Here is a 43,769-nt window from a genome sequence, read left to right as displayed (position 1 = left end):
TTGCTGGCGCACGATCGCAGCTATGAGCCAGGCTACGTGCGAGAGCAGGCCTGAGCCACAAAAACCGCGGCCAGAAACAAGAGCAGGAGAAAACCACCGATTGCTCAAGCAATCATGCAGTGATGGCAAGACAGGTCAGACCGTGGTGGATGCAATCCGATAAGAGCATGGCACTTCGAGTGCGCTGAACCGATAGGACATTCACCAGCGACTCCCATCAGGGACCGTGGCTGGCGCCACAGAAAGTCCGGATATACGGGTGCAATCTTTACTGTCTTGACTTCAGTGAGTGAGGGCTTGGCTTATTCGGGGCGTCCATATAGGCTCTTAGATGGTGCGCCCGCCATCCACGGGGAACTCCACCCCCGTGATAAACGCGGCATCCTCGCTGCCCAGGAACACCGCCGCGCGCGCGATGTCGATCGGCTCGGCGAGTCGTCCCATCGGTACGGTGGCAATGAATTTCTTGCGGTTCTCGGGCGTGTCCGGCATGCCCATAAAAGACTCCAGCAGACCCGTTGCACCCATGACCGGGCAGATGGAGTTGACGCGGATGTTCTCCGGTCCCAGTTCCACTGCCATCGACTTGGACAGCAAATTCACAGCCCCCTTGGAGCCGTTGTACCAAGTCAGCCCCGGCCGCGGGCGGATGCCAGCCACCGAGCCCACGTTCAGAATGACGCCACCACCCTGCTTGCGCATGACGGGCACGACGGCGTGCGTCATGTGGAAGATGGACTTCACATTGATATCGTAGACGCGGTCAAAAGTGGCTTCGTCCACCTGCAGCATCGGCTGGTTCCTGTGCGTCCAGCCTGCGTTGTTGACCACGATGTCCAGGCGACCAAACTTCTGCAGGGTCAGAGCGACTGCGGCGTCGATGTCAACCCTCTTGGTCACGTCGCAGGTCGCGGCAATGGCACTAGCGCCGATCGCATCGGCTACTGCCTGCGCTCCTGGGCCATTGAGGTCCGCCACCACCACCTTGGCGCCCTCTGCGGCGAACTGGCGTGCGATCTCCGCGCCGAAACCGCTGGCCGCACCAGTCACGATGGCTACTTTGTCTTTCAAACGCATTGGTGTCTCCTTGTCATTCGCCGTGGTACTGCACCACGGTCTTCACGTTGCAGAACTCTTCCAGGGCCAGGAAGCCCTTTTCGCGGCCGTGGCCGCTGCGCTTGACACCACCGAAGGGCAGTTCCACCCCACCTCCGGCGCCGTAGCAGTTGATGTAAACCTGACCGCAATGCATCTGCTTGGCAATTCGCGTCTGGCGGCCACCATCGCGCGTCCAGATGCCGGCGAGCAGGCCGAAGTCGGTGGCGTTGGCAAGCGCAATGGCATCGGCTTCCGTATCGAAGGGGATCGCGGCCAGCACCGGGCCGAAGACTTCGTCGCAGGCCAATTGATGATCGCGCGGCACGGGGCCGAACAGCGTGGGGGCCACGTAATAGCCACCCGTCGGCACATCGGCCACAACGCTGCCCTGTGCCAGCACGGGAATGCCTGAATCAACGGCGCGACGGATGAAGCCTTCCACGCGCTGCTTCTGACCGGCATTGATCAAGGGGCCGCAGTCGCGATCCATCGCCGGCGAGCCAGCGCTCGACTGCTTAAAACGCTCCACCACCATACCGATAAAGCGGTCGTAAATGGAGCGCTGCACCAGCAGGCGGCTACCTGCGGAACAGGTCTGGCCAGCGTTCTGGGTGATGGCCTTGATCACGAAGGTGGCGGCGCGCTCTAGATCGGCATCCTCGAACACGATCTGTGGCGACTTCCCGCCCAGCTCCAGCACGCACTTGATCGTGCGCTCGGCGGCGGCCTTTTGAATCAGCGTACCGACCTCGGGCGAACCGGTGAAGGTGATGAAGTCGATGTCACGGTGCTTGGACAGTGCATCGCCCGCTTCTTCGCCCAGGCCGGTGACCACGTTCAGCGCCCCATCCGGCAGCCCCGCCTCGCGGGCGATGTCGCAGAACGCCAGCGGGCTCAGGCAGGCATCTTCCGAGGGCTTGAGCACCACCGCATTGCCCATGGCGAGCGATGGCACCACCGATCGGCCGAACATCTGCGCAGGGTAGTTCCACGGCAGGATGTGCGCCGTCACGCCATAGGGTTCGCGAATCACCACGACGTGAAAGTCGTTCATATACGGGATTTGTTGCCCATGCACCTTGTCCGCAGCGCCGCCGTAGAACTCACAATAGCGGGCCGCGACGACGATGTCATTGCGCGCCTGCGACATGGGTTTGCCCGTGTCGCGTGACTCCAGCAGGGCCAGCTCCTCCTGACGCTCCAGAATCAGTTGCGACATGCGTACCAGAATGCGACCGCGCTCCGTAGCCGTGAGCTTGGCCCACGGGCCGGAGAGCGCCGCACGCGCCGCGCCCACAGCCTTGTCGATGTCCTGCGCATTGCCACGCTCGAGCGTGTCGAATGATTCGCCGGTGCTCGGGTCGATTACGGGCAGGGTCTGCCCACTGGTTGACCGAACCCACTGTCCGTTGATGAAATGCTGCGCCATAGAGATTCTCCCTAAGAGTGAGGTCAAACGTACACGGCCGGGTTCAAGGAACGGGCCATCAACATGCACGGACGATGGGTATCGTGTTCACAGCCAAGGATCTGTGCCAGGTCAAACTGTTGTTATGTGAGTTTCAGCGCAGATAGGTGCCACCGTTGACGTCAAGGATGGCTCCCGAGGTGTACGACGCGCCGGGCGAACACAGGAACGCGATGGCCGAGGCGATCTCGTCCGGCTCGCCCATGCGGCGCATGGGATAGCTTGCGCCGTCGTAGCCCTGGTTGCGGGTCATGCCGGAGGCCACCGGCCCCGGCGCCACACCGTTGACGGTCACGCCATGGGCCACGGCGCGCTGCGAGAACCAGCGCACGAGCGCATGCACCCCGCCCTTGGAGGCCGCATAGTGCGGGCCTGCACGCAGGCCTCCAGACCAGCCAGCAATGGAGCCGCACAGCACGATCCTGCCGTGCTTGCGTTCTACCATGGCGGGCAGAGTAGCACGCACTAGGTTGATGGGGCCGAGAAGGTTGACCTGTATGACGCGCTGGAACGCTGTGTCGTTCCAGTCGTCCGCCATCCAGTCATCGTCATAGGGGCTGATGCCCGCCGCATCCACCAGGCCCGAGATGGCGGGCAGCCGGGACACGAGGTCCTCCACTGCCGACCGGTCGCTGCTGTCACAGGAGTGCACCGACTCCACACCGGCAATGCCTTCTGCAACCGCCTCTAGCGCGGCCGTGGGGGCCACGTCCACAAGCACCAGCTGCGCGCCCAGGCTGCTGCAAAGGCGTGCCGTAGCTACTCCAATGCCGCCTGCGGCGCCGGAAATCAGAATGCGCGCGTCGGCCAGATCGAAACTGCCCAGGGAATTCGTGTGGGTGCTGCTGCTCAAGGTGTTCTCCCCGTTGTCGTCACACGGATAGGTAGCGTCGCTTGACGTCATCGTTGGCCCTCAGATCCTCGATGGTTCCGCTGAAGACCGCCGAGCCGCGATCGATCACCACGGCGCTGTCGGCCAGGCCCAGGCAGAAGTGCAGGTTCTGTTCGGCCAGCACGATGGTGGTTCCCAGTTGGCGCAGCGTCTCGATCAGGTCGCCGATCTTCTGCACCATGATGGGCGCCAGCCCCTCACTCGGCTCATCGAGCAGCAGCAAGCCGGGATTGCCCATCAGCGCACGGCCGATGGTCAGCAGCTGCTGCTCGCCGCCCGAGAGCTGCCCGCCCATGCGCCCCTTGAGTTGCGCGAGCAGCGGAAGCATCTTATAGACGCGCTCGATATTCCACTCGCACGTGCCATCCGCGCCCTTCTTGGCCGCGATCTCCAAGTTGTCCTGCACGCTCAGATCGGAAAAGATCTGCCGATCCTCTGGCACGAAGCCCACCCCTGCACGCGCCACCATGTGGGACGGCAGGCCGCGGATTTCCCGGCCCGCAAGCCGGATACTCCCAGAACGTGGCGACAGAATGCCTGCGATAGCTTTCATCGTCGAGCTCTTGCCCGCGCCGTTGCGCCCCAGCAGCGCCAGCGTCTGACCCTTGCCCACCTCCAGCGCCATGCCAAACAGCACCTGACTGGAACCATAGAACCCGTCTATGCCAGTGACCTCCAGAACGATCTCGCTCATGGATGAACCTCCTTGGGACGCCCCAGATAGGCCTCGATGACCTGAGGATTGATCCGTATCTGCTCCGCCGTGCCCTCGGCGAGCAACTTGCCATACGACAACACGTAGATCTTCTGCGCGATGCGAAAGACAATCTCCATGTCATGCTCGATCAGCACCACCGTCATGCCACCCTTCTTCCATAGTGCATACACCGTCTCGATCATCTGCTCACGCTCCTCTGGCCCCATGCCCGCAATCGGCTCATCGAGCAACAGCAGCTTGGGCTGCAGCACCAGGGCCAGCGCTAGATCGAGCAGCTTCTGATCCCCGTGCGACAGATTGCCACTGACCACCTGCGCCTTACGTTGCAGGTTTAATTGCTCCATTACTTCGTAAGCGCGGTCACGCGTCGCCGCAAGCGGAAAGCGTCCACGCAGACTAGCTGACTTGCCCATCGGCGACATGAGCGCAGCACGCAGCGATTCCTCCACAGTCAGCGTCTTGAACAGCTTGGCCACTTGGAACGCGCGCCCCACGCCCATGTGCACGATGCGGTTGCTCGACAACCCCACGATTTCTTGGCCATCGAGCAGAATGCTGCCCGAGTCCGGCGGGAACACCCCCGAGATCAGGTTGAAAAAAGTGGTCTTACCCGCGCCATTCGGCCCAATTACCGCGCTCAGCGAATCTTTCTCGAAATGCATGCTCACATCGTTGGTGGCCACCACGCCACCGAACGATTTTTTGAGATGTGATATTTTCAGCATCAGACCAACCTTGTCTTGTTATCCCGCGCACGTGCCCCTGGCACGCCGCCATAGGTCTGCCAGGGCGTGCCTGCGAGCCAGCCCGCATCGACCGGCAGATCCACGCCGGTAATGCCACTACTAGCATCCGAAGTGAGAAATGCCACCGCCGCTGCAACCTCCTCGGTTCGCACCATGCGCCCGAGCGCCGTGGCGCGCGTGAGATCCGACGGATCACGGTCGCCCACGTCGATGGCCCGCTGCAGGGCCGGCGTCAGCGTGTACCCTGGCGACACCGAGTTCACACGCACGCCTGAGCGCCCCCACTCACCCGCAAGGCACTGCGTGAGCGAGATGACCGCAGCCTTCGCAGGCGCATAAGCATGCAGCGGCACCGAACGTGAGCCGGTGATGGAGGCGATATTGACCACCGCGCCGTGCCCGCGCCGGGCCATGACGGCTCCGAATGCCGCGCAGGTCAGATAGGTTCCACGCAGGTCGATATCCATCACCCGGTCCCAGGTCGCCATATCAAGGTCCTCGGGCGGCAACCTCGGCTGGATGACGCCTGCACTGTTGACCAGCACCGAGACCAGACCGTGCTCCGCCTCGATGCGCTGGAGCGCCTGGTGCACGCTGTCCTGCTGCGCCACGTCGCACTCGACGAACGCCATGGCGCTCACCGTGGCTCGGGTTGCGGGGAGATCCAGCACCACTACGCGGTCGCCGCGCGCTGCCAGGGCCTGGGCGCACGCCAGGCCGATGCCGCTCGCGCCGCCCGTGACGACGCTGACGATGTCTTGAGACCGATTCATGCCTTCACCCTCTTGAACCTGCGACTGAGCTGAAGCACAAAATCCAGAATGCCGCGTTTGAAACCCAGCGCGAAAATCAAAACGATCACGCCCAGCACCAATCCGTGCGATTCCGTCACCCGCGTGATGACGTCGTTGAACAGCAGCAAAAGGCCTGCACCCACCAGCGGCCCCAGGTACATGTGCAGGCCGCCCATCATGATCATGAAGATGGCCTCACCCGACATGGTCCAGTAGCTGAACTCGGGAAATGCGCCCGACACGAACAGCGCCATGATTACCCCGCCGATGCTGGCAAAGCAGCTCGAGAGCACAAACGCGTACAGCCGAATGCGCCACACGTTGATGCCGAGAAACCAGGCGCGATCGGCGTTGTCCCGCACCATCCGCAACGAATAGCCGAACGGCGACTGCAAAATCCAGCGGATCAGCAATAGGCACGCCACACCAAGAAAACACGCGAACCAGTACAGCTCACGGAAGTTCGCCAGATTAATCCCCAGGAACACCGGACGCGGAATGCCGCCAGTGATGCCCTGGTCGCCGCCCGTCATGTCCACCCACGACAGGATGATCCGGTGCACGAACATCTGGAATGCCAGCGTAAGGAAGGCGAAGTAGATCTCCTTGAGACGCACACAGATCGCCCCCACCAGTGCGCCGACCACTGCTGTGAGGAGCACGGTGCCCGCAATGGCCGAGGGAACCGACACCCCCGCCTTCTGCATGAGCAACGCAAACGTGTAGGCCCCGCCACCAAAGAACATCGCATGCCCGAAGGACACCATACCGCCGTAGCCGATCAGCATGTTCAGAGAGGTCGCAAGAATGCCGAAGGCAGCTAAGCGGATGATGAAGTCCTGCAGTGCGCGCGACGAACTGAGCAGCGGAATTACTGCCAGGATCGCGAGTGCCAACAGAGCAATGGCCCACTCCCGCGTTCGCGTGCTGCCGTCCGTGGTTGCGACAGACTGTGATGCCCTCATGCTCGGCGCTCCTTTTTACCCACCAGACCGCCCGGCTTGAGGATCAAGATGAAAATCATGGCGAGGAACATCACGCCCTCGACAAACGACGGAAAACCGACCGAACCGAACGAGCGCACCAGTCCGATGAGCAGCGCACCCACGAGCGCGCCCGTCACCGAGCCCATCCCCCCGATCACCGTGACGATGAACGCCTCGATGAGAATCGAGAACCCCATGCCTGGCGATGTCGATCGCACCGGCGCAGCCAGCGCACCCGCTACCCCAGCAAGCAACCCGCCGCAGGCAAAGACGCCTGCATAGATCAGACTGGTGTTCAGCCCAAGCGCGGACGTCATCACCTTGTTCTGCGCGGCAGCGCGCACCACCTTGCCGGTGCGCGTCTTGTTGAGAACCAGCCAGAGCACCAGGGCGATGACGACGGACACCGCGATCAGCGCGATGTAGTAGATCGGAATCACGCCTCCTGCAATGAACAGCGGCGGCGCCTGAAAGGCCGTGGGCATGCCCATGGAGCGGAACTCGGCGCCCCAGAAGATCTTGACGGCGTCGTCAAGGATGAGGATGAAGGCATAGCAAACGAGCAGCTGCATGAGCACGTCGGCGTCATATACCCTTCGCATGAAAAATCGCTCGAAGAACACCGCAAAGGTGGCAACGCCCAGCCCGGCTGCGGCCACCGCCAGCAGAAAGCTCCCGGAGGCTGCATACACGGTCACTGCGATGTAGGCACCCAGCATATACAGGGCACCGTGTGCAAAATTGACGACGCCCAAAACGCCGAAAATCAGGGTGAGCCCTGCGGAGACTAGGAACAGCAGTGCTCCGATGATCAGCGCAGTGCTTGTCTGCGTGACGAGGCACGAGGCCGACGTCAGGCATTCGAAAAGTAACGTTAAGTCCAAGAAAGCCTCCGTTAAAGATGCATAAACTCGGCGCGCCGAAGATTGCGCCAGCTGCGCACGCCGTGCTCCAGTGGCGCAGCGTGCGCAGAAGCCTCGTCAAAAGCGGGATGACGTCAGGCCCAGCCCTTGCTCTTCTTCCATTCGGCTTCCAGCTCCGCGATCAGCTTCCAGTCGCCGATGGTGGGAGACTCCATGTAGGGTTCCTTTTGCGTGAGCAAGCCCCAGCCCGTGGAATAGTCAGTGAGGGTCTGATCCTCGGCTCGCAGCGTCAGCTTCCCATTAGTGCCAAACGGCGAATCGATGGTCATGCCACGCAGTGCCTCAGCCATCTTCTTGCCATCGGTGCTCTTAGTCTTCTGCATGGCCGCAGTCAGGAAGTTGACGCCAGTGGCACCACCCCAGGACCAGTTGGTCGGCATTTCCTTGTACTTGGCAAAGTAGGCATTGGCCCAGGCCAGATTGGCAGGAGAGTTGGGGACACTGCGCAGATAGCGATTGCCCGAATGCAGACCCTGCGGCAAGTTCTTGACGGCCGTGAGCACCGTGTAATCGGCGATATTCACTGCGAAGAATTGCAGGTTGCTGAACAAGGCATAGATGTTGCCCTGGTCAATGAACGAGGTCAGGTCGCCCCCCCATAGTGCCGAATACACGGCCTGCGGCTTGCTCTGCACGATGCGAGTGAGGATCTCGCTATAGTCGGGCTGAGTCAACTTGGGCCAGAACTCGCCTACCACTTCGATGTCAGGATTGAAGCGCTTAAGGTACTGAAGGAACTCCGCCGTCGTGTCACGCCCGTAGGCATAGTCGGGCGAGCAGGTCATCCAGCGGCGCAGCTTCTTTTCCTTGGCAACCTTGGCCGCATAGGAGCCACCCACGATGGCGTCGTGGATGCCCTGGCGCATGCAGCGGAAGGTGTTGGGCGCGCGCAGCTTCGGGTCTGCCGTGAGCGATGAGGTCTCAGAGATAGCATGCATGCACAGCACGCCCAGATCGCGCGCCACTTCATGAACCGCAAACGCGCCGGAGGAGGCTTCCGCATCCAACAGGATCTCGCAACCGTCCGTATTCACCAGTTCGCGCGCAACGCGTGCGGCCTCCTGCGGCTGCCCTTTGGAATCGCGAATCACCATCTCGATTTTGCGTCCGCCCAGGCCACCCGCGGCGTTGAACTTATCCACCTCAAGCATCACCGCATTGCGCGTCGTAATCCCCAGCGTGGCCACACGCCCAGAAAGGATGGTAGGCATGCCGATGCGGATCGGCTTGTCCTGGGCCAACACCACGGCAGGAAAGCCGATGGCACTCATGCCCGCGATGGCCGTGGCGCCCTGGATTAGTTTGCGGCGCTGTGGCTGCATGGGGGTGTCTACTGCATCTATTTTCATCGTCGTCTCCTTGGGTTGAAATGAGTGGTCACTCGGGTGACGGAATGCACAAGCTGGCGAAACATTCAGGCGGTAGATGGCGAAGAGCCCGCGAGCTGCGTGCGCAACACCCGCTTGAGCATCTTTCCGCTGGGATTCCGCGGAAGTGACTCCAGGCAGACAAGCTGCTTGGGCACCTTGAAGCCGGCAAGATGACGTCGGCAATGCGCCTGCAGGATCTGGTAGTCGAGTTGTGCCCCCTCCTTCACCACCACCACGGCCACTACCCGCTCGCCCCATTGCTCGTCGGGCAGCCCGATGACCGCGGCCTCGGCGACCTCGGTCATCTGGTAGAGCACCCGCTCGACCTCGGACGAGGCGATGTTCTCGCCGCCGCTGATGATCATGTCCTTCATGCGATCGGTCAGGAACAGAAATCCGTCTGCATCCAGATAGCCCAGGTCGCCCGTGCGCAGCCAGCCGTCGGCATGAAAGGTCGCGGCCGTCTTGACGGGATCGCGCCAATATCCTTTGGTGACCTTCGGGCCGCTTAGGCAGATCTCGCCCTGCACGCCAACAGGCACGCTGCGCCCCTCGTCGTCGCGAATCTCAAGCCGCACGAGCAGCGTCGCGCGCCCGGTCGAGCCGATCTTCTCGATCTCCCTGCCCGGTTCCATGAAGGTGTCGCCGGAGCAACTCTCGGTCAGGCCGTAGGCATCGATGTAACGGCTTGCCGTGAAGTACGAGGTGAACTCGCGGATGCGTTCTTCCGGCGTCTTCTCCCCGCCGCCCACGATCCAGCGCAGGCTGTCGACCCGGTAGTTCATGCGCTCGGGGCAATTCAATGTGCGGTTGAGCATCACCGGCGCCATCCAGCCGCAGGTGATGCGCTCGCGCTCGATGGTGGCTAACACCTTCACCGGATCGAAATCCCGCAGGATGACCATGCTGCCACCCATCTGCAGCACGGCCACGCCGGGCAGATCGAATGCGCCCACGTGATAAAGCGGCCCCACCACCAGAATCCGATCATCGCGCCCCAGGCCAAGCACGGCGATGTGGTCTATGTTCTTCCAATGAAAGTTGGAGTAGGTGTGCATCACGCCTTTGGGACGATCCGTGGTGCCCGAGGTGTACATCAGGCGAAACAAGTCATCTGGAGTGCTGGGATGCGCGATCGTCTCCTCGATACTTGCAGCGCCGTCCGTGAGCAGGCGCATGTCCCTTTGAGCCTGCGCATCGACCAGCACCCTTGCATCGATCTCTGCGACCAGATGCGCCAGTTCCTCGTCCACGAAGAGCAGCGTGGCACCCGCGTGTTGAACGATGTAGCCCACCTCGGCCGCCGAGAGCCGGTAGTTCAGAGGTAGCACTACAGCGCCCACATGCCCGATGGCCATCGTCAGTTCCATGAATGCGGCGCTGTTTTTCATGAGCAACGCCACGACGTCGCCTGACTGTATGCCCTGACGCCGCAGGTGCGCCGCGAGGTGGTGTACGCGCGCCATGAGGTCGCCATAGCTGATGCGCTGATCTTCATACACGATAGCCAGGCGTTCCGGATCAAGCCGGGCCCAGTAGGCCACCGAAGCACTGAGTGACACCATGATTTCGTCTCCGGGCAAGCACCTTGTTGTTACGCGACTTAATAAGACTTAGGCATGCCCAAATCGTGCGTAGCCACGTAGTTGAGGATCATCTCCTCGGAGATCGGTGCGAAACGGAACAGCCGCGCATCGCGCCACAGGCGCTCGACGTGATACTCCTTGGCATAGCCCATGCCGCCCATGGTCTGCATGGAACGCTCGGTTGCGCGCGCCACCGCCTGCGCTGCCAGGAGCTTCGCCGCGTTGGAATCGCTGCTGTAGGGCAGGCCCGCATCGAAATTGCTGGCGGCCTTGTAGTTCAATAGACGGGCCGCTTCATTTTCAACGTGGCATTGGGCCAGCGGAAACTGCAGTCCCTGGTATGTCGATATCGGACGACCGCCAAACACCTTGCGGTCGTTGGCATAGTTCACCGCTAGGCGGATGGCCAGCTCACCCGTGCCCACCAGTCCGGCGGTGGTGACGATGCGTTCTGTGTTGAGCACGTCGGTGAGTTCACGCCAGCCGCCGTGCAGCGTGCCTATCAGCTCGTGCGGTTCGACGCGGACGTTGTCAAAGAACACGCTGCTAGACGCCAGCGTGCGCGTGCCCACCTTGTCAATGGCCGTGTGCGTGAGGCCCTCGCGCTGAACGTCGATCATGAACATCGACAGCCCGTCGCTGCGGCTCTTGGAATCCTCGAGCTTCTTAGTCCGCGCAATCACCAGCATCTTGTGCGCGTCCGTCACGGCGGTGATCCAGATCTTTCGACCATTGAGACGCCAGCCCGCGCCGTCCTCGGCCGCGAACGTCTTGATCTCCAGAGAATTGGTTCCCGCATCGGGTTCGGTCAGCGCCATGCAGAAGTTCATGCGCCCTTCCAGCAAGGCAGGCAACAGTTCCTTTTTCATCTCTGGCGTTCCGAACTTGGAGACCGACACGCCACCGAAGATCGGGTTGATCATGAACAGTTGGCCCAGCGTCGAACCGGCTCCCGTCGCCGAAAGCGTCTCAATGATCAGTGCCATCTCCAGCATGCCCAAGCCTGATCCGCCATACTCCGTCGGCAGAGCAACGCCCGCGAGTCCGGCCTCGCAGATTGCCTGCCAGATTTCGTTGGGAAACGCCTTGCGCTCGTCGATGTCGCGCCAGTACTCGAGACCGAAGCGCTCGCCCACCTTGCGAGCGGTTTCGATCATCATCTTTTGTTCGTCGTTGAAGCTGAAATCCATGGGAGCATCCTTGGCCTGAAGGTGTGGGTAGCCACGTAGCGGCAACCGTTGTGTGAGGTGATGTGGTTGGGTGTATCGATCAGATATGCAGCGCCCTTGACGAGGCCGCCAGCACCGATTCATGCAGCGACTCCGACAGCGTGGGATGCGGCCAGACGGTCTCCAAAAGCGCCTCGTCCGTGCCCTCGAGCACCCGCGCCACGCCGAACGCGCCGATCAGCTCGGTCACGCCCGGCCCCACGAGATGTGCACCCAAAATCTCGCCGGTGTCCGCATCGACCACGGTCTTGATGAACCCATCGGTGTCACCCAGCGCCACCGCCTTGCCGTTGCCGACGAGCGGAAAACGACCCACCTTGATGTTCATGCCCTGCTCCCTGGCTGCACGCTCTGTGAGCCCGATACTGGCCGTCTGCGGATGCCCATAAGTGCAGCCGGGTACGTCCTGCGCGCGCAGTGGATGGCCACCGGTAAGCCCCATGATCTGCTCCACGCAGGCCACGCCCTGGTGCATGGCGCGATGGGCTAACCAGGGCGCACCGGTGACGTCACCGATGGCATGGACACGCGGATCTGCCGTCTTGCCGAACGCGTCAGCCTCGATCCTTGCACCATCCACGCGCACCTGGGTCGTCTCCAATCCCAAATCTTCTACGTTGCCCACCACGCCCACGGCGATGAGTACGGCATCCGCTTGCAACGTGCTATCCCCCGTCGACTCCTGCACCGTGGCGACAATACCGTCCGCGTCCGTCGTGATCGCTTTGAGCCGTGCGCCGGTTCGGATCTGCACGCCCTGCGCGCGATAACTGCTGGCGACAGCAGCGCTCACTTCGGCGTCCTCTTGCGGCAGTACGTCGTCCAGCACCTCCAGCACCGTAACCTGGGCGCCGAACGACTGATAAAAGCTCGCGAACTCCATGCCGATGGCACCCGCACCCACAATCAGCAGCGTGCGCGGCAATTGCGTGGACGAGAGCGCATCGCGAGACGTCCAGACCCGCTTTCCATCCGCATGAATGCCGCTCAGATCGCGGGGCCGCGCCCCGGTGGCAAGCACCACATCACGAGCGTACAGCGTGGATACTGAGCCACCAGCGTCAGTGATCTGCACGCGTCCCTCACCCAGCAGGCGACCGCGCCCTGCAATGAACTTGACGCCGTTCTTCATCAGCAAGCCCCGTACGCCCTGCGACAGCTTGCCCGCCACAGCACGCGAGCGCTTCATCACCTCTGCAAAATCGAAACTCGCGCCCTGCACCTTCAAGCCCAGCGACTCGATGCTCAGCAGATCACGCCAAGCCTCAGCCGCGTGGAGCAGCGCCTTGGTCGGAATGCATCCCCAGTTTAGGCAGACACCGCCGAGCGCCTCGCTCTCGATGAGCGCAACCCGCGCGCCGAGCTGCGCGGCACGTATTGCAGCCACGTAGCCGCCGGGGCCGCCGCCGATGACGGCGATGTCCACGTCCGGGTAGTTCATCGTGCGGCTCCCTGTGCCGATCCCTTCACCGGATGGGCGGCTTGCCGGGCGCTTTGAAAGCACGCGAACAGCTCGTCGAAATGCTGCGCCGGATTGTTCACCACACGCTCGAGGCCTTCGTACACCGCCTCCGGAATGGAGGACTCCGCGCCCACGCGCCGAATCAGCGCCCGCACGCCCGCACGGTCGTAAGCATAGTCGGCCGTGGTCATACGCTGGTCATGCTCCAGCGTCTCGCCGTTTTCAAACGTGAGTTCCACCACGCAGCACAGCCGCGGCACCTGCTCGTCCGCCTGCAGGCGGATCCTCTCGACGAGCGCGTTCACCTTTGCATCGCCGTACGATGTCATCTGCGCCATGGTCGGTGCGCCGTGCAGCAAGGTGGTGGCAATGCAAAACGGAATGCTCATCAGCGTACCGGAGATGCTCTCGAACGGCCCTGTGGCATCCATGCCAGCATAGCCCACCTCGTAAGGATTCATGCGCACGCGCACCCCCGTTATGCTTCGCGCGACAAGCTTGTCACGCAGCGCCAAGGCTGCTTGCACCGGAGTCTGGTTAAACGCACAGACTGGAAACGGCTTGAAGGTCACACGCTCGAGCGACCACTGATGCCCGAGCTGCGCGGCCAGTTCCTGCACATTGCAATCAATACGTGCAAAAGCGTGCACGAAGCCATTGCGGCCCTCGAACGCATGCGGCGCGGACACCGAGCCGGCGCGCGCAAGCTCCGTCGCCATCCAGCCTGTACGTCCCGCCATGCCTACTTGGTAGCGCCATTCGTCCGTGCCATCGTCAAAGGACTGCAGAATCCCGCCCGTAAACGACGCCGCATTGGACAGAGCCGCTGCCGTCTGCTCCACCGAAAGATCCATAAGCACGGCCGTCGCAGCTGCAGCCGACACCGTGCCATACAGTGGCGAGGATCGCAGTCCAGCGGTTGTGGTGAAGCCCGCGTAGGCCTTCTCCAGCAGCCCGCCTATTTCATAGCCTGCGATAAGCGCAGGCAACAGGCGTGACGCAGCAGCACGCTCACGCGTCTCGATGAGCGCAGTGAGCATGGGAATCAGAATCGCGCCAAGGTGCGCAGCGCCGCAGGTATCCTCCTGCGCACGGCCATGGAACAGAGCGCTGTTGGCCAGCGCTGCACCGCCGATCGAAGCACGGCGCCCATCCGCCAGCAGCGTTGCACCACTGGTCTGTTCGCCGTCCGTCGCCAGAGCGGCCTGCGCGGCCACCGGCGCGTAGGGTGTGCCGATGCAACCCACGGCGATGCCGTAGCCGTTCAACAGGCAAGCGCGTGCACGCTCCTCAATGTGCGCAGGCACGCCGTCACGGGACAAGCGGTCCGCGAACGTGGCCATCGCTGTTGCCAGGCTCTGTGAACGCGCAAGCTCCATATCGTTGTTTGACATCGTGACTCCCTAGAGCAGCGAAAGCGGCTGACGCAGATAGCCAATTACGCAATTGAGAAAGGCAAGGCCCGACACCCCGTCCACCAGTCGATGATCGGCCGCCAGCACCAGCCCCATTTCGTGGCGCGGCGAAGGCTGGCCTTGCGCGTCCGGGCGGAATACGTCGCGGATGCTTCCCACGCCCAGTATCATGGCCGTGCCCGGATTGATGATGGGCGTCATCCACGTCACTTCATGCATACCGGCGTTAGAGACGGTGATCGCGCCGCCGCCCATGTCTGCGGACGTAATCGCGCCCGTGCGCGCGCGCTCCACCACATCGTTGACACGCCGCGCAATCTCAGATAGCGATGCCCATCCAATGTCCCGCACCACTGGCACCAAAAGGCCACGCGCTGTGTTGACGGCCACGCCCACATCGACCTGATCAAACGACTGAATGCCTTCGTCCGTCCATACCTGATTGGCGGTCGGCATCTTGCGCATGGCACGTGCCACGGCGGCAACCACCAGATGGCTGAGCGTCAGTTTGACAAGCGGCTGGCTGTCGTTGATCTCGCTGCGCGCCTGCATCAGCCGCGACACCTCCGCCTCCGACGCCAGATAGAAGTGTGGAATCTGCTGTTTGGCGGCTGTGAGACGCCGCGCCATTGTGGCCTCGACGGAGGTCGGCTTACGCAAGGCAGCTGGTGCGTCAGCACTCATGCGCTGCGTCGGAGACAGCACGTCACGCTCGCCCGCCACAGCCACCATCGACTTGTCCGACTTCTCGGCCACATCTTGCTGCTGCGCCGCCGCATGCACGTCGTCCGCACGGATGCGCCCCCGAGGCCCCGTGCCCGCGACGCCATGCAGATCGACGTTCAAACGTGTCGCAATCCTGCGCGCCAGCGGCGTCGCGATGACGCGTTCTGTAGACGCAACAGGCGCGGCGGCCACAGCGGTTGCGGCAGACACAGTTGCGGGCATTGCGGACGCGGGCGAGTGAGCTGACGCCGCCACCGCAACACCCAGCGCCTGCGCGGAAGTGGCTGAACCACCAGCCGCATAAACATATCCGATGACTGCGCCTACGGTAACCACCTCACCTGCCTTGACCGACGCTTCCAGCAACATGCCATCGGCCTCTGCCGGATACTCCATCACGACCTTGTCGGTTTCGATCAGCACCAGAATGTCGCCCTGGCGGAATGCCGCACCCGGTGACACGACCCACTCGACCACCGTTCCTTCGGTCATCGTCAGGCCCAGTTTGGGCATCAATAGTTCTTGGCGCACGACTCAATGTCCTTCGAATTGAGCGACTCGCTTGGCAAGAAACGCCTGACAACCTTTGTGCGCGTCCTTCGAATCAAGAACCAGTCCGATCATGGCCTGCTCATGCGCGAGTGCCGCGCCCAGCGGCATGTCGGCACCGTCCCTGAGCGTGCGCTTGAGCAGGCGCAGCGTCAGCGGCGACTGCTGCGCGATGCGCTGCGCCAGTGCCATCACCTCGTCCATTAGCTGCGCGCGCGGCACCACCCGGTTGACCAGGCCGTAGCCAAGCGCCTCCTCCGCCGTGATCTGCTCGCCTGTAAACATCATTTCCTTGGCACGGCACAGTGGTACCTGCCGGATCAGGCGCTGCGATCCACCGGCCCCCGGGAAGAGTCCCAGCGTGATTTCGGGCAGCCCAAGACGCGCCTCCTGAGCCACAATGCGGATGTCCAGCGTCAGCAGCAATTCCGTGCCGCCGCCGAGCGCCCAACCATTGATCGCACCGATGGTAGGTTTGTCGCTGATCTCGATGTGGCGGAACACGCGGTGGATCACCTCGGCGAATTCCTGGTAGTGGGCAAGCCCCTGGCGACTGTCGAGATCGCGGATATCGCCGCCCGCCACGAACGCGCGCTCGCCCGCCCCCGTCAGTACGATGACACGCACACTCGCGTCCTGCTCCAAATGCCGGAACGCCTGCTCCAGCTCCAGCAGCGTCGGCACGTCGAGTGCGTTCAGTGTGCTCGGCCGGTTAATGGTCAGGAGGCCCACGGCATCCCGGACTTCGCTCACAATGACTTTTTCACTCATGGCATCTGCTCCTGTTTCGAACCCGTCACAGCACAGTTCGGATGGCGTCGGCAATACGCGTGGCGTTGACCTGATAGACCGCCTCCAGCGACTTGGCAAAAGGCACGGGCATGAACGGCGCGCCCACGCGCACCACGGGGGCATCGAGTTCGTCGAACACGTCTTCCCCGATGCGCGCGGCGATCTCCGCGCCCACTCCAAAGGCCTGCACCGCTTCGTGCACCACCACGACGCGATGAGTGCGCGCGATGGAGGCATAAACCGTCTCGCGATCCCACGGTTGGATGCTGCGCAGGTCGATCACCTCTACCGATCGGCCATCCTTGGCGAGCATCTCGGCGGCGAACAACGACATCGACACCGTCGCGCCATAGGTCACGATGGTGACGTCCGAGCCCTCGCGGGCGATGCGCGCCTTGCCGATGGCCACCGGCGACAGGCTGGTATCAACTGGCCCCTTCACGCCATACAGCGCCTTGTGTTCGACGAAGATCACCGGATCGGGATCGTTGATCGCAGCGCGCATCAGGCCATAAACATCTGCCGGTGTGCTGGGACACACCACCTTCAGACCCGGCACGTGGGCCAGCCACGCTTCAAGACATTGGGAATGCTGCGGCCCGGCATTCAAGCCGCCACCGTGCGGCGTGCGCAGCACCATGGGCACGTGGCTGCGGCCACCGAACATGAAGCGCGCCTTCGCCGCCTGATTGACCAGAGCATCCATGGACAGGGTCACGAAGTCCATAAACATGATCTCTACCACGGGCTTGAGTCCGCTCATTGCCGCACCCACAGCCATAGCGGTGATGGTGGCTTCGGAGATCGGCGTATCACGCACCCGCTTGGCGCCAAACGTCTCCAGCAACCCGCGCGTCACCTTAAACGAGCCGCCTGCCTCTGCCACGTCCTCGCCGAACACAATGACGTCGTTATCGGCCCTCATCGCGTCGCTCAATGCGGCGTTGGCGGCCTGAAAGTATTTCATTTCCACGGCGGATGACATCTCACGCGACTCCCGATTGGTTGGGCACGGACACGCCATACACACCACTCAACGCGGCCTCGAACTCTGGCAGCGCATCGCTGCGAGCACGTTCGACCGCCGCCTGCACATCGGCAGCCACAGCATCGTCGATCTGCTGCACTTCAGCCTCGCTCGTACCCTCTTGCAGCAACCGCATCCGCCCGGCAATCAGCGGATCGGTCAGATCGAGCGCCTCAATCTCGGCGGCGTCGCGGTACTTCTGCGGGTCGCCTTCGTAGTGCCCGCGCACGCGTTTGGTGGAGCACTCCAGGACGGCCGCGCCCGCCCCTTCGCGCAACCCCTTGATCATGCGCGTGGCGACATCTGCCACCTCCAGCACATGCGCCCCATCGGCACGCGCGTAAGGCAGACCGAAGGCACCGGCAATGGCTTCGAGCGGCGCGACGAATTGACGCGACGTGGGAGAGAATTCCGACCAGCCGTTGTTCTCGCACACCAGCAGCAGCGGCAGCTTCCAGATGGCAGCCAGATTCATTGTCTCGTGCAGCACGCCTTCGGCCATGGCTCCGTCGCCAAAGAACGCCACGGCAACGCCCGCGTTCCCCTTCACGTCATGCGCCAGCGCACTGCCCAGAGCAATCGGAATGCCCGCACCCACGATGCCGTTGGCACCGATGATGCCAAGCGCCATGTCCGAGACATGCATGGAGCCGCCCCGCCCCCCGCAGATCCCACCGGCCTTGCCCATGATTTCCCCGAAGAATAGACCCAGATCCAGCCCGCGCGCCAGCACATGGCCATGGCCACGGTGCGTCGTCGCGATGGTGTCCTGCGGCTTCAGGGCGGACATAACGCCGGCCGCAACGCCCTCCTGCCCGATGCTCAGGTGAATGAAGCCTGGCACCTCGCTGTCAGCAAACAGCTTGATGAGCGCCGACTCTACCTCGCGGATCCTGCGCATCGTGCGATAGAGCTCCGACAGAGATGCGAGCGGTTGCGCATCCGGTGATGCGACAGGAGCCACGCGGCCCTCAGTTCGTGACGCCGGAGCAGACGTCGGGTCGGACTTCTTGACCATCAACATCACCCCACCCGTGCGGACACCGCACGCCACGCACCGGCACTCCACCGAACGATGCTGCAACCAGGTAGTTTGCAGCATGACCGCTTGCGGCCACTTTCTGTTTGTTGCTTCATTTCTCGTCTCCTGGTTTGGGCCCGGTGTGCAATGGAAGCAGCACCTCTTCGCCCAATTAACGATTCATGACTCATCAGTCACTAAACAAAATGTACACTCGCAAATCCGCACAACGGCTAGGTGCTTACCCTATGCGTCTGCGCGGGAGAGCGTGACGGCGAGAGGCTGGCTTGTTCAATTCAGGCTACCCGCCCACGGTGACGCTGTCGATCTTTATGCGCCAGACGCTGGAGGCCGACGGCTCGTGCCCGAAGGCTGTCAACGGCTGGGCGGCACAACGCGCCGCCGATGGCCTGCGCGCGTGCAGCGTGCGCACCGGTAGGGATTGCAGCGCGCGCCAGCGCTTGCCGCGGCAGATGGTCAGCGGGCTGGCGCGCTACACCGGCCGCCGCCTGCTCAGCGAGAAGGCCCATGCGCATTGGCTGTGGCGGGGCCGAGCGGTCAAGCTGGTGGACGGCACCGGGCTGTCCATGCCTATCACCCCTGGGAACCAGGCCGTGTATCCCCAGCCCAGTTCGCAGGCCAAGGGCATAGACTTCCTGCTAGCGCGGCTGGTCGTGGTGATCTGCCTGGCCACTGGTGCAGCGCTCAATGCTGCCATCGGCCCCCATCAAGGCAAGGACAGCGGCGAGCTCAGCTTGGTGCGTGTGTTGCTTGGGAGCTTGCACCCGGGCGATGTGATGCTGGCCGATGCCCTGTACTGCAACTATTTCCTGATCGCCGCTGTGATGGCCGCTGGCGTGGACGTACTGTTCGAGCAGAACGGAGCGCGCATCACGGACTTTCGTCGAGGCCGCTCACTGGGTAGGCGCGATCACATTGTACGCTGGCCCAAGCCGAAGCCTCGGCCGCAGTGGATGACGCCCGAGCAGTACGCCAACGCGCCCGAGGAGATCGAACTGCGCGAATGCAAGGTGGACCATCAGGTGCTGGTGAGCACACTGCGCGATCACCGGCGTGTCAGCAAAGCCGCCCTGTCGCACTTGTACGCCAAGCGCTGGAACGTCGAGCTGGACCTGTGCAACCTGAAAACCACCACCGGCTTGGACGTGCTGCGCTGCCAGACGCCGCAGATGAACGACAAGCAGCTAGAGGCGCATTTGCCGGCCTACAACGTGATCCGCCTGCTCATGGCGCAGGCGGCCAGCCATGCCGGCCGAGATCCACGCGAGTTGAGCTTCAAGCACACGGTGCAACTGTGGAGCGAGTGGGTGGCGCGTGGGCTGTCGCCCGCGCACGATGGCGGGCGGATGTTCGACTTGATCGCCCAGAGGAAGGTCGGCCATCGACCCGGGCGTTTTGAACCGCGCATGCGAAAACGACGGCCCAAACCTTACCCGTGGCCAAAGACGCCAAGGGCCCATGCTCGCCGCCAAGTCGAGCTCTACGGCCATGCTTGGGCGACAAAGTAAGCGCCATTCCCATTAACATGGGATGCCTTGCCCCCTTAATATCCAAATGCTTTGTCGCCTATTGATAAGGTCGAAGCCAACCACCTGTGACAAGCTCGTAGCAACCATTTGAGCAAGACACTCCGAAGATGAGCAATGGCACTGTCCGCAGCCGCGCGTAGCATCTTGACACTCTTCATTCGGCGCTTTTAATCCACCATGCTCACAGCACATACAGGAGTATCATGACTCACGAGTCACCAACGGCTCACCCGAGCATTTGAACGCCAACGAGCGCGCGCTTACAGGAACAACCCGGAATCGAGCAAGACACCCAGAGAATCTCCTTTATCGCCATGGCTACTCGATCAACACCCAAGCGCTCGACATTGATCGAGCCCCAGGAATCCCAGCAGACCAAGGACTGGCGTAAGGGCGAAAGCAGAACCGAGCGCAGCAAACTCATTCGCGAAGGCCTGTTCAAAGCAGCAGCCGAAATCGTGGGCAACGTGGGCTATAAAGACACCTCCGTGTCCATGATCGTGCAGCGCGCGGGAGTAGCGCAGGGCACCTTCTACAACCATTTTGATAGCCGCCAAGACATTCTCGATCAACTGCTTCCTGCCACCGGCCAACAACTGCTGGCCTACGTGAAAGATCACGCTCGCCAGGGCGCGACCACACTAGAAAAAGAAGAACTGAGCTTCAACGCCTTCTTCTCGTTTCTTGATAGCAACCCGCACTTCTTTCGTATCCTCAACGAGGCCGAAAGCTTCGCACCCAAGGCCTACCAGGCACATCTGGAACTGGTATCAAAGGGCTACACCAAGTTCTTCCGCCATGCGCAGGAACATGGCGATCTCAAGGCCTACGACGACCGCGAAATCGAGGTCATTATTTTCATGTTGATGGCCGCCAGAAGCTATCTAGCATGGCGTTTTGTCTACGGAGCCGAGAAGCACCAGGGCATGCCCCAGTGGGTCACAGGCGCATACATGAAGTTTCTGCGCCATGGCCTGTCATGTGCACCCGCATCGGGCAATAAGGGAAAACCTCTCACAAGATCATAGATGCGCGCCAGCTGTCAGCCAGTTCGCCTTCACGCTGCGCCACAGCCGCTCGACGAAGACGTTGTCACGCCGGCACCCCTTGCCGTCCATGCTCTGGCGCGCGCCGATGCGCGCTGCGTATTTCGGCCCATCGTGACCGACCGTTTCGGTATTGTGACCGTAAGCAATGGGATGAACGCCCCCACCCGTACCATTGAACTCCAGCGCGCGGCTGAGAGTGCCCGCGACAAAGACCGGTGTGCGCGTGGTGCCGCTATGCAACACCGCGAAGGCCTCGTAGCACAGCTTGCGCAGCGCAAGCTGATGCGGCACCTGGGGTGGCAGGCCGTTGGCGAAGAACTCTGGGCACTGTGCAAAGCGCGTGGGCAGCTCGACGCGCAGCGACTCGCCGTGTCTTTCGCTTCGCCAAAGCACTTCAAGCCGGGACGGTTTGGGTCAACACGAACCGCGCGCTTGGCTACATGGCGCCTTTCGGAGGTGTAAAGGCGAGCGGATTGGGACGTGAAAGCGGCCAAGAGATGGTGAAGGCCTACATGCAGCAGAAAACGGTTTGGATCAACAACTCGGTACAGCCGCCGAGCAATCCGTTTGTGATGCGGCTAGGCTGACCTGGAGACGGGGACGTACGCGTCCCATTTCTTTCACCCCGTGCAAGCAGCTTTAGTTCAACAATAAAGGTGACCTTTGATCAAACCCGTCGCCGCAACGGCTTGCTAAAGGCTACGGGCAGGCGTTGCATAGTCGTGCGTTTTCCGTGGCAGTCAACGACCACTGAGCAGTTCACCCAGGCATTGAACTCTTACATCCGTTGGTACAACGAAAAGTGGACGAGATATCTTGGGCGCGCGCAGTCCTCTTGAGTACCGAAGGAGCTTGGGGCTCATGGCATAACCAGTCCAAGTTCTTGCCCGCATCCCCTAACCGAGAAACTGGCTCAAATTCCTGTCGGCGCCAACGCCGTGGACATCAGCGCTGTCCGATGCGGATGTCGCCGAAGAGTTGGGACATGCCACGCGGCTGCGAACGCCAGTATGGTGGCGGCGCTTCAACCTGGGCCCATAGCGAAGCCGCAGCATGCCAAGGCCAACGCGGGTTGTACAAGATCGCTCTGGCCAATGCAACTAGATCTGCGCGCCCTTCTGCAACGATGTCTTCAGCCTGCTGGGCCTCTGTCACCAGGCCAACCGCGATAGTGGGCAAACCTGTAGCGTTACGGATGCGTTCAGCAAGCCCGACTTGGTAGTTGGGTTCCAACTGAATCTGCTGCAGTGGAGAGATGCCGCCACTAGAGACATGGATGAAGGCGCCCCCCCTGTCTTTGAGTGCCGACGAAAAGACCACGCTTTGATCTATGTCCCAACCATTCTCTACCCAATCAGTGCCGGAGATCCTCACGCCGATTGGCATGGATGAGGGCACCGCTGCCCTGATGGCGTCAAAGACCTCCAGCGGAAAGCGCATCCGGTTGACTAGCGACCCGCCGTATTCATCGGTCCTGTGATTGGACACCGGCGACAGGAACTGGTGCAGCAGGTAGCCGTGCGCGGCATGCAGTTCGATGACGTCGATCCCGATGCGATGCGCCCGCTCGGCCGCCCCCACGAAGGCTCGCTTGAGGCGCTCCAGTCCGGCCTGATCCAGCTCGGCGGGCGCGGGCTCGCCTGCAAGATGCGGCACCGCCGACGGCGCCATGGGCGTCCAGCCTCCCTGTTCCAGAGGGATGAGCTGTCCGCCCTCCCAAGGCACTTTGCTGGATGCCTTTCTACCCGCGTGAGACAGCTGTATCGCGATGGGCATGGACGAATATCGACGGACCGATGTCAGCACGCGCTGGAGCGCTGACTCGTTGGCGTCGGACCACAGGCTCAGATCCCGGTGCGTGATGCGCCCCTCGGCGGTGACCGCCGTGGCCTCCAGCATCAGCAACCCGGCTCCGGACAGCAGCAAGTGGCCCAGGTGCACCTGGTGCCAGTCCCCCGCGTTCCCATCTTCGGCCGAGTACTGGCACATGGGCGCGATGACGATACGATTTTTGAGTGTCAGACCACCCAGTGAATACGGTGAAAACAGTTTGCTCATAGTGTGTTTCTTTAAGTGATGCGCTTGAGGCTGTCCCTGAGCACGACACTCGTTGAAAGCGGGGACCCTTCCACAGCCGGAGACCCTTCGATCAGGCTCACGATCCGGTGGGCGGCAAGGGAGCCAATCTCGACCTTGGGCACGTGCACCGTGGTCAATTTAGGTTCAACCATACTGGCCAGTTCAATGTCATCGGAGCCCGTGATGGAGAGCTCGCCCGGCACCACAACCCCTTGCTCTCGGCACTCCGACATGGCACCGATGGCGATCAAGTCGTTGCCGCAGATAAGCACGGTGGGTCTTGACGGACCGCCCAACACCTGGCGCACCGCTTGCCGCCCCCCTTCAAGGGTGAAGGGTTGTTCGATGATCCACTCGGGGCGAAGCGTCAGACCGGCCCCTTGAAGCGCCGCCTGGGTGCCCGCGATGCGTGCGCGCACCCGCTCATTTCGGTACGACTGGCCGGGACAGATGGCGACTTCTGTGTGGCCATGCTCCAGCACCGCCTGTGCCATCTTAAAGGCGGCGTCGTGGTACGAAAACCCCACACAGGGGCGGCGGTTGGCTTCGTCCACGGACCAGGTCTGCACGTAGGGCAGGTGGTATTGGCCCAGCAACTCGAACACCGCGTCGTCGTGGTCCGTGCCGACCAGCACCACCGCATCCACACCCCGCTCAACGAACGACCGCAAAAGACCAAACTCCCGCTCGGGCCGGTAGTCGTGGCTGGCAACCAGCAACTGATAGCCCAGGTCCCAGAGCGTCCGCTGGAGAGACTGTATGGAGACGGCGAAGATTGGGTTATCGAGGGACGGATAAATGGCCGCAATGGTCCGAGTGCGCCTGGATGCCAAGGCGCGGGCCGGACCATTTCTGACATACCCCAACTGTTCAACCGCCCGGATCACGCGCTCCAGCGTGGATGGTTTAACCTGCTCTGGGACCGACAAAGCCCTTGAAGCACTGCCAAGGGAAACCCCGGCGAGTCGGGCAACATCTTCGAGGGTGGGACGGGAACCTGGAGTCATCGGATTCTGGGACCACGTTGGATTATTTGATGGAGACGGTCGCTCCGGTTCGCCGACAACGCCATCAGTCCCTGCGATCCTCAAGGATCAGATCGGCCCCTTTTTCTGCGACCATTATGACGGCGCCCTGAATGTTGCCGGAGACCATCTTAGGCATCACGGAAGCATCCACAATGCGCAGCCCATCCAGCCCCCGCGCCTTCAGCCGAAGGTCCACCACCGCCCGGTCGTCGGTGCCCATGCGGCAGGTGCCCATTGGGTGGTAGATCGTCTGACCATCCTTGCGCGCAAACGCCAGCCAGTCGGCATCCGAGCGGACCTCAGCCCCCGGACTCATCTCGTGTTCGATGAAATGCGCCATGGCCGGTTGCGACATGATGCGGCGTGCCACCTTCATGCTGTCCACGATACACCGCTGATCCACTTCGCTGTCCAGAAAATTCGGGCGGATCGATGGCTGATCAAACGGATCTGCCGACCGGATGTGGATGCTGCCTTTTGACTCGGGTCGGAGCTGGGTCACTCCGATGGTCATGCCGGGCGCACGGTCCAGGATCCGTTCTGCGGCATTGGCGTAGCTGGCGTGCACCATGAAGTATTGAGCGTCGGGTGCGGGCAGATCTTTCTGGGTTCTGATGAAGCCGTGCACAAGACCCGTGCCCAGGGTCAGGATGCCCTTGCGTGCGGTGAAATATTTGGCGACCTCGCGCGCCAGGCGCCAGCCGCGGGCCATCTCGTTGAGCGTGACGGTGTTCTTCACGCGCCAGTTCATGCGGGTAGCGAAATGGTCGATGTAGTTCTCGCCCACTCCGGCCAAGGCGTGCCTGACGGGAATCCCCAGGGACTGCAGGTGTTCAGGCCGTCCAATGCCTGAAAGCTCCAGGATCTGGGGCGTCTGAATCGCCCCGGCGGCCATGATGACCTCGGTCGACGCAGCCACGGTGACCTCGCGACCTTGGTGCCGGTAAGTCACGCCGGTGCAGCGTTGGCCCTGGAGATCGAGGCTAAGCACATGGGCGCCGGTCTGAACCACCAGATTCGACCGGGACCGTGCCGGCTTGAGGTACGCGTCATAGGCACTGCAGCGCTGGCCGTTGCGTTGGTTGACCTGGTAGTAGCCAAAGCCCTCCTGGGTGGGCGAGTTGTAGTCGTCGTTGAAAACCTGGCCGTCCTGCACCGCCGCTTTCAAGAAAGCGGAGGAGATCGGGAAGCGTTCATGTACCTGCTCCAGGTGAAACGGCCCCGATTTGCCTCGCGTTTCTCCGCCGGGCTGGTAATTTTCCAGGCGTCGGAAATAGGGCTCCACATCCGCATAACCCCAGCCGGTGGCTCCCGCAGCGGCCCAGGCGTCGTAGTCATCGGGCTGACCGCGCACGTAAATCATGCCGTTGATCAAACTCGATCCGCCCAGACCCTTGCCGCGAGGGACCGAAATGACACGACCATTGGTGTTCTCCTCGGGCGTGGTTTTGAACAGCCAGTTGTACTTTTTGTTGGTCAGCAGTTTGCTGAACCCGGCTGGAATGGGAATCCACAGACTAGACGGCTCACCGCCCGCTTCGATCAGCAGCACACGGTGTTTGCCAGAAGCGGTCAAGCGGTCCGCCAGCACGCAGCCGGCCGTCCCCCCCCCCACGATGACGTAATCAAAGGTTTGCATGTTCATGTGAACTTCTTCAAAGATCGATCCACTCGGGATCAGCGAAGGGCGAGCACCTTGCCGGGGTTCAGAAGGTTCTGAGGGTCCAGCGCGTCCTTGATGCGCCGTGCGATTGCCAGTTCGACCGACGCACGGCAACGCTCGAGTTCATTCACCCGGTACTGACCGATGCCGTGTTCTGCCGAGATACTGCCGCCGAAAGAGACCACGACGTCGTGCACGAGTTGGTTAAGCGCCGCGGCATCCAGATAGGTCGGGACAATCACGTTGTAGTGAAGGTTGCCGTCGCCGGCATGGCCAAAGGTGTTGATCCGGACATCCGGGAAGCTGCGCATCACAGCTTCGTCGGCCGTTTTCAGAAAGTCCGGTATCGAGGAGATGGGCACGGACACATCGTGTTTGACCGAGCGTCCTTCGCGGCCTTCTGCCTCGGTGATCGATTCCCGCAAAGTCCACAGATCCGCCTCCTGCCGCTCCGACTCGGCCACCACACCGTCTGTGGCGATCTCTCTCTCGAGTACGTCACCGAGGAACGCCTCCGTGGCGTCCCGCAGGCCTGGCAACGAGGAGCTAGCCTCCAGCAGTACGTACCAGGCAGAGGCACCCAGTGGCACTTTGAGGTGCTGATGTCGGGTGACCAGTTCCAGTGCTGAACCTGCCATCAGCTCAAACCCCGTAAGGGTCTCGCCGATGGCGTTGCGGGCCGCACAGAGTACCTGCAACGCATCAGCGGGCGAGGGTATCGCCAGCAAAGCGGTCACCCGGTGCCGTGGCTTGGGCGCCAGCTGCAGCACGGCGGCGGTGACGATGCCCAAGGTACCTTCGCTGCCAATGAACCATTGCTTCCAGTCGTAGCCCGCGTTGTCTTTGCGCAGACGACGCAGCCCATTGATGACCTGGCCATCGGCTGTCACAACCTCCAGCCCCAGGATACGCGATCGGGCCATGCCGTAGCGCAACACGTTTGTTCCACCCGCGTTGGTGGAGACAATGCCGCCGATGCGCGCAGACCCCTCTGCGGCGAGCGTGATCGGCAGCAGAAGCCCTTTTTCATCCACTGCTTCCTGCGCGGTCTGGAGAACGCAACCGGCCTCCACTTCGATCGTTTCGCCGATCACATCGATGTCGCGAATGGCGTTCATTCGGGCAAGCGAAAGCACCACCTGCTGACCGGATTCATCGGGCGTTGCACCACCGGACAAGCCCGTGTTGCCGCCATGGGGCACAACGGCAACGCCCGATGCAGCACACAGCTGCATCACCTCGGCCACCTCGCGGGTGTTGCGGGGCAACACGACGCAGAGCGGACGGCCTTTGAACATGTGCCGCCAGTCGTGGCGATAGGGATCCAGGTCGCTGCCGTCGGTCACCAGTCCCCGATCGCCGACCACTTGGCCCAGGGCCGCGGGCAATGCGTCAAGATGCATGTTCGACCCCATGGGTATGGCCGTGGCGCATGAAGGCCGCCATCAAAGGGATCTGGCTGGCAAGCATGGGGGCGCCGGGGTGCACACGGCACCCTCTTGCCTTAGCGGCCTTCAGCAAAGCTGTCTCGGCGGGTTGCATGATGATTTCTGCCACCACCTGGTGGGGCAACAAGCGCTCGGTATCGAGGGGGAGTGGGTCTTCGTCGCGCAGACCCAGCGAGGTTCCGTTGACCACCAGGTCGTGGCCAGACGGTGTCTCGGTCCCGATGACCAGTTCAACTGTCGGCGCCACCGCGTGGAGGCGCTCGAACAGTTGCCTGACTTTTTCGGTGGTGCGGTTGGCGACCGTGAGGCGGCTCACCCCGGCCCGCGCCAGCGCAAAGGCGATGGCGCTGGCCGCACCGCCTGCTCCGGCCAGATAAGCGCTGCGGCCTCTGGGCTCAATGCCTTCCTGGCGCAGACCAGCGACAAATCCCTCGCCGTCCAGCATGGTCCCGATCAAACGACCTTCAGCTGTACGGTGGACCACGTTGACAGCGCCGATGAGCCGGGCATCGGCAGAGACTTCGTCGCACAAGGCGACCATGGCGGATTTGTGAGGCACCGTGACCACGAATCCTGCCAGGTTGTTCATGGCGCGTAGACCGTGCACAACGGCCTGCAGTCCCTCCGCATGGACGTGGATGGGGATCATCACCCCGTCGAACCCTTCGGCCACGAGTTGGACGTTGATTCGCTGGGGTGTTTTGACGTGGTGGATCGGGTCCGCCAGGATTCCGAAGATTTGGGTGTTTCCCGTGATGACTTGCATGACTCAGGCCAGGGTGTAAGCGGTTTTGACCGAGGTGTAGAACTCGCGCGCATAGGTGCCCTGTTCGCGCGAGCCGTGGCTCGAACCTTTGCGGCCGCCGAACGGGGCGTGGTAGTCGACCCCGGCGGTGGGCACGTTGACCATCACCATGCCCGCGGTCGACCGGCGCTTGAAATCTGTCGCGTGTTTGAGCGATGTGGTGCAGATGCCCGAGGAAAGGCCGAAGTCGGTGTCGTTGGCCGTTTCAACCGCCTCTTCGTAGTCCTTGACACGAATCACTGAGGCCACCGGGCCAAAGACCTCCTCGCGGTTGATGCACATGGCGTTCTGGGTCTCGGTGATCAGTGCAGGCGACAGGTAGTAGCCGGGGGTATCACGCTTGAGCAGTTCGCCGCCGGCGACCAGGTGTCCCCCTTCCTGGGTACCCAGCACGATGTAGTGCCGGTCCTGGTCCAGCTGATCCTGGGAAACAACGGGGCCGATGTCGGTCCCGGCTTTGAGTGCGTGATCGACCTTGAGCGAAGCCATGCGCTGGGCCATCGCTCTGACAAACGCATCGTGGATGCCGTCTTCGACGATCAGCCGGCTGGAGCCGGTGCAACGCTGCCCGGTGGAGAAAAAGCACCCGTTGATGGCCACAGAGACAGCCTGTTCCAGGTCGGCGTCGTTCAGAATGATCAGCGGGTTCTTTCCGCCCATTTCGAGCTGAACCTTGGCACCACGCTCCATGCAGGTCATGCCAACTGCGCGCCCCGTTTGCACAGAACCGGTGAAGGTGATGGCCCTCACATGGCGCGATGTCGCCAGCGTCTGCCCAACCTTGGAGCCCGGACCCATCACAAGGTTGAAGGTGCCTTCAGGCAATTGCCCGGCACGGGCGATGATTTCAGAAAGCGCCCAGGCACTTCCCGGGACCAAATCGGCCGGCTTGAACACCACCGCGTTTCCAAACGCCAGCGCGGGAGCAATCTTCCAGGCTGGGATGGCAATGGGGAAGTTCCAGGGCGTGATGATGCCCACTACACCTTCGGGTTCGCGGGTGACCTCAACGTCCACACCCGCGCGAATGGACGGCAGCTTCTCCCCGCCCAGGCGCAGCGCTTCACCCGCGAAGAACTTGAATACGCGTCCGGCCCGGACCACCTCAGCCACACCCTCGGGCAGAGTTTTGCCTTCTTCGCGTGACAGCAACGCTCCCAATTCATCGCGGCGGGACAGGATCTCCGTACCGATGCGATCCAGCGCGTCGGACCGTTGCTCTGCGGTGCATTGCGCCCACCGCTTCTGCGCTTCAAACGCCGCGCTGATGGCTTGCTCGGCCTGCGCCGCATCGGCCCGTGCGTATTCCCCGATCACGTCGTTGGTGTCGGATGGGTTGAGGTTCAAACCGGTAGTGCCCCCTTCAACCCAAGCGCCAGCAATGAAATTTTTGTGCAAATTGGTACTCATGGTGTGTGTTCTGTTCGTGTAAAGAAGTGGCTTCACGTCATCAGCCAGCCACCGGCGACATCGATGACCTGTCCGGTGATGAAGCCGGAACGTTCGGAGGTCAGGAACAGACAGGCATCGGCCACCTCCACGGGCTTTCCGAGGCGCCGCAAGGGTGTCACGGCGATGACCGCTTCGTTGGCCTCTACCGGAGCGCCTGCGACCATAGGGGTGTCGATGCGGCCGGGCGCCAGCGCATTGACGGTGATGCCGTGAGGCCCCAGCTCTCCCGCAAGATGCCGGGTCATGCCGATCAGCGCCGCCTTGGTGGTGCTGTAGTGCGCGGCGACGATGTCCAGGTAGGCCTTGCCGGCCACCGAGGACATGTTGACGATGCGGCCGAAGCGTCGCTCCACCATGCCCGGCGCCAGCAGGCGTGTGAAGTGGAAAACGCTGTTCAGGTTGACGTCCACCACCTGTTGCCATTCCGCCGGGTCCATTTGCCAGATGGGAGCGGGCAGGCCCTGGTGCTTGGGTGATATCCCGGCGTTGTTGATGACGGTATCGATGGGCCCCAGCGCGGCCTCGATGCTGCGACATGCGCGTTCGCAGTCGTCAAACCGTCCAACATCCGCCGCGACGAAGTGAACCTTGTGTCCCACCCCGGCTAGGCGGGAGATGAGGGCGTTTGCGCTCTCTGGCGAGCGATCCACGATGCCGACTGCAGCGCCCTGCAGAACGTACTGTTCCGTAATGGCGCTGCCCAGCCCGCCACCGCCACCAGTCACCAAGACCACCCTGTCCTTGTGTGTTTTTGCATCGTCCATGAGATATTCCATGTGCCTGTTAGTGTTCAGTGACCCAGATAGGCTCGCCGCACGTGCGGGTTCTCCAGCAATTCTTTGCCGGTCCCGCTGAGAGTGACGGAGCCGTTTTCCAGGACGTATCCCCGATCGGCGATCTGCAGTGTGTGGAACACGTTCTGCTCCACCAGCAAAACGGTGGTGCCCTGTTCGGCCACGGTTCGAATCACGTTGAACATCTGCTCCACTAGCAGCGGAGAAAGCCCCAGGGACGGCTCATCGAAGATGAGCAATCGAGGGTCTGCCATCATTCCTCGAGCGATGGCTACCATCTGCTGTTCGCCGCCCGACAGCGAGCCAGCCAACTGATTCAGGCGTTCTTTGGCACGGGGAAAGAGCGCAAGCACGCGCTCCATGCGCTCCTGGTGGAACTTGCGGGCCGACGGTTTGTATGCCCCCATCAGCAGGTTGTCTTCCACCGTCAGGAACGGGAACAGTTGCCTGCCTTCGGGGATCATCGTGATCCCCAGTTCGACTATGTCGTGCGGCGCATGCGAAGTGATTTCTATGCCGTCAAACTCAATGCTGCCGCTTCGCGCTTTCACGATGCCGCACAGCGTCTTGAGGGTGGTTGTCTTGCCGGCGCCGTTGGCCCCGACCAGCGTTACCACCTCGCCCACTTTCACGTCCAGCGACACACCTTGCAAAACTTCACTTTTGCCGTAGCCGGCCTTCACATCACGCAGTTTGAGCATGGGTGTACCCTTTTCCCAGATAGGCTTCGATGACAGCCGGGTCGTTGACCACATCGGCCGGTTTGCCTTCGCGAAGGACCTGGCCGAGGTTGATGACCACTATGCGGTCGGACAGCGCCATGGTGGCTTGCATTAGGTGTTCGATCATCAGTACCGACACGCCCGCATCCCGGATGCGCCGGATCATCTCGATGGCGCGGGTCACGTCAGACGGGTTCAAACCGGCCAGCACCTCGTCCAGCAACAGGATGCGCGGTCGGGTGGCCAGGGCACGCGCCACTTCCAGGCGTTTCATGCCACCCACGGTGAGACTGCGCGCTTCGGTGTCCAGCAGTGACGTGAGATCGGTCAGCTGCGCGACTTCCCTTGCAATCGCTTCAGCTGCAGCCCGATTGCGGGTGTGCATGAAGGCACCCAGCATGATGTTTTCCATGACCGACAGGCCCGTGAACGGCTGGACAATCTGGAAGGTGCGACCGACACCCGCGTGGGCAAAGACCTCGGGTGAGCGCGGGGAGACCCAGCCGTTTTCGGTAAGCACGCTCACGCTACCCTGGTCGGGCTTGATGAAGCCTGAGAGCTGGTTGAACACCGTGGTCTTGCCCGCTCCATTGGGGCCGATCACGCCCAGGATTTCCCCCTGGTGCAAGGTCAGCGACACGTTGTCGGTGGCCTTGAGTCCACCGAAGCGCTTGTGCAGCCCTTCGGCACGCAAGATGGGTTGGCCCTGGGTAGCCAGCGGCTTCTGAGCAGCGGGAGCTGGAAGAACTGCGGCCTTGGCTTTGGCGCCATTTGGCAGACGATCAATCAGGCGCAACACCCGCTCACTCAAGTGACCCACTAGACCGCGTGGGAAGTACAGCACCACGACGACCAGTAGCACGCCGTACACAAACCCGTGCGTGCCGTTGCCGAATGCACTGAGCCACCCGCGGGCCAGCTCAGCGACGGGCAGCACCAGCACGGTACCGATCACCGGACCGACCACCGTGCCCAAGCCACCGATCAGGGCGAACATGGCGATCTGGATCGACATCTCCAGCGAGAAGGCCGAAGAGGGCTCCAGAAAGGTCAGGTACATGCCATGGAAACTGCCGATTAGACTGGTCAGCACGGCGGAGATCACCGCAGCTGCGATCTTGGCCCGCACGGCATTCACGCCCACGGCCCGGGCCGCATCTTCACGCTCGCGCACGGCAATCAGGTAGAAGCCAAAACGCGATCGACGGATCAGCCAGCTCACTGCAAGAGCGAGCGCAAAGAAGCCGAATGCCACCAGCAGATAGGCCCACTTTTCGCGAAAAATCATCCAAGGCAGGCCGATTTGCAGCGGTACGTTCAGCCCGGCCGAACCGCCTGTCCAGCTCTCCTGGTGCACGACCAGCAGACGCACCACTTCCAAGAAAGCAATCGTGGCGAGTGAGAAGAAGGGACCACGCAGGCGCAAGGTCGGGTAGGCAATGAGCAAGGCCATCGCTGCGGAAACCGCCGCGCCGGCAAACATGCCGATCCACGGAGAGATGCCGAACTTTGCGACCAACAGGCCCGCCGAATAGCTTCCGATGCCGTAGAACACGGCGTGTCCCAGGGACAGCTGCCCGGCGAAACCGCCGACGATGTTCCAGGCCGTTGCCAGTCCGGCGAACACGCAGACCTGGATGGCCAGGTGGTACACGAAGGGTGACTGTGCGGCCAAGGGAACCAGCAGGATGGACAACAAGCCCAGCAGGCCGATGTAGACACGGGGGTTCAAGATGGGGGGCATCATGGAGATGTCCTTCACTCAGATCCACGACCCAGGCCGAACAATCCGGTGGGTCGAACAATAAGGATTGCCAAGAAGACAAGGAAGTACACAACCTCCTTCAATCCCGGACCCACGTAATAGCCGGCCAAGCTGTCGATCAGGCCAATGAACAGTGAGCCGATGACCGCACCGGGCAAGCTGCCCATGCCACCCAGCACCACGATCACAAAAGCCGTAAGTACGAAATACTGGCCCACGGTTGGGAAGGCCGGGTATTGCACGGCCAGCAGGCCGGCGGCCAGGCCCACCAGACCAGCACCGATACCAAAGGCCAGTATGTAAGCCTTGTTAACGTCGACGCCCATGAGGGCAGCAGACATCCTGTTTTGAGCCAGTGCCCGTAAACCGCGACCGGTGTAGGTGTGCTTAAGGAACAGATGTGTAACCGCGGCGACGACGATGGCCACCACAAAGGTGATGACCTGACCACTGACGAAAGTGAATGCGCCCACTGACATCGGTTCTGTGCCAAAGGTAACTTCGGCTTTGCGAATGTCTGCACCGAACACCATCAGTGCCAGGTTCAGCAAGGCCGTTGACACCCCCACGGTGGCAAAGATCTGGATGTGTGCATCTGCGGAGAGCAAGGGTTGTATGACCAACCTTTGCATCAAGCCACCCATGACAAACAGCATCACGGCCACCAGAATCGCGGACGTGTAGGGATGGAGACCGAGGTGTTGGGCTAGCAGCCACACCGCGTACATGCCTACCATCAGAAACTCGCCGTGCGCAAAGTTGACCACGCGCACGACACCGAAGATGAGTGTCAGGCCGATGCTGATGATGGCGTAGGCCCCACCCAGCAGCAAACCATTGACCAGAAGTTGAATGAAGATGGACACAGCAGCCCCTTGAGCCGTGCAAGGGATACCCTTGCACGACCTCTATGGATGACGTAAAAGTCGCCTAACGCGTTACTTCAGGGTGATGGGCTTCACTGTGGACACAGCCTCGGGGTAGACGGTAACGAGCTTCCCGCCCTGCCACTGCATCAGGTTGGTCGATGCAAACTGGTTCTGCCCGTTGTCCGCAAACTGGAAACCCCAACCCGCTGCGCTCGCTCCCACTGGCTTGCGATAGGCCAGTACGGCTTCGCGAATCTTGTCTTTGTCCGTGGACTTGGCTTGGGCCAGAATATCCAGAAACGCTTTGGCGCCCACGTAGTTCACCAGACTGTGACCCGAGCGAGGCTGCGTGCCAAATTTCTTCTCATAGGCGGTCACGAAATCCTTGAGGCCAGGAGCACCCGAGTCCTTCATGTTGATCTGAGGGAAGTCCACGTTGAAGACACCCTCAACAGAGGCACCCAGTGCCTGCGCGGTTTCTTGCAGCGAGTAACCACCACCAGCGCCGATCACCGCCTTGGGCTTGTAACCCGCGCTGGCCGATTGGCGGAAGAAGAGCAGGGTGTCGTTCTGGTACGAGGTTTGCAACACCACGTCGGCGTTGGCGCCTTTGAGGCGCAGCACCAGTGAAGACAGGTCGACGCTCTTTGCCGAGTACGGCTGGCTTTCCACTACGTTCAGGCCCAGCCGCTTGGCTTCTTCTTTTTGGAAGCCGCCCACCAGGGTTCCGTAAGGGCCGTCTTCGTAAATGATTGCGATCTTCAGCGACTTCGGGTCCACTTTCATCATCGGTGCGATGACCTTGACGACGGACTCGACACTGCGCTCAGCAAAGCTCTTCGCCGTTGCGTTGCTGCGGAAAACGTACTTGAAACCCCGGCTGGTGATCGTGTCGGCCACGGCGCCCAGTTCGAAGTAGGGCACACCGGCCAACTCCGTCACCTGTGTTGCTGCGGCAGAAATGCCCGATGCATAGCTGCCAAAGATCGCCGAAACATCTTCCACCGAGGTCAGACGACGGGCCTCACCCACCGCCTGGTTGGCATCGACCGCATCGGCCTTGACAAGGACGATCTTCTTGCCGTTGATGCCGCCCGCAGCGTTACGCTCATCAATCGCCATCTGGGTACCTCGAAAACTTTCATCGCCCAGCAATGCCAGCCCGCCGCTTAAGGGGTATAGAGCCCCCAGCTTGAGGTCTTGTGCATGGACTGGTGCTGCGGCCAGAAGCGTGAGGCAACCTAGAGCCGTGGCCAGTCGTTTCAGTTTTTTGATCATCAGATGTCTCCTAAGCGTTTGTTAAAAAAGATGAAGCGCTTCATTTATTTTCTAAAAAAAACAAAAAAACTTTTCTAGGAACGTTTTATATTAACTTGAAGCGCTTCATTTATACATCTTGTCTTTGCGACTTTTGTTGGCGTTTACCCTAATCCGAGGGCCATCGGATCATCATCGCAAATGCACGGGCAGTGCCAAGCCGCAAGAGTGGCGTTAATGACGCTCGGTGACTTCTGCGTGTGCCGATCCACGTCCTACGCCTGCAGCAGGTGCTCAAGCAGCCAGCGCGAACTCTGAATCGTGGAGCCATCATCCTGTTCCATGAGGTCGGCCCAGGCGCTGGCCATGCCGTTCAGGCGCAGGGCCTTGAGCTCGCCTTGCACATCGCGTATGGATTCAGACATGAATGACCCCTTGGTTATCGTTGTGAGCCGCCCCGGCTTTTGAGGAGGCTCCAGCTCTTAGGAAGATGGAGCCATGAACAAGTCAAAGAAGCTCTCCCCCGAGGTCCGCGAGCGTGCCGTTCGCATGGTGCAGGAGCATCGAGCCGATTGCCCGTCGCTTTGGACGGCCATTGGAGCGTGCATCGGCTATAAATCGTGCTTCACTAACTTGCATCAGCCACCTAACATGAACCGCGCCCAACTCGTCGAAATCCTTGCTTCCAAGAACGAACTGTCCAAGACGGCCGCCAACGCTGTCCTCGAAACCCTGATCGAGACCGTCCAGACCGCCGTGAAAAAGGGCGACGCGGTGCAGCTGGTGGGTTTTGGCACCTTCAAGGCCGTCAAGCGGGCCGCTCGTACCGGCAAGAACCCCGCCACCGGCGCAGCACTGAAGATACCGGCTTCCACCGTGCCCAAGTTCGTGCCTGGCGCCAAGTTCAAGGCCGTGGTCGATCCCAAGGCCGCCAAACGCAAGGCGGAGAAGGCCGGCAAGTAAGCCGCTGCGCCCCCATCCAGCCCACCGCCCCAAGTGCTGCAGCCGTCGGGCGGTTTTTTGTTGGCGCCTGCTACGCTTGCGCTACTGACAAAACCGAGTTGAATCCATGACAACTTTTTCCGACGCCTTCCGCTCCGAAGTCCTGCGCATGGCACGCAAGGAAATCAAAGGTGAACTGGGCACCTTGCGCAAAACGGTCACTACACAGCGCTCCGAGATCGCCGCACTCAAGCGCGATCTCAAGGCGCTGACCTCACAGGTGCATGCCCTGGCAAAGGCACAGGAGAAGGCTGCAACCATCGTTGAGCGCCAGCAGGCTGCTCTAGGACAGTCCAATGGGCTCTCTGACAGCCAGCAAGCGACGTCAGGGGCCCTGGAATCCGAAGGGGGCAAAGTGCGAGGTGGACGCCAATTCACCTTCAGCCATGAAGCCTTGATTGCCAAGAGGCAGGCACTTCACATGACCCAGAAAGAGATGGCCCGGCTGCTCGGCGTCTCGGTGGTGAGTGTCTACAAGTGGGAGACGGGTGAGGTGACGCCCCGCGCTGCGCAACTGGAGCGGGTGCACAAGGTGCTCAAGATGGGCGTGCGCGCTGCGCGCAAGCAGATTGCGGAGTGATCATCCGGCAAGGGCATAGATCTGGTTCGAATATCCCGAGGGATTTTTCGTGTAACCCGAGAACCAGCACATACCGCGTCGCCTGGCAATCGGTTTCCCGCCTTGCAAGTTCACATCCTCCGCAATGCCAACTGACCCTGCCGTCGAGCGCTGTGTTCAGCGTCAAGGCCGTGAATCACGAGTGATTGCGTCACTTGGCATCGTGCCTGCTCGCGTGCTGAGCAACTCCGAGAGTTTCGGATCACTGGCTTGCAGGGTCTGCACACGACCATCAACCAGTCCTGTCAATGGAATTCCGACGTGAACGCAGTACCGGATTACACGTGGCCTTCGCCTTCTTAGTCGATTCCATCGGGCCGGACACCCAGCATCATCTCTATGTCGGTAACCACCGTACGCCCCGCTTTCTTGATCGGCCGCTCAAGGCCATCTGCCACTACCGTTGGAACGAGTACCAGTTCAAGCCCCAATTCCTGCGCTAACGCCATCGCATTGGTGATCCGTGGTGCACTCGTTCCCGACAGGATCTGCCGTACCGCGAGCGCAGACAGTCCGGTCCGTTGCGCGAGTTCTTTTGCTGTGATTTTCTGAGAGCGCTTGGCCTCGGAAAGGGTGTCTGCGAAGTTGGCGAGCGTCTTCATCAGAGTAGTGGTGGGGTCCAGCGTTTTGTTTTTTGGTCGATGCGGAGGATAACTTAACTATCGTTTTTTGCGAAAACGATAGTTAAATATTCTTTTTGGCGGCTCGGCGTCGAGATCCGATTCAAGCAACTTGCCTTTGAGGACGTTGCTCACATAGACCAGCCGCATGCGTAAAAGACCTTACCGCAGTGGCACGCCCGGCAGCAGTTCCATCCTGATTCGCCTTTCCAGCTCACCATAGCTGATGGGGCGCCCGGCGCGGGCATCTTCAGCGTTCGCTTGCCAGTGCGCCCATGCCTTTTGCGTTGTCGCGTCGTACACAAGTTTGAAGAGGTGTGTCGGCACGCGCACCTGGTTGGCACCGATGGATGGGCTGCCGGATTCAAAGACGGGTCCGGTGATGACGAACACATCCCCCTGGGCGCGCATCACATAGCGCCGCGTGTCCTGCTCGATCTTGGACCACGGACCCGAATTCTGTTGGGGGTTCTGCGGCACCATGTTCGCCAACGAGAAGCTTTGCTCCATGACCGTGGCATTTGGCATGTCGCCTGCGGGGTCCATATGACCACGCGCATATCCAGACCCCTTGTAATCGGAAAGCTCTGCTCGTTCACTGCGCGGCAGGCGCGCATCCGCGAAGAACTTGTTGGTGCGCTGCTCATCACGCGCGTCATGGATCGACTGGCGGTTCAGTCGCTGGGCCACGAAAACGGGCGTGCGGGTCTGGCCACTGTGCAGCACCGCGAATTGGCAAAGCACAGCTCCCGCAGAAGAGGTGCTTTGGAAACTACAGGAGCAACGCCACCAGCGAAGAACTGGCGACATTCGGCAAAGCCCGATGGGACCGCGCCGAATTGGTCCATGTCCGGTTGCCTGAACTCTGGCCCGGTCGTCGGAAGGAAACCACAGCTTGTGGCCTGAAGCGCGACGACGCCTGCGTATTTCGGACTTCTTGGACATCAAGTTCGACATCGTTGACACCGTGTTCGGCACCGCAGTCAGTGAGGTACTTTTACCTCCCTCGAGAACACCCAGCGGACCATGGATTGTTGGCTACTCAATGGTTGTGCTGAGTGGTGTCCTTGATCCTGCTAGGCGCCGCAGGCTTGCCTACACCTCGTCGCTGGCCGCCCCAACTCGCTCTGCCTTCCCAGGCGCAAAGCCAGGCCTCTGCTCTGGCCGTGGTAGGGGTGAGCAGGTGCACTGATCCCCCAATGGCCTGCGCCACATCTACCCCTTTGTCCCCATACAGAACCCGTAGCAAAGCGGGCAGCACTCGGACTTCACCCTTGCGACCAGCAGCATCCAGCTGTTGCGACAGAGCAGGCCGGCGCTCCTTCAACCAGTTGCCAAGTCCTGATGGCGGCACCATGACCGCCAAGCTGAACTCGGACTCGTGAAACTGCCATTCCTCGGCGCTCACCAGACGGCTCAGTTCATTCTCAAAAGCGAGGCGCAACCGCTGTACCTGTTTGTGGGTGGCCACGGCGCAAAGTGGAGCACCTTCCCTGCCCCGAGACGTGGAGTTGGTGGAATGGTTCTCGCACACGCCGCGCGAGCGCTGCGGCAGCCAGCAGTACCGACAGAATGCGTAGAGCGGCGTAGCGACTTCTTGTGCGCCCACGTGTGGATGTGCCTTGGGCAGGCCCAGCACGTCAGCCATCCGCGCGAATGACGCCAATTCCAGGTGAGCAGGAAACTCAACCTCGCGCGGTGGTCGAGTGGTGTGCCGCACGAAGATGCTCACAACAGCTGCGCTTGCCCCGAGCTGCTTGTCAGTGCCACCACTGGCGGTAGCAAGGTTCGCGTAGAGGATCCAGAGGCTATCCCAACTGGTCTGCCCCCGTAGATCAAATAGTGACTTGTGCACGTCCGGCAAGAGCGGCAGCAAGCGTTCGCGCAGCAGGCCGATGACCATGGCTGGGTTCACGGCCTCATCGCCGAAGGACGTGTATCCATCGAGCAGAACGTCCAGGAAAGCTCGGGGCATGGGTGGCGGCACTGCGTCGTCGAGGTACAGCGGCATTTCAAGTGTCCAGATAGCCCAGTAGTTTGGCCTGATCGACTTTCGTACGATGGCCGATCCCCGCATTCGGCGTGCCGATCCAAGTGTCGAGCTTGCCGTTTTGACGGCCCAAACGTTTCTTTCGGCGACGTGGACACTTGTTTCGGCAACGTGGACGGGGATATCGACAACGCGCGCAATGTCGATGGCATCGCGCCGTCATATCAACAGCAACCAGGAGCCTCACCGAGCAAAAAAACTACACGTCCAGAAACGAAAAAGCCCGAGTTGCAGCTCAGGCTTTTTGTCCGGCCGAGGCCAGCAAGATTTGGAAAGATCTCGTGGCATGGAGTATCGGTCGCAGCGTTCGGCACGTCAAGTGCTGGGCGTGCTGGGCAAACTCGTCCTTGCAGCGCGTCCTCCCGCGCTGCGCAAGAAGTGAGTCCATGCGCATTCCAATTCACCTGCAGCGCGAAATCGCCCGCCTGCATTACTACGATCCCAACAGTTCTGACCGCGCCATCGCCGGCACCGTGGGCATGTCGCCTTCCACGATCGGCAGCTTCCGCCGAATGCTGCGAAAGCAGGGGCACGAATGGTCAGCGATCGAGCCGCTTGACGACGATCAGTGGCGAGACACCCTGGGCACGCGCGATCGCTCCATTGCGCAGCGGAAACCTCTGCCCGACTGGCAGTGGGTGCACACGGAAATGCAACGCCCCGATGCGACCATGGAGCAGCTGTGGCGCGAGTGGAGGGAAACATGCCCCGAAGGGGTGGCCTACACCCAGTTCGCGGTCGGATACCGGGCCTGGAGAAAGAATCTTCACGTAGTCATGCGCCGAGTACACCGGCCAGGCGACAAGTTGTTTGTGGACTTCGCTGGCAGGACCGTGGAGATCCGAGACCCTGCTGGCGGCCCCTCTCGGTTTGCTCAAATCTTCATCGCGGTGCTCGGCTACTCCAACTACACCTTTGTGCACGCCGTCCCCACCCAGACGACTGGTGACTGGGTGCAGTGCCACGTCGAGTGCTTTGAGTTCTTGGAGGGGGCACCGTGCTGGGTGGTCAGTGACAACCTCAAGGCCGCTGTCTGGCGCCGCAGCCGCGATGAGTTGGTTATCAACCCGACCTACCGCGACTGCCTCCACCACTACGACACCGCTCCTGCACCCGCCAGGCCAAGGCGCCCAAAGGACAAATCCAAAGCAGAGGTGGGCGTGCAGATCGCGCAGCGCTGGATACTGTTCAAACTGCGCGATCGGGTGTTCTTCAGCATCGACGAGCTCAACAAGGAGCTGCGCCGGTTGAACCACGAGCTCAACGATCATCCGTTCAAGAAACTGCCAGGCTGTCGGCGCAGCAGGTTTGAAAGCGATGAACGCGCTACGCTCAAGCCGCTTGTGCAAAAGCGCTTCGAGTTGTGCGACTGGCGCTATCAAGTCCGCGTGGGCAATGACCACCATGTAGAGCACCTGCGCTGCTTTTACTCAGTTCCCTCCCAACTGGCTGGCGAGCGCGTCGATCTGCGCATCACCGCGTCCATGGTGGAGGTGTTTCGAGGTGGCCGCCGGGTAGCGTTGCACGCGCTGCTCACTGAGCCGGGCAACAGCACCACGCTTCCTGAACACCGGCCTGTGGCCCACCAGCGGGTTCTGGAAGGCGAGCCCAAGGCGCTGATGCAATGGGCCACTGCGGTGGGCGTCAGTGCTCAGGAAATGATCGGCTACCACCTCAACGAGCGGCGCGATCCCGCAAATGGCATGCGCGCTGCCCGACGCATGCGAGATCTGGCGCGGGACCATGGCGAGGATCGCTTCGAGTCCGTCTGCCGCTACGCACTCCCGCTGAACATCACTTCGCTGCGCAGCATCACTTCGATCCTGACCAACCAGGCGGACCTGCGGCCCCGTCCTGCCACGCCACCGCCCCGCATGGAGCACGACAACCTGCGCGGCGCCCAATACTTCGGAGATTAAACATGAGCACCAATACCCAGAACTTGAACAAGTTGCGCGAACTGCGCCTGAACGCCATGGCGACAGCCTATGAACTCCAGCAAGAGCAGGCCAAGCTGCAACAGCTTGCGTTTGACGATCGCTTCGGTTTGCTTCTTGAGTCGGAAGTCTCCACCCGGAATTCCCGCAAGCTCAACCGCCTCGTGAAATCGGCCGGCTTTCCGGAAATTGCCGCATTTGAAGACTATGACGCGCGTGCAAGTCGAGGGCTGGACAAGGCGCTGATGTCAACGTTGGCCAATTGCAGCTGGATCGCGCGAAAGCAGAACCTCATGATCCTCGGGCCCACGGGTGTGGGTAAAACCTGGCTAGCGTCGGCGTTCGGCCACCAGGCCTGTCGGCTGGGCATGACCGTGGCCTTCTACGTGGCCAACGACCTCTTCACCAGCATCGGTCAAGCGGTGCTCGATGCCTCGCTGCCAAAACTCAAAACGGCCCTCTACAAACCCAACCTGCTAATCCTTGATGACTTTGGAATCGGGGAAATGTCCCCAACCGCAGCGCAGGTCTTGCTCGATGTTGCCGACCGGCGCATGCGCACGGGATCTCTGCTTCTGACCAGTCAGTACCCCGCGGACACTTGGCACGGTTTCTTCCCAGATCCAACCGTCGCGGATGCGGTTCTTGATCGCGTGGTGCATCAAGCTCATCGGGTCCAGCTGAAGGGCGAATCGATGCGCAAGATCAGAGGGCGAGCTGCTCTGAATCCTGGCTGATAAGGTCGCGCTTTCCTGGTCGTTACCTTGCAATGGGGCGGCCTGTTCCTACAGCTGCAGAGCGGCTGCAGCCATCGCAAAACTGAGCCAAGCTGGCGTTCCCATATTGATAGGTAGCCGATCGCCAGCTCCAAGGCTAGACTTCAGGAATCGGCCATTTGCTGCCGTTTACGCAGGCAGCTTCCTGGCATCGCCTCCAACGACGTGGTGCTGGATGTAGCCGCAAACTGGTCAGAACTTGGGGATGCGCACGGTCTTGCTGATCATGGCCGTGCCCGACAGCGCGAACAGCAGGCTCATGGGGTGCAACTGCCAGGGCCCAAGTTGCCATACTCCTCCCCACAGTTGCGCTCCCAGCGCTCCCTGCCAGGCGGCCCATGACAGCAATGCAGTGAGGATCACGCTGGTGGGGATCGGCGTGCCTTCAAAGTAGGCCACCTTGCCCGAGTCGGTGGTCAGGTGTTCGGCCGTGACGTTGAAGCGCGCCAACCGGCTGACGCCGCAGCAGACGAAGTAGCACAGGATGACGATGTCCCAACCGCTCTGCAGCCCCGCGGCAAAGCCCAGCGCTGCCGGGCCGACGCCGAAGGAGATGACGTCGGCCAGCGAATCGAGCTCCCGGCCCAGCGGCGAATGCTGGTGACGCCAGCGCGCCACCTTCCCGTCGAAGACGTCGAAGACGAAGGCCAGCGGTGTCATTGCGGCCGACAGCAGAAAGTGCGTAAGCGAGCCGCTGGCCATGTACATCATCGCCAGGAACACAGACAAAACGCCGCAGGCGGCATTGCCCAGTGTGATGAAGTCGGCAAGATGAAAGCTGCGGATCATCGCGAAGCGGCGTGGCGTGGGGGTTGAGGGCGCCATAGCAGAGTCTCCCTAGTTGCTCAATGTTTGAACGTCAGCTTCGACACGTTGGCATCAAGAGCTCGAATGTCCCTGATGGGCCCGAAGCGGACTCCTGGCTAAGCCCGCCAGGTTCCAATTCCAGCATGCAGAACTTGAAAGGAATCGGGGTGTAGCAAGAACACATAATGCTTGCCACCGCCCGCAAGCGGTTCTGGCTGTTTCTCGGAGGTCCAACAGCTCACAACCAAGACCGAGTTTTCGGTCAAGAGCGCCTTCAGTAGCTCTTCACGCGTTGTGTCCGTCAATGAGCGCATACGCCCGATGAGGTTCACGGCCTCAACGGACACATCAGTCGCACAGTACGCATGCGCAGTTGCTTGTGCCCACAACGGATGGTACGAGGCCGCCCTCGACGCCCGAGTTTCGACGTCAGGCGATACCGATTGCATCACGCTTACCTCCGAAAAAGGAATGGCTGTTTCTGGCCGATTGGTGAAGTCTAGCCGGCCGCGCACCTGCCCGGCAAACCAACATGGCAACTGGGCGCCGCAGCGTCAACGCCTACTGGCAGCACATTGTGCGTGTCCACGAGTGTCGAACTGGGTGTCCATCTCCCGCCGTTCCCGCTGTCCAAGAGAAACCGAAATGAGTGTCCAGCAGCGACCGAAATACGCA

The 43,769-nt window shown here is 61.5% G+C and carries 38 protein-coding genes and 5 pseudogenes; 9 read left to right on the top strand and 34 right to left on the bottom strand.

Translation table 11 applies throughout. The features are described 5' to 3' along the window. Positions 1-327: 327 nt before the first annotated feature. The 17 genes from K225_RS0117230 to K225_RS21125 all read right to left on the bottom strand — a co-directional run bounded on the left by K225_RS0117230 (position 328) and on the right by K225_RS21125 (position 18,682). A complete protein-coding gene (locus tag K225_RS0117230; RefSeq protein ID WP_026437543.1) occupies positions 328-1,077 on the bottom strand; it encodes an SDR family oxidoreductase in 750 nt (249 codons plus the stop codon). 13 nt (positions 1,078-1,090) lie between these two features. After that, positions 1,091-2,527, bottom strand: a complete 1,437-nt coding sequence (locus tag K225_RS0117225) for an aldehyde dehydrogenase family protein (protein ID WP_026437542.1) — start codon at positions 2,525-2,527, stop codon at positions 1,091-1,093. Positions 2,528-2,660: 133 nt separating this feature from the next. Continuing rightward, positions 2,661-3,419 (bottom strand): SDR family NAD(P)-dependent oxidoreductase, encoded by a 759-nt coding sequence (locus K225_RS0117220; RefSeq protein WP_238323266.1) that lies wholly within the window; start codon positions 3,417-3,419, stop codon positions 2,661-2,663. A 19-nt stretch (positions 3,420-3,438) separates the two neighbouring features. Further along, positions 3,439-4,152 carry an ABC transporter ATP-binding protein gene (locus tag K225_RS0117215; protein ID WP_026437540.1) on the bottom strand — a complete coding sequence of 238 codons (714 nt, stop codon included), beginning with the start codon at positions 4,150-4,152 and terminating at the stop codon, positions 3,439-3,441. Next, positions 4,149-4,901 carry an ABC transporter ATP-binding protein gene (locus tag K225_RS0117210; protein WP_026437539.1) on the bottom strand — a complete coding sequence of 251 codons (753 nt, stop codon included), beginning with the start codon at positions 4,899-4,901 and terminating at the stop codon, positions 4,149-4,151. The genes K225_RS0117215 and K225_RS0117210 overlap by 4 nt, the downstream gene beginning before the upstream one ends. Then, positions 4,901-5,695 carry an SDR family NAD(P)-dependent oxidoreductase gene (locus K225_RS21135; RefSeq protein ID WP_034713179.1) on the bottom strand — a complete coding sequence of 265 codons (795 nt, stop codon included), beginning with the start codon at positions 5,693-5,695 and terminating at the stop codon, positions 4,901-4,903. The genes K225_RS0117210 and K225_RS21135 overlap by 1 nt, the downstream gene beginning before the upstream one ends. Continuing rightward, on the bottom strand, positions 5,692-6,681 hold the full coding sequence (locus tag K225_RS0117200; RefSeq protein WP_026437538.1) for a branched-chain amino acid ABC transporter permease: 990 nt from the start codon (positions 6,679-6,681) through the stop codon (positions 5,692-5,694). The genes K225_RS21135 and K225_RS0117200 overlap by 4 nt, the downstream gene beginning before the upstream one ends. Beyond that, positions 6,678-7,586 carry a branched-chain amino acid ABC transporter permease gene (locus tag K225_RS0117195; RefSeq protein ID WP_026437537.1) on the bottom strand — a complete coding sequence of 303 codons (909 nt, stop codon included), beginning with the start codon at positions 7,584-7,586 and terminating at the stop codon, positions 6,678-6,680. Before K225_RS0117195 ends, K225_RS0117200 begins: the two co-directional genes overlap by 4 nt. 113 nt (positions 7,587-7,699) lie before the next feature. Continuing rightward, positions 7,700-8,896: an ABC transporter substrate-binding protein gene (locus tag K225_RS0117190; protein ID WP_238323265.1), complete on the bottom strand. Its 1,197-nt coding sequence runs from the start codon at positions 8,894-8,896 to the stop codon at positions 7,700-7,702. A gap of 143 nt (positions 8,897-9,039) precedes the next feature. Continuing rightward, a complete protein-coding gene (locus K225_RS0117185) occupies positions 9,040-10,560 on the bottom strand; it encodes a long-chain-fatty-acid--CoA ligase (protein ID WP_026437535.1) in 1,521 nt (506 codons plus the stop codon). 38 nt (positions 10,561-10,598) lie between these two features. Beyond that, a complete protein-coding gene (locus K225_RS0117180) occupies positions 10,599-11,771 on the bottom strand; it encodes an acyl-CoA dehydrogenase family protein (RefSeq protein ID WP_026437534.1) in 1,173 nt (390 codons plus the stop codon). Positions 11,772-11,850: 79 nt separating this feature from the next. After that, entirely contained in the window at positions 11,851-13,251 is a 1,401-nt protein-coding gene (lpdA, locus tag K225_RS0117175; protein ID WP_026437533.1) for a dihydrolipoyl dehydrogenase, read from the bottom strand. Continuing rightward, the gene (locus K225_RS21130) at positions 13,248-14,666 is read right to left on the bottom strand and encodes an MmgE/PrpD family protein (RefSeq protein ID WP_238323264.1); all 1,419 of its coding nucleotides are present in this window, start codon (positions 14,664-14,666) and stop codon (positions 13,248-13,250) included. Before K225_RS21130 ends, lpdA begins: the two co-directional genes overlap by 4 nt. Before the next feature lie 9 nt (positions 14,667-14,675). Then, the gene (locus K225_RS0117165; RefSeq protein WP_026437532.1) at positions 14,676-15,944 is read right to left on the bottom strand and encodes a dihydrolipoamide acetyltransferase family protein; all 1,269 of its coding nucleotides are present in this window, start codon (positions 15,942-15,944) and stop codon (positions 14,676-14,678) included. Positions 15,945-15,947: 3 nt separating this feature from the next. Beyond that, a complete protein-coding gene (locus K225_RS0117160) occupies positions 15,948-16,733 on the bottom strand; it encodes an enoyl-CoA hydratase/isomerase family protein (RefSeq protein WP_026437531.1) in 786 nt (261 codons plus the stop codon). Positions 16,734-16,758: 25 nt separating this feature from the next. Beyond that, positions 16,759-17,739: an alpha-ketoacid dehydrogenase subunit beta gene (locus tag K225_RS0117155; RefSeq protein WP_026437530.1), complete on the bottom strand. Its 981-nt coding sequence runs from the start codon at positions 17,737-17,739 to the stop codon at positions 16,759-16,761. Between the two features lies 1 nt (position 17,740). Then, positions 17,741-18,682, bottom strand: a complete 942-nt coding sequence (locus K225_RS21125; protein ID WP_051249045.1) for a thiamine pyrophosphate-dependent dehydrogenase E1 component subunit alpha — start codon at positions 18,680-18,682, stop codon at positions 17,741-17,743. A gap of 422 nt (positions 18,683-19,104) precedes the next feature. Between K225_RS21125 and K225_RS21120 the strand changes: the two are divergent. Beyond that, a pseudogene (locus K225_RS21120) lies at positions 19,105-20,331 on the top strand (IS4 family transposase); the annotation flags it as partial. A 335-nt stretch (positions 20,332-20,666) separates the two neighbouring features. Next, positions 20,667-21,380 (top strand): TetR/AcrR family transcriptional regulator, encoded by a 714-nt coding sequence (locus K225_RS0117140; RefSeq protein ID WP_081679726.1) that lies wholly within the window; start codon positions 20,667-20,669, stop codon positions 21,378-21,380. Between the two features lie 201 nt (positions 21,381-21,581). Here the strand turns inward: K225_RS0117140 and K225_RS22640 are convergent. Then, positions 21,582-21,794: pseudogene (locus K225_RS22640) on the bottom strand (hypothetical protein); the annotation flags it as partial. Here K225_RS22640 and K225_RS21930 point away from each other — a divergent pair. Together K225_RS21930 and K225_RS22635 are read left to right on the top strand one after the other, a co-directional pair. After that, a complete protein-coding gene (locus K225_RS21930; protein WP_369794875.1) occupies positions 21,698-21,988 on the top strand; it encodes an aldehyde dehydrogenase family protein in 291 nt (96 codons plus the stop codon). The pseudogene K225_RS22640 and the gene K225_RS21930 overlap by 97 nt on opposite strands. A gap of 147 nt (positions 21,989-22,135) precedes the next feature. After that, a pseudogene (locus K225_RS22635) lies at positions 22,136-22,271 on the top strand (IS3 family transposase); the annotation flags it as partial. Between the two features lie 75 nt (positions 22,272-22,346). Here the strand turns inward: K225_RS22635 and K225_RS0117130 are convergent. From K225_RS0117130 to K225_RS21925, 12 genes and pseudogenes are all read right to left on the bottom strand, one after another. Continuing rightward, positions 22,347-23,459, bottom strand: coding sequence for an NADH:flavin oxidoreductase/NADH oxidase (locus tag K225_RS0117130; protein WP_026437527.1), 1,113 nt, complete (start codon positions 23,457-23,459; stop codon positions 22,347-22,349). Between the two features lie 11 nt (positions 23,460-23,470). Next, positions 23,471-24,487 carry a LacI family DNA-binding transcriptional regulator gene (locus tag K225_RS21115; RefSeq protein ID WP_034713175.1) on the bottom strand — a complete coding sequence of 339 codons (1,017 nt, stop codon included), beginning with the start codon at positions 24,485-24,487 and terminating at the stop codon, positions 23,471-23,473. Between the two features lie 64 nt (positions 24,488-24,551). Further along, positions 24,552-26,147 carry a GMC family oxidoreductase gene (locus K225_RS0117120; RefSeq protein ID WP_026437526.1) on the bottom strand — a complete coding sequence of 532 codons (1,596 nt, stop codon included), beginning with the start codon at positions 26,145-26,147 and terminating at the stop codon, positions 24,552-24,554. Between the two features lie 38 nt (positions 26,148-26,185). Further along, on the bottom strand, positions 26,186-27,574 hold the full coding sequence (locus K225_RS0117115; protein WP_026437525.1) for an FAD-binding oxidoreductase: 1,389 nt from the start codon (positions 27,572-27,574) through the stop codon (positions 26,186-26,188). Beyond that, positions 27,564-28,385, bottom strand: a complete 822-nt coding sequence (locus K225_RS21110) for a shikimate dehydrogenase (protein WP_034713173.1) — start codon at positions 28,383-28,385, stop codon at positions 27,564-27,566. Before K225_RS21110 ends, K225_RS0117115 begins: the two co-directional genes overlap by 11 nt. A 3-nt stretch (positions 28,386-28,388) precedes the next feature. Beyond that, positions 28,389-29,822, bottom strand: coding sequence for an aldehyde dehydrogenase family protein (locus tag K225_RS0117105; RefSeq protein WP_026437524.1), 1,434 nt, complete (start codon positions 29,820-29,822; stop codon positions 28,389-28,391). Positions 29,823-29,866: 44 nt separating this feature from the next. Continuing rightward, complete coding sequence (locus tag K225_RS0117100; RefSeq protein ID WP_026437523.1) at positions 29,867-30,640, bottom strand: SDR family NAD(P)-dependent oxidoreductase; 774 nt, start codon at positions 30,638-30,640, stop codon at positions 29,867-29,869. A gap of 26 nt (positions 30,641-30,666) precedes the next feature. Beyond that, positions 30,667-31,371, bottom strand: coding sequence for an ABC transporter ATP-binding protein (locus K225_RS0117095; RefSeq protein ID WP_026437522.1), 705 nt, complete (start codon positions 31,369-31,371; stop codon positions 30,667-30,669). Then, positions 31,355-33,139 (bottom strand): branched-chain amino acid ABC transporter ATP-binding protein/permease, encoded by a 1,785-nt coding sequence (locus K225_RS0117090; protein WP_026437521.1) that lies wholly within the window; start codon positions 33,137-33,139, stop codon positions 31,355-31,357. The genes K225_RS0117095 and K225_RS0117090 overlap by 17 nt, the downstream gene beginning before the upstream one ends. Positions 33,140-33,150: 11 nt before the next feature. Next, positions 33,151-34,023, bottom strand: a complete 873-nt coding sequence (locus K225_RS0117085) for a branched-chain amino acid ABC transporter permease (RefSeq protein ID WP_026437520.1) — start codon at positions 34,021-34,023, stop codon at positions 33,151-33,153. A gap of 72 nt (positions 34,024-34,095) precedes the next feature. Beyond that, the gene (locus K225_RS0117080) at positions 34,096-35,304 is read right to left on the bottom strand and encodes an ABC transporter substrate-binding protein (protein WP_155885302.1); all 1,209 of its coding nucleotides are present in this window, start codon (positions 35,302-35,304) and stop codon (positions 34,096-34,098) included. 257 nt (positions 35,305-35,561) lie between these two features. Then, positions 35,562-35,708, bottom strand: a pseudogene (locus K225_RS21925) (AAA family ATPase); the annotation flags it as partial. A 208-nt stretch (positions 35,709-35,916) separates the two neighbouring features. On the opposite strand from K225_RS21925, the gene K225_RS0117070 reads away from it, so the two are divergent. Together K225_RS0117070 and K225_RS0117065 are read left to right on the top strand one after the other, a co-directional pair. Continuing rightward, the gene (locus tag K225_RS0117070) at positions 35,917-36,246 is read left to right on the top strand and encodes an HU family DNA-binding protein (protein WP_255346483.1); all 330 of its coding nucleotides are present in this window, start codon (positions 35,917-35,919) and stop codon (positions 36,244-36,246) included. 106 nt (positions 36,247-36,352) lie between these two features. Then, entirely contained in the window at positions 36,353-36,865 is a 513-nt protein-coding gene (locus K225_RS0117065) for a DNA-binding transcriptional regulator (protein ID WP_026437517.1), read from the top strand. Between the two features lie 338 nt (positions 36,866-37,203). On the opposite strand, the gene K225_RS0117060 is transcribed toward K225_RS0117065, so the two are convergent. The 3 genes and pseudogenes from K225_RS0117060 to K225_RS0117050 form a co-directional block, all read right to left on the bottom strand. Beyond that, positions 37,204-37,506, bottom strand: a complete 303-nt coding sequence (locus K225_RS0117060; protein WP_026437516.1) for a helix-turn-helix transcriptional regulator — start codon at positions 37,504-37,506, stop codon at positions 37,204-37,206. 180 nt (positions 37,507-37,686) lie between these two features. Next, positions 37,687-38,351: pseudogene (locus K225_RS21105) on the bottom strand (DNA/RNA non-specific endonuclease); the annotation flags it as partial. A 215-nt stretch (positions 38,352-38,566) separates the two neighbouring features. After that, positions 38,567-39,535, bottom strand: a complete 969-nt coding sequence (locus K225_RS0117050; RefSeq protein ID WP_026437515.1) for a hypothetical protein — start codon at positions 39,533-39,535, stop codon at positions 38,567-38,569. A gap of 49 nt (positions 39,536-39,584) precedes the next feature. Here K225_RS0117050 and K225_RS22290 point away from each other — a divergent pair, with 49 nt between their 5' ends. From K225_RS22290 to istB, 3 genes are read left to right on the top strand one after another with little or no spacing between them, the layout of a single operon-like run. Beyond that, positions 39,585-39,956 (top strand): hypothetical protein, encoded by a 372-nt coding sequence (locus tag K225_RS22290; RefSeq protein ID WP_155885301.1) that lies wholly within the window; start codon positions 39,585-39,587, stop codon positions 39,954-39,956. Between the two features lie 4 nt (positions 39,957-39,960). Beyond that, positions 39,961-41,493: an IS21 family transposase gene (istA, locus tag K225_RS0117040; protein ID WP_026437514.1), complete on the top strand. Its 1,533-nt coding sequence runs from the start codon at positions 39,961-39,963 to the stop codon at positions 41,491-41,493. Between the two features lie 2 nt (positions 41,494-41,495). After that, positions 41,496-42,248, top strand: coding sequence for an IS21-like element helper ATPase IstB (gene istB, locus K225_RS0117035; protein ID WP_026437513.1), 753 nt, complete (start codon positions 41,496-41,498; stop codon positions 42,246-42,248). A 231-nt stretch (positions 42,249-42,479) separates the two neighbouring features. Here the strand turns inward: istB and K225_RS0117030 are convergent, their stop codons facing one another. Continuing rightward, complete coding sequence (locus tag K225_RS0117030; RefSeq protein WP_026437512.1) at positions 42,480-43,112, bottom strand: phosphatidylcholine/phosphatidylserine synthase; 633 nt, start codon at positions 43,110-43,112, stop codon at positions 42,480-42,482. Between the last annotated feature and the right edge of the window lie 657 nt (positions 43,113-43,769).

It is taken from the genome of Acidovorax sp. JHL-9, assembly GCF_000426205.1.
Lineage (GTDB): Bacteria > Pseudomonadota > Gammaproteobacteria > Burkholderiales > Burkholderiaceae_C > Acidovorax > Acidovorax soli.
The sequence above is the reverse complement of the archived record's forward strand: the minus strand, read 5'-3'. Positions and strand labels throughout refer to the sequence as shown.

Excerpts from the sequence above, each read along its gene's own strand:
- K225_RS0117230 (WP_026437543.1), bottom strand. The coding sequence starts at position 1,077 with ATGCGTTTGAAAGACAAAGTAGCCATCGTGACTGGTGCGGCCAGCGGT.
- K225_RS0117225 (WP_026437542.1), bottom strand. The coding sequence starts at position 2,527 with ATGGCGCAGCATTTCATCAACGGACAGTGGGTTCGGTCAACCAGTGGG.
- K225_RS0117215 (WP_026437540.1), bottom strand. The coding sequence starts at position 4,152 with ATGAGCGAGATCGTTCTGGAGGTCACTGGCATAGACGGGTTCTATGGT.
- K225_RS0117210 (WP_026437539.1), bottom strand. The coding sequence starts at position 4,901 with ATGCTGAAAATATCACATCTCAAAAAATCGTTCGGTGGCGTGGTGGCC.
- K225_RS21135 (WP_034713179.1), bottom strand. The coding sequence starts at position 5,695 with ATGAATCGGTCTCAAGACATCGTCAGCGTCGTCACGGGCGGCGCGAGC.
- K225_RS0117200 (WP_026437538.1), bottom strand. The coding sequence starts at position 6,681 with ATGAGGGCATCACAGTCTGTCGCAACCACGGACGGCAGCACGCGAACG.
- K225_RS0117190 (WP_238323265.1), bottom strand. The coding sequence starts at position 8,896 with ATGAGTGCCATCGGCTTTCCTGCCGTGGTGTTGGCCCAGGACAAGCCG.
- K225_RS0117185 (WP_026437535.1), bottom strand. The coding sequence starts at position 10,560 with ATGGTGTCACTCAGTGCTTCGGTGGCCTACTGGGCCCGGCTTGATCCG.
- K225_RS0117180 (WP_026437534.1), bottom strand. The coding sequence starts at position 11,771 with ATGGATTTCAGCTTCAACGACGAACAAAAGATGATGATCGAAACCGCT.
- lpdA (WP_026437533.1), bottom strand. The coding sequence starts at position 13,251 with ATGAACTACCCGGACGTGGACATCGCCGTCATCGGCGGCGGCCCCGGC.
- K225_RS21130 (WP_238323264.1), bottom strand. The coding sequence starts at position 14,666 with ATGTCAAACAACGATATGGAGCTTGCGCGTTCACAGAGCCTGGCAACA.
- K225_RS0117160 (WP_026437531.1), bottom strand. The coding sequence starts at position 16,733 with ATGAGTGAAAAAGTCATTGTGAGCGAAGTCCGGGATGCCGTGGGCCTC.
- K225_RS0117155 (WP_026437530.1), bottom strand. The coding sequence starts at position 17,739 with ATGTCATCCGCCGTGGAAATGAAATACTTTCAGGCCGCCAACGCCGCA.
- K225_RS21125 (WP_051249045.1), bottom strand. The coding sequence starts at position 18,682 with ATGCGCAGGATCCGCGAGGTAGAGTCGGCGCTCATCAAGCTGTTTGCT.
- K225_RS0117140 (WP_081679726.1), top strand. The coding sequence starts at position 20,667 with ATGGCTACTCGATCAACACCCAAGCGCTCGACATTGATCGAGCCCCAG.
- K225_RS0117130 (WP_026437527.1), bottom strand. The coding sequence starts at position 23,459 with ATGAGCAAACTGTTTTCACCGTATTCACTGGGTGGTCTGACACTCAAA.
- K225_RS21115 (WP_034713175.1), bottom strand. The coding sequence starts at position 24,487 with ATGACTCCAGGTTCCCGTCCCACCCTCGAAGATGTTGCCCGACTCGCC.
- K225_RS0117120 (WP_026437526.1), bottom strand. The coding sequence starts at position 26,147 with ATGCAAACCTTTGATTACGTCATCGTGGGGGGGGGGACGGCCGGCTGC.
- K225_RS0117115 (WP_026437525.1), bottom strand. The coding sequence starts at position 27,574 with ATGCATCTTGACGCATTGCCCGCGGCCCTGGGCCAAGTGGTCGGCGAT.
- K225_RS21110 (WP_034713173.1), bottom strand. The coding sequence starts at position 28,385 with ATGCAAGTCATCACGGGAAACACCCAAATCTTCGGAATCCTGGCGGAC.
- K225_RS0117100 (WP_026437523.1), bottom strand. The coding sequence starts at position 30,640 with ATGGACGATGCAAAAACACACAAGGACAGGGTGGTCTTGGTGACTGGT.
- K225_RS0117095 (WP_026437522.1), bottom strand. The coding sequence starts at position 31,371 with ATGCTCAAACTGCGTGATGTGAAGGCCGGCTACGGCAAAAGTGAAGTT.
- K225_RS0117090 (WP_026437521.1), bottom strand. The coding sequence starts at position 33,139 with ATGATGCCCCCCATCTTGAACCCCCGTGTCTACATCGGCCTGCTGGGC.
- K225_RS0117080 (WP_155885302.1), bottom strand. The coding sequence starts at position 35,304 with ATGATCAAAAAACTGAAACGACTGGCCACGGCTCTAGGTTGCCTCACG.
- K225_RS0117065 (WP_026437517.1), top strand. The coding sequence starts at position 36,353 with ATGACAACTTTTTCCGACGCCTTCCGCTCCGAAGTCCTGCGCATGGCA.
- K225_RS0117060 (WP_026437516.1), bottom strand. The coding sequence starts at position 37,506 with ATGAAGACGCTCGCCAACTTCGCAGACACCCTTTCCGAGGCCAAGCGC.
- K225_RS0117050 (WP_026437515.1), bottom strand. The coding sequence starts at position 39,535 with ATGCCGCTGTACCTCGACGACGCAGTGCCGCCACCCATGCCCCGAGCT.
- K225_RS22290 (WP_155885301.1), top strand. The coding sequence starts at position 39,585 with ATGGCCGATCCCCGCATTCGGCGTGCCGATCCAAGTGTCGAGCTTGCC.
- istA (WP_026437514.1), top strand. The coding sequence starts at position 39,961 with ATGCGCATTCCAATTCACCTGCAGCGCGAAATCGCCCGCCTGCATTAC.
- istB (WP_026437513.1), top strand. The coding sequence starts at position 41,496 with ATGAGCACCAATACCCAGAACTTGAACAAGTTGCGCGAACTGCGCCTG.
- K225_RS0117030 (WP_026437512.1), bottom strand. The coding sequence starts at position 43,112 with ATGGCGCCCTCAACCCCCACGCCACGCCGCTTCGCGATGATCCGCAGC.